Consider the following 43,281-nt stretch of genomic DNA (forward strand, 5'->3'; position numbering starts at 1 on the left):
GCCGGAGCCTTGGCCACGGGCTTCTTGGCGACCGGGGCAGCGGCGCCTACGGCGACCTTGCTCGCGGTGTTCGAACGGGCGTTGCCGTAGCTGGCGTTGTAGCGCTTGCCCTTGGCGGTCTTGCGGTCACCCTTACCCATGTCTTCAACTCCTCAAATGTGAAATCTGGTTACCCCGTGCTGACACGGGTTCGGCGGGGCCGCCTTGCTGGACGCCCCCGCGCACGATCGGAAAGCCTATCACGGAGCGCCTAGTGCGCGCAGCTGGCGTCGTGTACGTGGCTGTGGTTGAGCCGCAGATTGACCAGATGGGCAACGCCAACCAGCAGACCGCCAATGGTCATCACCACCGCGTGCGGCACGGCATTATGATGCAGCGGGTCGTACAGAACCCCGGCCCACAGCGCGACCAGCCCGGGAATCAGGAACGCCAGCGCGCGCAGGGCGCCATGCCGGCGGTAGCCCCAGACAAGGCTGAACAGACCCAGCAGGGTCACGAACACGACCAGCGCCTGTTCAACGCCATCGCTGAGCCAGAACGACAGGCCCAGCGAAGGCGCTGCGGCCAGCAGCACCGGAATCACCGCACAGTGCACTGCGCACAGCATCGATCCGGTGGCACCGAAACGGTCGAGCAGATGGCGCAGGTGGGAGGAGAGGGACATGACTTCCAGCAGGGTCGGCGAATCGTTATGGAATAATATAACATTCCTTCCTGGTCCGCACGATCTCCTCTCCCCCTGTCCCGCGACGGGATACGTGCGCTTCACAATTGATACACAGTAACAAGGACTTCTCGATGCCCGCCCCTTCCCTGCGGTTCAAGCCGCACACCCTCGCCCTGGCGCTCGCCGCGCTGCTGCCGTCCGCCGCATTCGCCGCAGGCGACGACGATGCGCACCGTGACCGCCACCTGACCGAGCTGTCGTCGGTGCAGGTCACCGCCTCGCCGCTGCAGGGCGACGCCGAGTCGCTGGCACGCCCGGTCGAAGTGCTCGCCGGCGAGCGCCTGGACGAACAGAAGGCAGGCACCCTCGGCGATACGGTGGCCAAGCTGCCGGGCGTGCAGAGCACCTTCTTCGGCCCCGGTGTCGGTCGTCCAATCATCCGCGGCCAGGAAGGCCCGCGGGTGGCCGTGCTGTCCAACGGCATGGGCAACATGGATGCCTCCACCGTCAGCGCCGACCATGCCACCAGCATCGAACCGTTCCTGGCTGATCAGATCGAAGTGCTGAAGGGCCCGGCGACACTGCTGTTCGGCAGCGGTGCGATCGGCGGCGCGGTCAACGTCGTCGATGGCCGCATCGCCCGCGAGCTGCCCGACCGTCCGCTCAGCGGCCGCGCTGAACTGCGCGGTAACTCCGTCAATGACGAACGCAGCGGCATGTTCCGCCTCGACGGCGTCAGCGGCAACGTCGTGCTGCATGTCGACGGCCTGGTGCGCAACGGCGACGACTACCGCATTCCCGGCTACGCGGTGATCGACAGCCTGGAAGACCACCACGAAGACCATGACCACGACCACGCGGGCGAGGAAGGCGACGAGCCGCGCCGTGGCCGCCTGGACAACAGCTCCATCCGCACCCGGGCCGGTGGCGTGGGTGCCACCTGGCTGGGCGAGGGCGGCTACTTCGGCGTGTCGGCCAGCACCTATCGCACCAACTATGGCATCCCCAATGGCGCCCACGTCCACGCGGACGGCGACGATCATGACCACGATCATGATCATGATCACGGCGAGGAGGAGGAAGGCGGCGACGAGCATGACGTACGCATCGACATGGTGCAGAACCGCTTCGAGACCAAGGCCGGCATCTACAACCCGGTCTCGTTCCTGAAGAACATCAATGCCCGCGTGGCCTACACCGACTACGAGCATGTCGAGCTGGAGGCCGGCACGCCCTCCACACGCTTCACCAACCGCGGCATCGAAACCCGCCTGGAAGCCGTACAGCAGCAGGTCGGTGGCTGGGACGGCGCCTTCGGCGTGCAGTTCGGCAACAGCGATTTCGGCGCCAAGGGCGAAGAAGCATTCGTGCCGGACACCGGAACGAAAAACATCGGCCTGTTCGTGCTGCAGGAGAAGCAGTTCGGCCCGTTCAAGCTCGAACTCGGCGGCCGCCACGACCAGGTCAAGCTGGACCCGACCGGCGATTACCGCCGCCGGCAGTTCGATGCCACCAATCTGTCCGCGGCCGGCATCTGGAAGCTCAACGACGCGGTCGACCTGCGCATCGGCGTGGACAGCTCCGAACGTGCCCCCACCAATGAAGAGCTGTATGCCGCTGGCGCGCACATCGCCACCCGCTCGCTGGAAATCGGCGATGCCAACCTGAAGACCGAGCGCGGCCAGCGTGTCGAGCTGGGCATCCACACCCACAGCGATCGCCTGGACTTCTCCGCCTCGATCTACCAGACGAAGTTCAAGGACTTCATCTACCTGGCCGACACCGGCGTCACCGAAGGCCTGCCGGTGCGTGCATGGACGCAGCAGGATGCGGTGTTCAAGGGTGCCGAGGCGGAGGCCTTGGTGCATCTGTTCGAAGGCGTCGCAGGCGACTGGGATCTGCGCCTGTTCGGCGATTACGTGCAGGCCAAGCTGGACGGCAACGGCAGCCGCAACCTCGACATCGCGGTACCGCACGGTGACCACAACCACAACTACACCGTGGAGCTGGCCAACACCGGCTACCTGCCGCGCATCGCCCCGGCCCGCGTCGGTGCCGACCTGCGCTGGGCGAAGGACGGCTGGCGCGCGTCGGTGGGCGCCGTGCGTTACAGCCGGCAGAAGGACGTGGCGCAGAACGAAGAGCCGAGCGACGGCTACACCCTGGTCGATGCGCACTTGGCCTACCGCTGGGATCGCAACGACAGCAACAGCTATGAGGTGTTCCTGGATGGCAGCAACCTGACCAACCGTGAAGTGCGCCCGCACACCTCGCTGCTGCGCGACTACTCGCCGCTGCCGGGCCGCGGTGTCGCATTCGGCATCCGTGCGTACTTCTGACCCCTCCAGCAGCAGGACGCCGTTCCACTGATCCCTGACGACGCTCGTTGTCGTTCTCTCCCGGGGGGCCTGCTGGCCCCCCGCTTTTTTTGGACCCGGTACGGCTTCGGACATTAGCCGCGCCGTGACGCTATCGATATGGCCTGGTGGCACCTCCCACCTGCCATGGATACGAATTCACACACCGATCACAAAGATGTGCGTAGGACAACAACCGGACAATCCCGTCACTCAATGTCTCGCACATCGGACACTTCTGTCCGAAAATGAACCCATGACCGCTCAACGCGCTGATGCCGCTGCCCGCCGTGCCCTCATTCTCGACGCCGCCGACCATGTGTTCGGGCAACACGGCGTCACCGCTCCGCTGGACCTGGTGGTCGAACGCGCCCAGGTGGGCCGGGCCACGCTGTACCGCAATTTTCCCGACCGCACCGCGCTGATCCAGGCCCTGCTGCAGCGTGCGGTCGACCGTATCCGCCGCCAGGTGGAGCAGCTGGGCGACCGTGACGACGCCCTGTTCGAGGTGTTCGAGGGGATGGCCCAGCGCATCATCGATTCACCTGCGCTGGCCGATTACTGGCGCGCCGTTGATTCAGACGTGCCCTCCATGCGCGCCGCGCGCGAGACCGTACGCGACCTGCTGGAAGCACCGATCCAGCGGGCCATCGCCGCAGGCCTGTGCCGTCCCGATCTGGAAAAAACGGATATTTCACTGATCTCCGGCATGCTGGGAGCCGCCCTTCGCGGCAAGACCCGTGACGAGCGCGCCCGTCTGGCCGGGCGTGCCCTGCAACTGCTGCGCGGAGGACTCCAGGGAGCAGCCAGCGGAGCACGCTGATGGTGCAGCCGTATCTGAAGCCGGTGCCGGACTGGGAGGAGCATGAGAAGCCGACCATGCCCGGATCGGCTTCGATGCCGTGGCACCCACCCTACCGGCGTGCAGCCTATGCCCTGGTGTCCCTGCTGGTGGCCATCACCGGCGGCCTCGGCAATGCGCTGGTCACCGCCAACCTGCCGTTCCTGCAGGGGCAACTGCAGCTCACCCCGACCCAGGGCAGCTGGCTGGTGGCCGCTTACGCGATGGTCAACGTCACCGCCAACCTGCTGGCCTTCAAGTTCCGCCAGCAGTACGGCATCCGCCTGTTCGCCGAGATCGGCCTGGGGCTGTATGCCGCGCTGGCCGTGCTGCACCTGTTCGTGGGCAGCTTCGAAACCACGATGCTGACGCGCGCGGCCAGCGGTTTCGCCGGTGCGGCGTGTTCGACGCTGGGTACGCTGTACATGCTGCAGGCGTTGCCGCGGCGCTTCACCGGCAACCTGCTGGTGATCGGCGTCGGTCTGTCGCAGCTGGCAGTTCCGCTGGCCTGGATCGTGTCGCCCGGCCTGGTCGATACCGGGCAATGGCACCAGCTGTATTCCTTCGAAGCAGGGCTGGCGCTGTGTGCGTTCGCGGCGGTGGTGGTGCTGAAGCTGCCGCCAGGCGTGCAGATCAAGGCCTTCGAGCCCATGGATTTCCTCACCTTCAGCCTGCTTGCCCCGGCGGTTGCGCTGCTGGTGGTGGTGCTGGCCCAGGGCTACACGCGCTGGTGGCTGGACACACCGTGGCTGGGCTGGGCGCTGGTCGCCTCGATCGCATTGTCGACCACCGCCTTCATCATCGAGCACTACCGGCGCAATCCACTGCTGCAGACGCGCTGGCTGGCCAGCCTGCCGGTACTGCACTTCATCGTGGGTGCGTTCCTCATCCGCTTCCTGACCACCGAGCAGTCCTACGGCGTGGTCAGCCTGATGCGCACGCTGGGCATGGGCCCGGACCAGCTGCGCCCCTTGTTCGTGGTGATTCTGGCAGGGGTTGTCACCGGCATCATCGGTACCGCCGTGACCTTCGGCCCGAAGCGGCTGATCCCGCAGCTGCTGATGGCGATCCTGCTGCTGGGTTCGGCGGCGTTCTTCGACCAGAACCGCACCAGCATGGACCGTCCCCACGATTTCTACCTCAGCCAGTTCCTGGCCTCGGTCGGTGCCGGGATGTTCATGGGCCCGCTGATCATGCTGGGCATCTCCGCCGCCCTGAAACAGGGTGTGGACCACATGATCACCTTCCTGGTAACGCTGTCGATCACCCAGACGCTGGGCGGGCTGGCCGGCTCGGCGCTGCTGGGAACCTTCCAGCTGCATCGCGAACAGCTGTATTCCAGCGCGCTGACCAGCCAGCTTGATCCCGCCGACCCGGTGGTGGCGCAGCGCCTGCGCATCCAGCAGCAGCTGTACGCCGCGCAGATCACCGATCCGGTGCTGCGCAGCGCGCAGGGCACCGCGCAGCTGGCACAGACGACGCGCCGCGAGGCCAATGTCCGTGGGTTCAATGATGTGTTCACCCTGAGCGGCTGGCTGGCGATCGGCTTCCTGTGCTGGTTGCTGCTGCTGTCGCTGCGTACCGCCGTGCTCAAGCAGTGGCGCAAGCGCCATCCGCCCTCCTCCGCTGCGGCCTCCCCCGCAGCGCCCCGCTGAGTCCTTCGCCATGCCTCCCGTCCCGCCCCGTCCCGACGATGCCGACAACGTGACCCCACCGCCGCCAACCGATGCGGCACCTGCGCCCACGCCGGCTGAGCCGGCGGTCGCGCCGAAGTACCTCAGACCCAGTGCGCGCAGCGTGGCCGTGATGGTGGTGGTGGCCCTGCTGGGCATCGCACTGATCCTGCGCGCGTGGCACCTGTGGCCGTTTGCCAGCAGCGTGATGGTCACCGACAACGCCTACGTGCGCGGGCAGATCACGGTGATGGCACCCCAGGTCAATGGCTATGTGACCGAGGTGCTGGTGAAGGACTTCCAGCACGTGAAGAAGGGCGAACCCCTGCTGCGCATCGATGACCGCATCTATGCGCAGCGCGTGGCGCAGGCACAGGCCACGCTGGACAGCGCGCGCGCGGCGTTGGCCAACTCCGATCAGTCGCAGGCGCAGAACCGCGCGCAGATCGCTGCGGCCCAGGCCACCCTGTCCGCCGGCAAGGCCGAGCTTGAGCGCTCCCGCAACGAGCTGAAGCGGTACGAACAGCTCGCCGCACAACGCCTGGTATCGATCAATGACCGCGACCGCTTCCGCACGACCCAGGCGTCGGCGCAGGCCAGCGTGCAGCAGTCACAGGCACAGATCCGCATCGCCGAGGAAACGCTGGTCTCCACCCAGGTGGCACGCAAGAGCCTGGAGGCACAGGTGGAAAGCGCACAGGCGCAGCTGGAACTGGCACGCATCGACCTGGCCAATACCGTGATCCATGCGCCGCGCGACGGGCAGATCAGCGAGGCCAGCGTGCGCACCGGCCAGTACGTGGCCGCCGGCTCGCAGCTGCTGTTCCTGGTGCCCGACGCGCTGTGGGTGGTCGCCAACTACAAGGAGGGCCAGACCTGGCAGATGCGCATCGGCCAACCTGCGACGTTCGCCGTGGACGCGTTCCAGGGCCAGGTGCTGCGCGGCCATGTGGAGCAGATCGCCCCCGCCACCGGCTCGGAATTCAGCGTCCTGCGCCCGGACAATGCCAGCGGCAACTTCACCAAGGTGGTGCAGCGGCTGCCGATCCGGATCTCGATCGATCCGGGGCAGGAGCTGGCCGCGCGACTGCGTCCCGGCATGTCAGTGATCGCACGGGTGGATACGGCGGCCGAGCCTGCGCCGGCCCGGTAGGGTCGAGCTCGTGAAACGGGGTCAGATCCCTTTTGCCTTGGCAAAAGGAATCTGACCCCAATCCCACCGGCCGCTCAGCCTGCGCAGCGGGCGCAGAGTCCGTGCACTTCCAGCGTCTGCGCCTGCGGCTGGAAGCCGAGCTCCTTGGCCCGCTTCTCCAGCTGGCCGACGATCTCGCGGTCTTCCAGTTCCACCGCGCTGTGGCAGCTGTTGCAGATCAGGAACGGCACCGAATGCGCCGCACTGCTGGGGTGGTGGCAGGCCACGAAGGCATTCACCGATTCCAGCTTGTGCACGAAGCCATTGGCCATCAGGAAGTCCAGCGCGCGGTACACGGTGGGCGGGGCATCGGCACCCACGCCCTTGCCGTTGCGCACCCATTCCAGCAGCTCGTAGGCCTTGACCGGCTTGCCGGCTTCGGCGATCAGCTTCAGTACGTTGGCGCGGATGGGGGTCAGGCGCAGCCCGCGTTCGCGCGAGACACGCTCGACCACCGCCACGAAATCCGATGCGTCATGGACGTGGTGGTGGGGGGCGGTACAGGCAGTGGCAGTCTTGGCGGGCATGCGCGTTCTCCGGTTCGGCCTGGCAAGGATGCCTCAGACCGTTGCTACCTTGGTAATGGCCGCGTCGATGCGTTTCAAGGCCTGCTCACGGCCGGCCAGGTACACGGTGTGGGAAATGTCAGGGCTGACCTGGGTACCGGTGATGGCCACGCGCAGCGGCTGGGCGACCTTGCCCATGCCGATCTCCAGCGCGGCGGCCGTGTCGTGCAGGGCCGTGCCGACCGCTTCGGCCGTCCATTCCGGCAGCGCCGCCAGCAGTTCACGGGCCTTGCCCAGGGCGACCTCGGCCCCGGCCTTGAAGTGCTTGGCCACTGCGGCTTCGTCGTAGTCGTTCAGCGGCTGGTACCAGACCACGGCCTTCTCGGCCATTTCCTTCAGGGTCTGCACGCGTTCACGCAGGGCGATCACCACGTCTACCGGTGCCGGGCCCGCCGCCACGTCCAGGCCCAGCTTCTGCAGCTGGTAGACCAGGTGCGGCACGATGTCGGCCGGCTCCACGGTCTTCAGGAAGTGCTGGTTGACCCAGCCCAGCTTGGCCATGTCCAGGCGCGACGCCTTGGAGTTGCAGTCCTTCACATCGAACAGGTCGATCAGTTCCTGGCGGGTAAACAGTTCCTGGTCACCATGCGACCAGCCCAGGCGGGCCAGGTAGCTCAGCAGTGCGTCCGGCAGGTAGCCGGCATCCCGGTACTGCATCACGTCGGCGGCACCGGTGCGCTTGGACAGCTTGGCGCCCTGCTCGTCCAGGATCATCGGCATGTGGCCGAACTTCGGCACCGGTGCACCGATGCCTTCGTACAGGTTGATCTGGCGCGGCGTGTTGTTGATGTGGTCGTCACCGCGGATGACCTCGGTGATGCCCATGTCCCAGTCATCCACCACCACCGCGAAGTTGTAGGTGGGATAGCCGTCCGGACGGAAGATGACCATGTCATCCAGTTCGCTGTTGGCGATCTCGATCCGGCCCTTGATCAGGTCATCGAACACCACCGTACCCTGCAGCGGATTCTTGAAGCGGATGACGCGGTTCGGGTCGTCCCGGTACGGCAGGCCCAGCTCGCGCGCGGCACCGTTGTAGCGCGGCTTTTCCTGCCTGGCCATGGCGGCTTCGCGCATCGCGTCCAGCTCTTCCCGGGTTTCATAGGCGTAGTAGGCCTTGCCGTCGGCAATCAGCTGCTCGGCGACTTCCCGGTAACGGGCCACCCGGTCGGTCTGGTAGATCGGACCTTCGTCGTAGTCCAGGCCCAGCCACTCCATCGCCTCCAGGATGGCGTCGATCGCCCCCTGGGTGCTGCGTTCACGGTCGGTATCCTCGATGCGCAGCACGAACTCGCCGCCGCGGTGGCGGGCCTCCAGCCAGCAGTACAGCGCGGTGCGGGCGCCACCGATATGCAGATAACCGGTAGGACTGGGGGCGAAGCGGGTGCGGCAGGTCATGTGGGGCTCGAGGAACGGGAATTCCCCGATTTTACCACCAGCCCCGCGCCGGCACGGAGGGACGGACGGAGTCCGCCCCTCCGGCTCACGTCACGGCTGCGGCTCGGCCTTGCGCGGGAACGACTGCTCGCGCATCGCCGCGTTGTAGGCAAAGGAGGCCACGATGGCCGCTGCCTGCTTGAGATCTTCGGGCTCGGCGTGGTCCCAGGTGTCCAGGTGGCTGTGGTGGACATTGGTGAAGTAATCCAGCCGGTCCTGGATGAACTGGAAGCCGGGCAGGCCGACGCGATCGAAGCTGATGTGGTCGGTGCTGCCGGTGTTGCGGGTCGCCACCGTGGTGGCGCCGACATCATGGAACGGGGCGAGCCAGGCCTCGAAGATCGGCATCGCCGCCAGGTTCTCCTGCGCGTAGATGCCACGGAAGCGGCCGGAGCCGTTGTCCATGTTGAAGTAGACCTGGAACTTGCTGTAGTCGCGGGTCTTGCGCAGCGGTCCGGTGGGGTCGCGCAGCGAGGCCGGCAACGCCTTCTGCGCAGCGTCCACCGGTTCCGGGAACTGGCCGAAGTGCTTGGCGACGTAGGCCTGCGAGCCGATCAGGCCCTGCTCCTCGCCGCTCCACAGCGCCACCCGGATGGTGCGCCGGGGCTTGGCACCGGTGGCCTTGAGGATGCGCATGGCTTCCATCATCACCGCCACGCCGGCCGCGTTGTCGGCCGCGCCGGTGCCGCTGTGCCAGGAATCGAGGTGCGCGCCGATCATCACCACCTCATCCGGCCTGCTGCTGCCCCGGATCTCCGCCAGCGTGTTGTAGCCGGGCTGATCGCTGTCGTCGGTGAAACGCGCGCTCACGTCCACCCGCAGGCGCACGGGCTGCTTGGCCTCCAGTGCACGCACCAGCGGATTGAAGTGCTCGGCGATCATCGCCAGCTCCGGAATGCCGACCGACTCCCCGGCCTTGCGCGAGCCACCACCGGCCACGCGGATGATGCCGTTGTCCCAGCTGCTGATGCTGATCGAGGCCAATGCGCCTTCCTCGACGAAGAAGGCGTTGACCTTGGCCGCCAGCGCCTGCCGCTCCTGGTACTCCTTCACCCGCTTGGCGCGCTCGGCGGTGGCGTCCTTGTCCTTGGGCAGGGTGAATTCCTGCAGTCCCTCCAGCGAGGTGGCGTCGTGACGATGCGAGTCCGGCTCGGTACCCCGCTTGTACTCGCGCGCCTCGCCGAGCAGCAGGATCTTCCCGCGCAGCTTGCCGCGGTACTTCTCGATGTCTTCCGGCTTCTTGATGTCCACCTGTACCAGCTCGCCCTCGACCGGTCCTCCGGTGCCCGGCGTCCAGGCCTTGGGCAGTGCGTGCAGTGGCATCACGCGGTCACCGAGCATCTCCACGCTGGCCGAGGTGAACTCCCAGCCACGGCCGAAGTCATCGAACGCTTCGTCGTGGACATTGTCCAGCTTCCATTCGGTGAACTTGCTGCGGGTCCACGCGTTTGCGCGCCCCATCGCCGGGGAGTTGGTCAGGCGCGGCCCGATGCGCTCGGTGAGATAGCTGAAGGTGTCCATCACCTGCGAGCGATGGAACGCCTCCTGGCGGATGCGGCTGACCATGTCCAGGTCCACCGGCTCGCGCTGCTGCGCCATCGCATTGCCGCTCATCGCCAGCGCAACCGCCAGCACACCCCACTTCAGCACATCCCACCCCTGCCCTTCGGCTCGATCATCAACCCCTCGAGTCTAGCCAGCGGGGGCGCCCGACCCCCGTCCCATCGGTCATGGGCGGTGCAGGCGCCTCATCCGCTCCAGCCCAGCCACAGCTGGGCGCGCATGGGCAGCAGCAGCAACCAGTGCCGCCGGTCGATGCTGCTGCAGCCGTAAACCGCAGCATGCGCAGGCCAGTCGCCGGGCAGGCCGGCGATGCCGATCTCGGCCAATGCCCCCGGCCCGGCCTTCCAGGGCAGGTAGCGCGGCACCTTTCCACCCAGCACGCCACGTCCCTGCCGTGCACCGTCCAGCCACTCCAGCCCCTGCCCCAGCACTCCTTCGCAGGTGGCCGCCGCCAGCTGGAAGCGGACCAGGCCGGGGGCGATCCGCGCCCCCGGCAGGGCCGCCAGCACGCCATGCGCCTGCAGCAGTGCATCCACTTCGAGCAGGGCCGGAATGCCCTGCTGGGCTCTCAGCCGCAATCCCTGGCGCCATCCCATCGCGATCTCCTCACTTTGCTTCCGCGCCCAGCGCATACCAGTCCACGCGGCGGGTCACCCACATCGCCAGCGCCAGAATCACGAACAGCAGCAGCGAGCCCATCAGCAGCGCGTTGTTCTCCGAGACCAGCAGCCCGTAAAGCGCGCCATACAGCACGGTCAGCAGCGCGGCGAAGCCCAGACCGCGCTTCCAGTGACCGAGCACGTTGGCCAGGTACACCGCCTGCAGGCCGATGCAGGCCGCCGCCGAGACCAGATACGCCTTCCAGAAGGCGATGTGCTCGGACAGGCTGATCAGCAGCAGGAAGAAGATCGCCAGTGCCAGGCCCACCATCAGGTACTGCAGCGGGTGGATGCGCAGCGATTTGATCAGCTCGAACAGAATGAAGCCGACGAAGGTGAGCAGCACGAACAGCACGCCGTACTTGGAGGCGCGATCCGCCTGTGTGTAGGCGTCGACCGGATCGACCAGCGACACGCTGACCGCCTGCGACGCCACCTCGCCATCGCCGCGCAGCTGGCGCTGGGCATCGGAGGCCAGCGAGGACACCGCCCAGCGTGCGTCGAAGCCCTGCGCATCGACGCGGCGTTCGTTCGGCAGGAAGGCGCCGGCGAAGGACGGATGCGGCCAGCGCGACCGCAGTGCGATGCGGTTGTCATCGCCTACCGGCACGACCGACAGCATGCGGCTGCCGTCCAGCCGCAGTTCCAGCTCCACCGTGCTCGCTGCCAGCAGCCCGCCCTGCACCGCGGCAAAACCCGCAACGGGCGCATGCAGGCCACGCCCCAGTTCCGCAGCGGCGCCGACACCCGGCAGCAGGCGCACCTGGCGGCCATCCACGCGCAGGTTGGGCGTCCCGACCAGGCCACGCGCGTCAGACACGCCCAACGCCACATAGGGCTGGCCATAGGTACGGCCTGGCTTGACCGGATAGTCGTCAGCCGCGAAAGAGGCCTTCAACTGGCCGTTCCAGCTGTACACCGGCACCTTGAACAGCCCGACCTCACGCTGGCTGGGCAGCATCTCGCCGCCAACGTCGAGCGAGGCCGGCATCTGCAGCCAGTGCCCTTCGCTGACCTGCACCTCGGTCTTCTTGTTGCCCTTGGCGTCGACGACTTCCACCTGCTGGCGCTCCACCCACGGCACCACCCGCACCGGCCCCACCAGCTGCTGCGCGCCGGCGCGGCTGTCAGCGACCCGCGCGAAGGCTTCGTCGCGGTATTGGCTGCGCTCGTTGATCACGCTGCGGATCATCATCAGCGGAATCAGCAGCAGCAGGATCAGTCCGCCGACAATGGCGAACCGCAGCAGCATCTTCAGGGATTTCATGGTCCATCCTCGTTGGAGAGGGCTGCAGCATGGACCGTGACGGTGAGCGGGGTTTGTGGCGAATTTGAAGCGGATGTGAAGTCAGCGCCGCGTGCGCGGGCCGGGCATGCCCAGCGGCAACCACAGGCTGGCCACGGTCCCGCCGCCGTCGCGGGCCTGCAGCTGGACACGGCCATCGTGCAGGCGCGCCACTTCCTGCACGAACGGCAGCCCGAGGCCGGAGCTGCGGCGGCCACTGCCGGGACGGGCCAACGAATAGAAGCGCTCGAACACGCGGTCACGGGCATAGTCGGGAATGCCGGCCCCCCGGTCGGCCACCTGCAGGCGCACGCCGCCGTCCTCAACCTGTGCCTGCAGCACCACCTCCGTCCCCGATGGAGAGAAGGCAACCGCGTTGTCGACCAGGTTGTTCAGCGCCTGCCGCAGCAGATAGGCATCACCCTGAATGCTCAGATCCGCCACGGCATCAGTGCGTACCTCGACGCCGGCCGCCTGCGCGCGCACCTGCGCGGCTGCGACGGTCTGCTGCAGCAGGTCCGGCAGTGCGATCGGAGCACGCGTCTGCAGCCAGCCATGCTGCTCCACTTCGGCCAGCGCCAGCAGCTTGTCGATGGTTTCGGTCAACCGCTCCTGCTGCTCGAGGATGCTGCGCGCGAAGTGCGCACGGTCGGCATCGGCCATCGGTTCCTGCAGCAGCTCGGCGGCACCGCGTATCGCGGCCAGTGGGCTCTTCATTTCGTGCGTCAGCGACTGCACATACTGCTCGACGTAGGCCTTGCCTTCGAGTTTGCGCCGCATGGTCTCCAGCGCCTGGCCGAGATCACCGATCTCATCGCGGCGGCGGCGTGGCGGCGGCACCGGCTCACCGGCGGTGACCGCGCGCGCATAGCGGCTGAGCTGGCCCAGGCCGGTGGTCAACCACATCGTCACCAGCACCCCGACCAGCGCCGAGAGTCCTATCAGCCATGCGCCGCGTTCGATGATGGCGCGCTGGCTGGCCGCAATGAACGGATCGATGCTGCGGTTGGGCTGGGCCAGGGTGAGCACGCCGATGAGGGTGCGGCCATCGCCCGGGTCGTACACCGGCGCGGCCACATGCATCACGGTGTTGCCCTCCTCGCCCGGCGTCTCCGGGCTGGAGCGGGCGCCGTACTCGCCGCGCAGGGTGCGGTAGACATCGTTCCAGCGCGAGTTGTCACGACCGACGTCGCGGCCCTGCGAATCGTAGATCACGATGCCTTTCGCATCGGTGATCGTCACCCGGTAATCGAGGGCGCGCTTGGGAAAGCGCCACACCATCGCTTTCAGGTCACGCTGCCGCGCCTTGGCCAGGTTGCGGGTGAAACTGCCGCTGTTGATGGTGCCTGCCTTGACGTCCGCCGCCGCCATCTCGGCCAGCACGTTGGCTGCATCGACCAGGGTCGATTCCATCGCCTGGCGCACGCCCGGCTTCACTTCGTTGACGAACACGCGCATGACGAAGAACGCGGCGATGCCCACGATCAGGAAGAAGCCCAGGAACAGCTTCATCACCAGACGCATCGCTCACACCTCCAGGGCGTAGCCCAGGCCACGGTGGGTCCGGATCGGGTCGGTGCTGGCGCCGGCCGCGCGCAGCTTGGCACGCAGGGTCTTGACGTGCGTATCGACCGTGCGGTCGGCGCTGTCGGCACTGCTGTCCCAGCCGCGGTCCATCAGCTGGGCGCGGCTGAGGATGGCCCCGGGGCGTTGCAGCAGGGCTTCCAGCAGTGCGTACTCGTAGCGGGTCAGGTCCAGCGCCTGGCCGTGGAAGCGGACACGCCGGCCCTCGCGGTCGATGGCGAAGGCGCCATGCGTCTGCCAGCCCGCGTCGGTGTCGCTGGCAGCAGGCACCGCCCGCCGCAGCCGCGCGCGCACCCGCGCCACCAGCTCGCGCGGCGAGAACGGCTTGGCCATGTAGTCGTCGGCGCCCAGTTCCAGGCCCAGCACCCGGTCCAGCTCGTCGTTACGGGCGGTCAGGAAGATCACCGGCAGCTGCGCCTGCGGACCGGGCAGCGCACGCAGCCGACGACAGACCTCGAAGCCGCTCAGGTCCGGCAGGCCCACGTCCAGCACCACCACATCGATGCCACCGTCCCGCAGCCGCTGCAGGGCATCGCTGCCGAGCAGGCAGTGACTGGCCAGGTAGCCCTCGCTGCGCAGCGCGTAGAGCACGGTTTCGGCGATGGCGGCTTCGTCCTCGACCACCAGGACATGGGCAACGGGAGCTGTCATGGCGCGCAGCATAGCCGCTGCGGCCGCCGCCCCGTACACTGCCCGCATGAATTACCGCCATGCCTTCCACGCCGGCAACCATGCCGATGTCCTCAAGCACATCGTGCAGCTGGCCCTGATCGACAGCTTCAAGCGCAAGGACAGCCCGTTCTTCGTGCTGGACACCCACGGCGGCGCTGGCCGCTATCTGCTGGCCAGCGAAGAGAGCCGCAAGACGCTGGAGGCCGAATCCGGGGTCATGCGCCTGATGGCGCAGCCGAAGCTGCCGGACGTGGTCGAGCGCTACCTGAAGGCCGTGCAGGCCGACAATCCGGTCGGCGCGCTGACCAACTACCCCGGCTCGCCCCTGCTCACCGCCCAGGCCATGCGTGCGCAGGACCGGATGGCGGTATGCGAGCTGCAGGAAGACGAAGCAGGCACGCTCAAGGCCCTGTTCGCCCATGACAGCCGGGTCGGCGTGCACCCGGGCGACGGCTATGCACTGCTGCGCTCGCTGCTGCCGCCGAAGGTCAACGGCAGCAAGATCGGCCGCGGCCTGGTGCTGATCGACCCGCCCTACGAGGCCCAGGACGCCGAGTACCAGCGCATCCTGGCAGCGCTGGCCGAGACGCTGGCGCGCTGGCCGCAGGCCACCTGCGCGGTGTGGTTCCCGATCAAGCAGCGCCGCACGATCCTGCATTTCCTGCGCAAGGCCACTGCCTTGCCGGTCAAGTCGGCAGTGACCATCGAGTTCCTGGTACGCCCCGACGACTCACCGCTGCGCCTCAACGGCAGCGGCATGCTGGTGCTCAACGCCCCCTGGCAGTTCGACCGGGCGGTCGGTCCGGCCCTGCCGGCGCTGCGCCAGCACCTGGGTGAGCCCGGCGCCAGCACCCGCCTGGATTGGCTCAAGGCACCTGAATAATGGCCTTCACGAGGCTGTACGCCCGTGAGCCTTTTGTTCACGGAAGACAGCCCCGGTGATGCCACAATCGATGGACCACCAAGGAATCACCCGGTATGGCCACTCGCAACCGCATGCCGCCCTGGCATGAGATCTTCAAGGCTCCCAGCGGCCACGAGCTGCTGATCCGCCCCATCCGCCCGGAAGACAGCGCGCCGCTGCAAGCGGCCTTCAGCCTGTTCGGGCCGGAAGAAATCCGCGACCGTTTCCTGCAGGCGGTGACCGAGCTGTCACCGGAAACCACCCAGCGCCTGACCCATCCGAATCCCAAGACCGAGATCACCCTGGTCGCGGCCGAGTCCCTGCCCGCCGGTGAGGCCGTGGTCGGTGCGGTCGCCCGGGCCTCGATCATCCCCGGTACCCGCGAAGCCGAGTACGCGATCCTGATCAGCCGCTTCCTCATCGGCCAGGGCCTGGGCCGGCAGCTGATGCGCAAGCTGGTGAAGTGGGGTCGGGGCAAGTACCTGGATCGCCTGTACGGCGATGTGGCGGCCGAGAACGAGCCGATGAAGCAGCTGGCTGCCTCGCTGGGCTTCAAGCCCGTTCCGCACCCGAACGGCACCGAAGGGCTGGTACGCATGGTGCTGGAACTGGACAACTGACGGTGACGCCGGGCGCCGCCCGGCGATGCCGTTGCAGCCACTGCGCACGCCGGGCATGGCCCGGCGCTGCCCGCTCACGCAGCAATCATGGGGCGGGTGGAGGCTTCTGCTAAAATCCGCGGTCCATGTCGCGTACTTCATACCCCGCCCCGCCGCTGCCGCGCGCCGGCCAGCTCCGCGCCTGGTGGCGCGCCCCCGCTTCACCGACCGCCCTGGCCTGGTACCTGGCCCAGGCGGCGCGCGCGCATGACGCGCCGTTGCTGGTGGTTGCCCGTGACAACCACGGCGCCAACCAGCTCGAAGCCGATCTGCAGACCCTGCTGGGCAACGATCCCGCGCTGCCGGTGATCGCCTTCCCGGACTGGGAAACCCTGCCCTACGACCGCTTCAGCCCGCATCCGGACATCATCTCGCAGCGCCTGGCGGCCCTGCACCGCCTGCCTGCGCTCAAGCGCGGCCTGGTGGTGGTGCCGGTCCAGACCCTGCTGCAGCAGCTGGCCCCGCGCAGCTACGTGATCGGCGGCAGCTTCGACCTGAAGGTCGGCCAGCGCCTGGACCTGGAGGCCGAGAAACGCCGCCTGGAGAGCGCGGGCTACCGCAACGTGCCGCAGGTGATGGACCCCGGCGACTTCGCCGTGCGCGGCGGCCTGCTCGATGTGTTCCCGATGGGCGCCGACGAGCCCTTGCGGGTGGAGCTGCTGGACGAGGACATCGACTCGATCCGCGCCTTCGACCCGGAAAGCCAGCGCTCGCTGGACAGGGTCGAGTCGGTGCACATGCTGCCCGGCCGCGAAGTACCGATGGATGAGGCCAGCATCGGCCGCGTGCTGGCCACCCTGCGTGAGCGCTTCGATGTCGACACGCGCCGCAGCGCGCTGTACCAGGACCTCAAGTCCGGGTTGGCCCCGGCCGGCATCGAGTACTATCTGCCGCTGTTCTTCGATCGCACCGCCAGCCTGTTCGACTACCTGCCTGCCGGCAGCCTGCCGGTGGTGTGTGCCGGCGCCGGCGAAGCCGCCGACGCGTTCTGGGCACAGACCGGCGAACGCTACGAGCAGCGCCGCCACGATGTCGAGCGCCCGCTGCTGCCGCCCTCGGCGCTGTACCTTTCGCCTGAGCAGCTGCGCGAGCGGCTGAACGACGCGCCACGCATCGAAGTATGGGCCGCCGACCATGCACGCATCGCCGATGCACATGCGCTGGGCGACCAGCCCCTGCCGGCGCTGCCGGTAGCGGCCCGCGAAGCGCCCGCTGGCGACGCGCTGAAATCCTTCCTCGGCCACTACCCCGGCCGGGTATTGATCGCCGCAGATTCACCGGGCCGCCGCGAAGCCCTGCTGGAAGTGCTGCAGGCGGCCGAACTGAAGCCGCCGGTAGTTGCCGACCTGCCCGCCTTCCTCGCCAGCGATGTGCGCTTTGCCATCACCGTGGCGCCGCTGGAAGATGGCTTCGCCCTGGACGATCCGCGCCTGGCGGTCCTGACCGAACGCCAGCTGTTCCCCGAGCGCGCCGGCAGCACCCGCCGCACGCGCCGCGCCGGCCGCGAACCGGAAGCGATCATCCGTGACCTGGGCGAGCTGACCGAAGGCGCGCCGATCGTGCACGAGGATCATGGCGTGGGCCGTTATCGCGGCCTGATCGCGATGGACGTCGGTGGCATGCCGGGCGAGTTCCTGGAAATCGAGTATGCCAAGGGCGACCGCCTGTACGTTCCGGTCGCACAGCTGCATCTCATCAGCCGCTACTCCGGCGCATCCGCCGAGACCGCGCCCCTGCATTCGCTCGGGGGCGAGCAGTGGACCAAGGCCAAGCGCAAGGCCGCCGAGAAGGTGCGCGACGTCGCCGCCGAACTGCTGGAAATCCAGGCGCGCCGGCAGGCACGCGCCGGACTGGCCCTGCAGGTCGACCGCGCGATGTACGAACCATTCGCCGCCGGCTTCCCGTTCGAGGAGACACCCGACCAGCTGGCCGCCATCGACGCGACCCTGCGCGACCTCGCCAGCAGCCAGCCGATGGACCGCGTGGTCTGCGGCGATGTGGGCTTCGGCAAGACCGAGGTCGCCGTGCGGGCCGCGTTCGCCGCTGCCAGTGCCGGCAAGCAGGTGGCGGTGCTGGTGCCGACCACGCTGCTGGCCGAACAGCACTACCGCAACTTCCGCGACCGCTTCGCCGATTACCCGCTCAAGGTGGAAGTGCTGTCGCGCTTCAAGAGCACCAAGGAGATCAAGGCCGAACTGGAGAAGGTCGCTGCCGGCACCATCGATGTCATCGTGGGCACCCACCGCCTGCTGCAGCCGGACGTGAAGTTCAAGGATCTGGGCATGGTCATCGTCGACGAGGAACAACGTTTCGGCGTACGCCAGAAGGAGGCGCTGAAGGCGTTGCGTGCCAACGTGCACCTGCTGACCCTGACCGCCACGCCGATCCCGCGCACGCTGAACATGGCCATGGCCGGCCTTCGCGACCTGTCGATCATCGCCACGCCGCCGCCGAACCGGCTGGCGGTACAGACCTTCATCACGCAATGGGACAACGCGCTGCTGCGCGAGGCCTTCCAGCGCGAACTGGCGCGTGGTGGCCAGCTGTACTTCCTGCACAACGACGTGGAGAGCATCGGCCGCATGCAGCGCGAGCTGTCCGAACTCGTGCCGGAAGCGCGCATCGGCATCGCCCATGGCCAGATGCCGGAGCGCGAACTGGAGAAGGTGATGCTGGATTTCCAGAAGCAGCGCTTCAACGTGCTGCTGTCGACCACGATCATCGAGTCGGGCATCGACATCCCCAACGCCAACACCATCATCATCAACCGCGCTGACCGCTTCGGCCTGGCCCAGCTGCACCAGCTGCGCGGCCGCGTGGGGCGTTCGCACCACCGCGCCTACGCCTACCTGATCACGCCTGACCGCCGTGCGATCACCCCGGATGCCGAGAAGCGCCTGGAAGCCATCGCCTCCATGGACGAGCTGGGCGCCGGCTTCACCCTGGCCACGCACGATCTGGAAATCCGCGGTGCCGGTGAACTGCTCGGCGAGGACCAGAGCGGGCAGATGGCCGAAGTCGGCTTCAGCCTGTATACCGAGCTCCTGGAGCGCGCGGTACGCAGCATCAAGCAGGGCAAGCTGCCGGACCTGGATGCCGGCGAGGAAGTGCGCGGTGCCGACGTCGAGCTGCATGTGCCGGCCCTGATTCCGGAAGACTACCTGCCGGACGTGCATACCCGCCTGACGCTGTACAAGCGCATTTCCAGCGCGCGCGACAACGATACGCTGCGCGAGCTGCAGGTCGAGATGATCGATCGCTTCGGCCTGCTGCCGGACCCGGCCAAGCACCTGTTCGCGGTTGCCGAGCTGAAGCTGCGGGCCAACGCGCTGGGCATCCGCAAGCTGGACCTGGGCGAGAACGGTGGCCGCATCGTGTTCGAATCGAAGCCGGACATCGACCCGATGGCCGTGATCCAGCTGATCCAGAAGCAGCCGAACCTGTATGCGATGGAAGGCCCGGACAAGCTCCGCATCAAGCACCCGCTACCCTTGCCGGAAGACCGCTTCAATGCGGCCCGCGCCCTGCTGACGACCCTCGCCCCGGGTTGATTTCCCACCGCCACCACCCCGCACCGGCCCCACCCGGTGCGGGCGGACGACCATGCTGCCTGACGCCGTAACCGCCCCCGACCTGCTGCACGCACAGGCCTGCCTGATCGATGCCCTGGCCATGTCGCTGCAGATGCGCGACGCCTACACCCGCCATCACTGTGACCGGGTCGGCCAACTGGCCCAGCGCCTGGCCATGCACTGCGACCTGGACCAGGAGGCCGGGACGCGGGTCGCGCTGGCCGCGCGATTCCATGACATCGGCAAGATCGGCATTCCCGACGACGTGCTGCTGAACCCTCGTCGGCACACCGAGCAGGAGCGCGCGATCATGCGTGAGCATCCCGTGCGTGGCGAGCACATCTTCCTGACCACCGGCCGCAGCGATGCCGCCGCGGTGGCCAGGCTGATCCGGGCCCATCACGAGGCATTCGACGGCAGCGGCTATCCCGACGGCCTGCACGGCGAGCACATCCCGCTGGGCGCGCGCATTGTCACGCTCGCCGACGCCTACGATGCGATGACCAGTGATCGTCCGTACCGGGCGGCGATGGCGCACGGAACGGCACTGCGCATCCTCGATGACCAGGCCGGCGGCCTGATCGACCCCTACGTGCTGCAGCGCTTCCATCGCCTGCTGGCGCAGGAACCTGCGCTGGCCTGAGATCCGGCGCCACCGGGCGAACAGACAAAAGGCCCGGCTTGCGCCGGGCCTTTCGCATCACGCTTCACGTGTGATCGGTTACCAGATCACCACGCGCTTGTCGTCGGCACGCACCATCGCGTCACCGGCCTTGCACTGGAACGCAGCCGCGAACGACGGCATGTTCGAGGGCGCACCGTTGGCGCGGAAGTTGGCCGGCGCGTGCGGATCGGTGTTCAGGCGCACGCGCAGTTCGCCATCGGTGAAGTTGCGACGCCACACGGTGGCCCAGTTCATGAAGAAGCGCTGGTCCTGGCTGTAGCCATCGACCTCGACGTTCGCCTTCGGATCCTCCTTCAGCGCCATCTGCAGCGCGTCATAAGCCACGGTCAGGCCGCCCAGGTCGCCGATGTTCTCGCCCAGGGTCAGCTTGCCCTTCACATTCACGCCGGGCACCGCTTCGTAGCCATCGAACTGCGCGACCAGCTGGTCGGTACGTTCGGTGAACGCCTTGCGGTCGGCATCGGTCCACCAGTTGTCGAAGTTGCCGTTGGCGGCGAACTGGCTGCCCGAATCGTCGTAGCCGTGCATCATCTCGTGGCCGATCACCGCGCCGATGCCGCCGTAGTTCAGTGCCGGATCGGCCTTGGCGTCGAAGAACGGCGCCTGCAGGATCGCTGCCGGGAACACGATCTCGTTCTTGGTGGCGTTGTAGTAGGCGTTGACGGTCTGCGGCGTCATGCCCCACTCGGTCCTGTCCACCGGCTTGCCGATCTTGTCCAGCATGTAGCGGTAGTTGAACGCGCGCGCCGCCTGCATGTTGCCGAGGTAGCTGTCGCCGTTGGTCTGCAGGCCTGCCCAGTCACGCCACTTGTCCGGGTAACCGATCTTCGGGGTGAAGCTGGCCCACTTCTCCAGTGCCTTCTTCTTGGTTTCCTCGCCCATCCACGGCAGCTGCTCCAGGCGCACCTTCAACGCCTGCGACAGGTTTTCCACCAGGTGCTGCATGGCCACCTTCGACTCGGCCGGGAATACGGCGTCGACGTACAGCTGGCCCAGCGCCTCGCCCATGCCGCCGTTGACCGACTCCAGCACGCGCTTCCAGCGCGGCTGCATTTCCTTCTGGCCACGCAGGGTGGTGCCATAGAAATCGAAGTTGGCCTTCTCGAACTGGCTGCTCAGGTACGGCGAGGCGTCGTCGATGGTGTGGAAGCGCAGGTAGGCCTGCCAGGTGCTGGCCGGCACATCGGCCAGCATCTTGTCCATCTCGGAGAAGAAGCCCGGCTGGGCCAGCGAGAACTTCTGCGCGGCCGGCACCTTCAGGGTGTCGAACAGCGCGGTCCAGCTGAAATTCGGGGTCAGCCTGTCGGCGTCGGCAGCACTGAGCGGGTTGTAGCGCTTGGCCGGGTCACGCATTTCGATGCGCGACATGGACGCCTTGGCCAAGCGGGTTTCGAAGGCCATCACGGCCTTGGCCTGCTCGGCGGCCTGCGCGGCGTCCACGCCGGACAGGGTCAGCACCTGCGCGATGTAGGCCACGTAGGCGTCGCGGATCTTGGCCTGCGCATCATCGAAGTAGTAGCCCTTCTCCGGCAGGCCGAGGCCGCCCTGGCCGACGTAGGCGATGACATTGGCCGAATCCTTGTAATCGGCATTGGCGAACAGCGAGAACAGCACGCCCTTGCCCTCGGCCTGGCTGTCGCGCAGGTACTGGGTGAGGGTGGCGGTGTCCTTCAGCGCGGCGATCTTGTCGAGCTGCGGCTGCAGCGGTGCCAAGCCCGCAGCCTCGATCTTCGCTTCGTCGTTGCCGGTCTTCCAGATGTCGCCGATCTTGGCTTCCACCGAACCGGTCTTGGCCTGGCTGGCGGCAGCCTGCTGTACCAGCGCATGCTGCACTTCCAGCGAGCGCTCGCGCAGGATTTCGAAGCTGCCCCAGGTGGTCTGGTCGCCCGGTACCGGATTGGCCTTCAGCCACTTGCTGTTGACGAAGCCATTGAGGTCGGTGCAGGCCGCGATGGCCGGATCGAGATCGGCGCTGTTGAGCGAGATCAGCGGCGTCTTGATCTGTGACAGGTCGAAGGCCGGCGTAGCGTCGGCACTGGTCGCCGGTGCAGTTTCGTTCTTGCCACACGCAGCCAGGGAGGCGGCGATGGCGATGGTCAGGCCCAGCGGGGCCAGGTTGCGGACGTTCATGAGGCTCTCCTGCGGGTAATTCCACAGGGTAGACGGGGACACCCGCGGCAGGGACCGGCCAAAGGTCACAGAGCGCTCGTCATGTGGCGCCGAGCCCTGCTCTGCGCCACAAAAAAGCGAAGGCCGGCGTGCGCCGGCCTTCCGATGGTTACCTGGCCTTGCCCTGGTTGGCCACGGCCTCAGCGGCCTTCCGCGCCGCTTCCGGGTCGCCCAGGTAGCGGAACGACTGCACGGTCAGGTCATCGTTCAGTTCGAACAGCAGCGGAATGCCGGTCGGAATGTTCAGCTCGAGGATTTCCTCGCGCGAAACATTGTTGAGGTACTTGTACAGCGCGCGCAGCGAGTTGCCGTGGGCGGTGACCAGCACCGTCTTGCCGTCCTTCAGCTGCGGCGCGATGGCGTCGTGCCAGTACGGCAGCACGCGGTCGAGGGTGGTGGCCAGCGATTCGGTACCCGGCAGCGCGTTGCGATCCAGCCCGGCGTAGCGACGGTCGTGGATCGGATGGCCCGGGTCTTCCAGATCCATCGGCGGCGGCGGGATGTCATAGGAGCGACGCCACACCTTGACCTGCTCCTCGCCGTGCTTTGCAGCGGTCTCGGCCTTGTCCAGGCCCTGCAGGCCGCCGTAATGGCGCTCGTTGAGACGCCAGGACTTGTTCACCGGCAGCCAGTCCTGCTCCAGCTCGGCCAGCGCACCCTGCAGGGTGTGGATGGCGCGCTTCAACACCGAGGTGTGGGCGACGTCGAACTGCAGGCCTTCCTCGCGCATCAGGCGGCCCGCGGCAGCCGCTTCCCGGCGCCCCTGCTCCGTCAGGTCGACATCGACCCAGCCGGTGAAGCGGTTGTCCAGGTTCCACTGGCTCTGGCCATGGCGCAACAGTACGAGTTTACGGGTCACTGCAGGATCTCCAACGCGAGGAAAGGCAGGCCGCCATTGTAGCCCCGGGGCCGCTCACCGTGCCGTGGCGCGGCCCATGCGATGCTGTGATCGATGAATACCGTGATCGATCCCGGGCGCTGGCAGGGCAGCGTCGTCGCCGCACGCGAGCAACAGCTGCGGCTTGCGGCGCGGGTGGAGCGCAGCGACCGCCTGCCGGGTACCGTACGCTGGCTGGCCGGGCTGGACGTCGGCTTCGAGGACGACGGCCGCACCACCCGCGCCGCAGCCGTGCTGCTGGATGCCGCCACCCTGCAACCGGTGGCCCGGGAGATCGCCCGCATTCCCACGGTGATGCCTTACATCCCTGGCCTGCTCAGCTTCCGCGAGCTGCCCGCCCTGCTCGCTGCACTGGCCCTGCTGCCGCGTTCGCCGGACCTGGTCTTCGTCGACGGGCACGGCATCAGCCATCCGCGACGGCTGGGCGTGGCGGCGCACCTGGGCGTCGTCACCGATCTGCCGAGCATCGGCGTGGCCAAGTCGAAACTGGTCGGTCGCTTCGTCGAGCCCGCAGACGAGGCTGGCGCGCATACGCCCCTGCTCGATGGCGATGAACAGCTCGGCTGGGTGCTGCGCAGCAAGGTCCGCTGCAAGCCGCTGTTCGTCGCTGGCGGGCACCGCATCAGCGCCGATACCGCACTGCAGTGGGTGCAGCGCACGCTGCGTGGCTATCGCCTGCCGGAGCCGACCCGCCTGGCGGATCGGCTGGCGTCGCGACGGGACGCGTAGCGGCAGATCAGTGGTGCACGTGGCCGCGATGGCCCTGCGCGTCCTCGCCGTGGTCGTGATCGTGCCGCGCATCCGGTGCGGCCGCACTGGGCGGCGCGGGATCTCCGCATGCCTCTCCGCAGTGATCCGCTTCAATCTGCAGGGTCACATGCTCGATGCCAAAGTCATCGTGCAGGCGACCTCCCAGCTCACGGCGCAGCACGTCGGCGTCGGTACCGTCGCGCATCACGACATGCGCGGTCAGCGCCGGCGTGCTCGAGGCCAGTGCCCACACATGCAGGTCATGCACGTCCAGCACCGCGGCATGACCGGACAGGCTGTCGCGGACCTTCGCCACATCCATGCCCTTGGGCACGCCTTCCAGCAGCACGTTGATCGCCTCGCGCATCAGCACATAGGTGCGTGGCAGCACCCACAGGCCGATCAGCACCGCCAGGATCGGGTCGATCGGCTGCCAGCCGGTCCAGCGGATCAGCAGCGCGCCGACGATCACCGCCACCGAGCCGAGCATGTCGGCCCACACTTCCAGGTAGGCACCTTTGACGTTGAGGCTTTCACCGCTGCCGGCCTGCAGCAGGCGCATCGAGATCAGATTGATGACCAGGCCGGCGGCGGCGATCACCAGCATGCCGGTGGAGGCAATCTCCTGCGGTTCGCGGAAGCGGCCGACCGCTTCCCACAGGATGTAGCCGGCCACCACGAACAGCATCGCGCCATTGATCATCGCGCCAAGGGCTTCCAGCCGCGCATAGCCATAGGTGCGGCGCGCGTCCGGCGGACGCCGGCTCAAGCGCACCGCGACCAGCGCGATCATCAGTGCCAGCGCGTCGGTGGCCATGTGGGCCGCATCGGACAGCAGCGCCAGGCTGTTGGTCCAGAACGCGCCGACGACTTCGACGACAAGGAAGGTGGAAGTCAGCCCCAACGCCCACCACAACGGCTTCTCGTGGCGGATCTGGGACGGCAGGTGATCGTGGTCGTGGCCCATGAAACAGCTCCTGTGCGATGCGGTCAGGCTACGGCGTGGCTGCGAGGGAGACTATTACGATGTTTATAACATTGCAGCTGTGCGGCGCCGGTCGCGCCGGGCGCGGCCCGGCGCTCGCCGATTGCACCGGGCCATGCCTGTCAGGCACCGCGTGCGCTCAGAAGCCGAAACGCAGGCTGGCCCAGTATGCGCGGCCCGGCTCGTTGTAGGTCGCCGCGCCAGCGTCGCTGCTGTTGGCTTCGCGGAACAGGCGCTTATCGGCCAGGTTGTTCACGCCGAAACCGAAGCTGACCGTCCCGGTAACCCTGTAGCGCGCGCTCACGCCCCAGATGTTGTATGCCCCCCGGTCCTGCAGCACCACCGACGGATCGCAGCTTCCGGTGCAGCGAGGATCGTTGTTGATGTTGGTGGTGGCCGGCTCCTGCCTGCCGTAGAAGGTGCCGGTGAGCAGCAGCGACAGCTTTTCGGTGGCCTGCCAGTCCAGCATCGTGTTGACCGTGTACCGCGGTATCACCGACAGCGGCTGGCCGGTGCTCTTGTTCTCGTTCTCCACCATGTAGGTGAAGTTGCTGCTCCACTTCAGCCGGTCGCCCTGCTCGCCCAGCAGCGGCACCACCAGGTTGCCCTCCAGGCCCTGCACGATGGCCTTCGGTGCATTTTCCCAGCGGAAGATCCGGCCACGGGTATCGGCGGTGAGGCCAACCTGGGTATACCCGGCCTCGATCTTGTCCTTGTAGTCGTTGTGGAAGTAGGTCAACGAGGCCTGCCAGCCACTCTGCGGAGCCCATTCCACGCCCAGTTCCTTGTTCAGGCTGGTCTCGGCGTCCAGCTCCGCGTTGCCCTGCAGGTAGCAGCCCGCGCCCAGGCTCGGCAGTGCGTTGGGACAGCCGTTGCCACGGGTGTAGTACAGGTAGTCCGGATTGGACTGGTAGAGGTTGGGAGCCTTGAACGCGCGTGCGATGCCGCCCTTCACCACCCAGTCGCCATTGATGCGGAACTGCGCATTGAGGCTGGGGCTGGCGTTGTTGCCGAACTGGCTGTGGTGGTCGAAGCGCAGTCCCGGCGTCACGATCCAGCGTTCACCCAGGTAGATGTTGTCTTCGACGAAGACCGCCGTGGTCTGCGCATCGGACTTGCCGCGCGCGCGATCGGCCGACAGGCCCGGCAGGCCACCGCCACTGCTGCCGGACTGGCTCATCGAATACGGATCGGTCAGGCGGCTGTCGAGATGCTCGAAGCCCAGCGTCCAGACATTCTCCGCCGCGCCGATCGTGGTCGGGAAACTGACCTCGCCATCGAGCTGGTAATTGCGCAGGCGGGAGGTGGACCAGTCGGTGCCGTTGAAGCTGCCCTCGGGGCCACCGGCCAGGCCTTCGTTGATGCGCGAATTGTTGACCGCTTCCACCGCAGCAGTAACGCGCGAGGTCACATCGCCCCAGCGGCCACGATGGGTGATCGCCCCGGTGGTGCGGTACATGCGGTTGGTCTCTGCCTCGCTCTCGGCCAGCGCCGCCAGATCGACCGGCGTGGAGGTACCGGTGTTGCTCACGGCACGGTCGCCCGCATAGATGTTGCCCTGGCGGCTGGTACCGGCTTCGAATTCCACCACCTGGCCGGCGTTGATGTCCCAGCGCAGCAGCGCGTTGACATCGCGGTTCTTGACGCCCTCGCGGCCTGCCGGAGGTACGGTGCCCGGCGCGGTGGCGAACGCGCGATTGAGTTCGAGCGAATCCGCGTCGGTCCTGTTGAGGTTGCCATACAGGCGGAAGGACAACGCATCGGTCATCGGGCCGCTCAGCTGCAGGCCCACGCGCTCACTGCCACCTTCGGCACTGTGCTCGGGTACCAGTCCGTACAGGTCGACCGCTCCGGTCAGATCGCCCGTCGGCCGCTTGGTGATGATGTTGACCACGCCGCCGGAGGCGCCGGATCCATAACGCGCCGCTGCCGGACCGCGCAGCACTTCGATGCGCTCGATCATCTCCGCCGGCACCCAGTTGGTGTCGCCACGGGTATTGCGCTCACCGCTGCGGCCCATGCGCACGGCGTCGCGGGCGCCGACGCGTTTGCCGTCCACCAGGATCAGCGTGTTCTCCGGCCCCATGCCGCGCAGGTCGATCTGGCGGTTGTTGCCATACTGGCCGGACGCACTGTTGCCGGTGAGATTGACACCGGGCATGGTCCGCAGCAGCTCGGCGATGTCGTTGGCAGGAGGACGGCGCGCAATGTCCTCCGCGGTGATGGTCGATGTACCCAGGGCCTGACGCGCGATCTGCGAGGCGGTGACGTGTACCGTATCGATATCGGTCGCGTCGGTCTGCGCATGGGCACCCAGGGCACTGCCCGCAAGCAGGGCAGCAACGGCAAGCGCCAACGGGCGCGGCGGCGGAACAAGGACGGCAGACATCTTCAACACCTTCTGGCAGGGCAACGGGACCTCTGGCAAAGGGCTTGAGGCGACGACGGGGGGAGTGGGAGCGGCGCCGCACATCTTCCGCAGGCCGATCCATGCGCGCATTCTCCCATCAATGCGATTGATTCTCAAATGCGTCAACTCAGTGCAAGCGCTTCGCGAATGTGCATGGGGCCAAGTACGCTGGTTCGCCGTACCCCTGCTGATGGGTACTACGCAGGGGGCCGGTGGCCGCCGGGGTGACGCGCTGCCGGTGCAGCGGCATGCAACGCCCACCATGCCAGCGCTGTCACCGCGATGCCTGCACCGAGTGCACAGACCATGGTCCAGCCGTGGTGCGCCTGCATCCACGTACCGGCCGCAGCACCGGCGCCGCTGCCGACCGCGTAGAACAGCATGTACAGCGCCACCAGGCGACCGTGCTGTTCGGCAGGCGCGCGCAGCAACAACGCCTGGTTGGATACATGCAGTGCCTGTCCTCCCAGATCGAGCACCACCACGCCCAACAGCAGCCATGCCAGGGCGTGCGGCAGACCCAGCAGGGGCCACCACGCAAGCAGCATCAGCAGCAGCGCCCCCAGGCTCACCCGCAGGCAGAAACCCCGATCCATCCAGTGCCCCACCCGTGCAGCCAGCAGCGCACCGACCATGCCGGCCAGACCGAGCGCGCCGATGGCCGCGGTCGACCAGTTCATCGGTGATGCCGACAGGGGCAGCGGTACGGCCGCCCAGAACACGTTGAGGCCGGCGAACAGCAGCAGCGCCAGAGGGCCACGCTCGCGCAGCGTGCGATCACTGCGCAGCATCGTCATCATCGAGCCGAGCAGCGCGCGCCAGGCCGGCGGCTGCGAGGGAACAGGCACGGCAGGCAGGCGTCGCCACAGCAGCATCGCCAACGCCGCCATCATCACTGCTGACAGCAGGTACACCGCGCGCCAGCCGGCCAGGGCCGCCACCGCGCCGGATACCACACGCGCAGCCAGCAGGCCGATGAACACCCCGCCCTGCACCATGCCAACCACGCGCCCCCGCTGCCCCGACGGTGCCAGCGTGGCTGCATAGGCGATGAGTCCCTGGGTGAGCGCCGTCCCGAGCAGGCCCGCCAGCACCATGCCCCCCAGCAGCCAGGCGGTACTGCGTGCTGCCGCCAGTCCCAGCAGCACCATCACCAGTGCCAGCAGCTGCACGCGCAGCAGGCGGCGACGATCGCCGCGGTCGGCCAGCGGCAGCAGGCCGAGCAGGGCCAGCACGCTGCCGGCCTGGGTGGCGGCAACCACAGCGCCGGCCGTCGCGCGCTCCATGGCGAAGGCCTGCGCCAGGCGCTCCAGCAGCGGCTGTGCGTAATAGACATTGGCCACACTGGCACCCGCCGCGATGGCCAGCAGGCCCAACAGGGCGCGCGGAAGGACGGAAACGGGCATGAATGTGGTTGCATATTGAAACTGGATGCACCCTATCGACAATGGTTTTAAAATGCAACCACATCGTCACGAGCCTTGCCCATGCATGCCGACAGCCCCTGCCCCGTTGCCCGCAGCGCCGATCTGCTCGGTGATCGCTGGGCCCTGCTGATCATCCGCGATGCCTTTGATGGCGTTACCCGCTTCAGTGACTTCCAGCGCAGCCTCGGCGCAGCGCGCAACATCCTCAGCGACCGCCTGCGGCGTCTGGTCGAGGCCGGGCTGCTGCTGCAGCAACCTGCCAGCGATGGCAGCGCCTACCAGCAGTACGTGCTGACCGCGGCAGGGCGCGATCTGTTCCCACTGCTGGTGGCCCTGCGCCAATGGGGCGAACGCCATCGTTTCGCTCCCGACGAGGTGCATTCCACGCTGGTTGAGCGTGGTAGCGGCCGCGTCCTGCCCTACATGCAGCCCCAGGACGCGGCCGGCCACACCATCGCGCCCGCGCAGACGGTGGTCCGCAAGCGCTGAAAAATGGGACGCCCCCCCCGAATGGGGGACTCGACAGCGCTACCGGTGTCAAATAGCATTCGCTCGCAATTGCACTCGATTCCTATTGACATCGGCGATGGCCGCTCCCTCTTCTCCTCCCACCGCCGGCCCTCCGGTCGCCAAGCGCATGCCGCGCGGTAATGGCCATGCCCTGTTGTGGGCACGTGGCCTGCTTGGCCTGCTCGGTGGCTATGCCGTGGCCGCGTGCTGGGCCGCCGCCCTGGCGCGCCTGCTGCCCGGTGCCAAAGCCGACGCCACCCTGGTGGCCACCATGTCCGCCTTCGTGGTGTATGTGCTGGCCACGATCTGGGCGTACGCCGCACGCAGCACCCTGCGCGCCACGCTGGGCCTGCTGATTGCTGGCGGCCTGGGGGCATGGCTGGCCTGGCTGCTGCGCGGGGGCGTCGCATGAGCAACCTCGGGGGCATCCGCCAATCGCAATCGGTGCTGCACACCTGGTCCGGCCTGGTGGTCGGCTGGGTCCTGTTCCTGATCTTCATCGCCGGTACCGCCGCGTACTGGAAGGAAGAACTGACGCGCTGGATGCAGCCGGAAATCGGCCTGCCTGCCGACAGCGCTGCAGCGGTCACCCAGGCACAAGCCTTCCTCGCCCGCACCGCACCCGATGCACAGCGTTGGAGCATCGAACTTCCCGATGCGCGCAGCAGCGCCACGGCCGTCAGCTGGCAGCCACAGGGCGAGAAGGAACGCCGCCGCGGCCAGCGCAATCCGAACCAGGCGACGCTGGATGCAGATGGCAACCCGGTACAGGTGCGTGAGACGCGTGGCGGCAACTTCTTCTACCGCCTGCACTTCGATCTGCACTACGTGCCGGTCCTGTGGGCGCGCTGGTTCATCAGTGCATGTTCGATGCTGATGCTGATCGCGCTCATCAGCGGGGTCATTACCCACAAGAAGATCTTTACCGACTTCTTCACCTTCCGCCGTGGCAAAGGCCAGCGCAGCTGGCTGGACGGTCACAACGCGCTGGCCGTTCTGTCACTGCCGTTCCACCTGATGATCACCTACACCGGGCTGATCACACTGATGACGCTGTACATGCCGTGGGCGGTGGATGCCAACTACCCCGGCGGCCGCGACGCGTTCTTTGCCGAACTGTTCCCGCGCGCGGAGAAGGCCGAGGCCAGCGGTGTGGCCGCAACGACGCCCGTGCTGGCGGGAATACTGCGCCGCGCTGAACTGCAATGGGGCGGCGGCCATGCGGCATCACTGCAGATCGAACACCCTGGTGATGCGGCCATGCGCATCAGCGTGCGCCGCCAACAGGGCGACCAGATTGCTGGTACCGCCGATACGCTCAGCTTCGATGCCCACGGCAATCTTCTGCACGCCGCCGCGCCGCGCTCGGCCGCCGTCATCACCCGCGACGGCATGATCGGCCTGCACGCGGCGCGCTTCGCCCCCATCACGATGCGCTGGCTGTTCTTCCTCTCCGGTGTGGCCGGCACGCTGATGGTAGCCACCGGGCTGGTGCTGTGGACAGTGAAGCGGCGCGCACAGCTGCCCGATCCTGAGCGGCCACACCTGGGCTTCCGCATCGTCGAGCGGCTGAACATCGGCTTCGTCACCGGCCTGCCCGTGGCCATGCTCGCCTTCCTGTGGGGCAACCGACTGCTGCCGCTGGACGTGGCCAACCGCAGCGATGCCGAAGTGAAGGTGTTTTTCTACGCCTGGGCTGCCTGCGTGGCGCACGCGATGCTGCGCGCGCCACGTCGTGGCTGGGTCGAGCAGCTGGCGCTGGCCGGCGTGCTGGCACTGGGGCTGCCGCTCTACAACCTGGTGGCCTGGCACGGTGGCGCGGTATCCGCGCTTGCTGGCGGCGATGGCGCCAAGGCAGGCGTCGATATCGGCCTGCTGCTGATCGGCACTGGCCTGCTGTGGGCCGCGCGCAAGGTGCATCGCTTCGTGCCGGCACAGCGCCGGCCACGCCCCGCGCGCACCGCCGAGGCCGGCGCATGAGCGTGCTCGCACTGCTGCTGGCTGCTGCCGCCTTCGCCTGCCTGGCCATGGCGATGGAACGCCACCACCGCGATGTTGCCGGCCATGCGCCCCCCGCGCCGCGCCGGCGCCTGCTGCAGGTCCTGGGCGTGCTCGGGCTGACAGCCAGCCTGCTGACCAGCATCGCGGCGTGGGGCGTGGCACAAGGTTTCGTTGGTTGGTGCGGCGTGCTCGCCGCCGGTGCCGGTGCGATGGTGCTCTGGCTCAGTTTCCGTAGCCCGGCCAAGCCGGCACCACGCCCGTCTTCCCGTTCCTGATACAGCAGCAGAGGTTTCCACCATGTACATGACGTCCTCTGGCGCGCTGCGCCGGAATGCCTTGGCTTTGTCGATCGCCTGCGCCGCCGCGCCGGCCTTCGCCCAGGACAGCGCGCCGACCACCACCGAACTGGACCGGGTGATGGTCACCCAGCGCACCGAGGGCTACCAGGTCTACGGCACCAATACCGCCACCAAGCTGCCGCTGACCCTGCGCGAAACCCCGCAGTCGCTCACCGTGTTCACTCGCCAGCGCATCGAGGATTTCAACCTCATCACCATTTCCGAGGTGCTGCAGCAGACCCCGGGCGTGACCATCCAGTCCTATGACAGCAACCGCACGCTGTTCAACGCACGCGGCTTTGCCATCAACAACTTCATGTTCGATGGCATCCCCACCAACTACACCACCGGTGCGGGCGGCAACTCGATCCTCAGTGACACCTCCATCTACGAGCGCATCGAAGTGGTGCGCGGCGCCAGTGGCCTGGTCACCGGCTCGGGCAACCCATCGGCCACGGTGAACATGGTGCGCAAGCGCCCGACCGAAACCTTCCAGGCCAGCACCAGCGTCAGCGCCGGTTCGTGGGACTACAAGCGCGCCGAAGTGGATGTATCCGGCCCGCTCAGCAAGGGCGGCCGCGTGCGTGGACGCTTCGTCGGCGCCTACACCGACAAGGAAAGCTGGGTGCGCTTCCAGCACGATACGTCGCCCAGCCTGTATGCCGTGATCGAAGCCGACCTGACCGACAGCACCCGTCTGCGCGCCGGTATCGATTACCTGGAGACCGGCTCCGATGGTGGCGCCTGGAGCGCCTCGCCGCTGTACTTCCGCGATGGCACGCGCGCGCACATGCCGCGTTCCTACAGCGCTGCCGCACACTGGAACGAATGGAACCGCGAGAGCACCAACTACTTCGCCACCCTGGAACAGCAGTTCGGTGCCGGCTGGAGCGGCCGCCTGGCCTACAACCACCGCGCCACCGACACCGACTCGCTGCTGCTGGCCGGTTCCAACACCGGCAACTGGGCCGACGCGACCACCGGCCTGGGCCTGCGCATTGCCGATACCTATTCGGTGTCCGAAACCCGCGAGGATGCGTTCGACCTGTACGCCTCCGGCCCGTTCCAGCTGTTCGGCCGTTCGCATGAACTGGTGGTGGGCATCAACCACTACGACCGCGACCTGGACACCATCCGCGCCGGCATCACCTCGCGCCCGTACAACGTGGCCGCCTTCCCCAGCATCTTCAGCTGGGATGGCAACATCGGCAAGCCGACCACCTACGACTACGGCATTCCGTCCAGCACGGTGAACACCACCGAGACCGGCTACTACACCGCGGTGCGCCTGAGCCCGATCGATCCGCAGAAGATCATCGCGGGCGCGCGCTACTCCGATTACCGCACCACCACCGACAACTACAACACCGACGGGGGGTTCACCAGCCGCAGCGCGCGCACCACCGCGCACGAGCTGACCCCCTACGTGGGCGTGCTGTATGACCTGAGCAGCAGCATCACCGCCTTCGCCAGCTACTCGGACGTGTTCCAGGCCACCGCGCGCCGCGACATCAACAACCAGCTACTCGACCCGACCACCGGCGGCAACTACGAGTACGGCCTGAAGAGTGAATTTTTCGACGGCCGCCTCTACGCCTCGTTGAACGGCTTCTACATGAAACAGGACAACGTGGCCGAGCTGGACCCCAACGGCGGCGAGATCAAGCTGCCCGATGGCAGCTCGCCCTACATCGCCAGCAAGGGCATCACCACCCAGGGTGGCGAGTTCGAGGTGTCCGGCTCGATCACCGACCACTGGAGCATGACCGGCGGCTACACCTACAGTTACAGCAGCAACCCCGATGGAAGCCGCTTCGCCAGCACCAGCCCGATGCATCTGGCGCGCTTCAACACCACTTACAGCCACGGCCAGTGGACGGTCGGCGGTGGGTTCAGCGTGCAAAGCGATATCTACCAGATGCAGCCGATCCCCACCGGCCGGTTCAATGCCAACGGGACCCCGGTCACCGCCACCGGCAAGATGAGCCAGGGCGGGTATGTGCTGTTCGACCTGATGGGACGCTTTCGCATCAACGACAACCTGAGCGTGGGCGTGACGGTCACCAACCTGTTCGACAAGGTGTATTACCGCAATGTCGGCTTCTTCAACTCGGGCTACTGGGGCGAGCCGCGCCGCGTGCTGTTCAACCTGCGCGCGAAGTTCTGATGCCACCGCGCGGCGTCGGCCACCCGATCCCGCACAGTGACCCCCACCTTCGGCGCATGTTGCCAGGATAGGCAACGGGATAGCATCACAGGCGGGCCTGCGGGCCCGCCTTATCGTTGCCTGCCGAGGAACCGCCCATGCTGCGCCACCCCTTGCCCCGACCTGCCCTGCTGCTGATGGCGCTGGCCCTGCTGCTGGCTGCATCCTCGCTGCAGGCACGTGAGGTGGCCGCACCGGCCGAGCACGTGGACGCCGATGGTCCCTACGTGTTCCGTGTGGGCGACCGGCTGCGCGCCACGTGGATCTGCGGCGACCAGGTGCAGCGGCGCACCCTGCCCTCCAATGCCAGCGGCACGGAGTTCGTTCCGCAGTGCGGCTACGGCCACAGCGTGCACGTGCTGCCACCGGTCGCGCCTTCGGTGTCGGAGCTGCCTGCGGTACCGCGCATCGTCGCCCTGTCCGACATCCACGGCCAGTACGACCTGCTGGTACGACTGCTGCGCGCCCACCATGTGATCGATGCGCAGGACCGCTGGGCCCTCGGCCAGGACACCCTGGTGGTCGCTGGCGACGTGTTCGATCGCGGCCCGCAGGTCACCGAAGCGTTCTGGCTGTTGTATGGCCTGCAGCAGCAGGCGGTGGCCGCCGGCGGTGCGGTGCACTTCGTGCTCGGCAACCACGAGACCATGGTTCTGTACGACGACCTGCGCTATGTCAATCCGAAGTACCTGCGCAGTGCGCAGTTGCTCGGCCGCAGCTATCCGCAGCTGTACGGCGCCGATTCGGTGATCGGGCAATGGCTGCGGACGCGGCCGGTGCTGCTGAAGATCGGCGACACCCTGTTCCTGCATGGCGGCATCTCGCCCGAAGCGGTGGAACTGGCACTGCACCCGGCACGCACCAATGCCGCCTACCAGGCCTCGCTGGGATTGCCCAAGGCCGAAGTGAAGGCCGACCCCGCAACTGCACCGCTGTACGACGGCAAGACCAGCCCCATCTGGTACCGCGGCTACTTCGATGGCCGTCTCGATGCACGGGGCGTGCAGGACGTGCTCGACACGCTGCAGCTCAAGCGCATCGTGGTCGGCCACACGTCGATGCCGCATGTCAGCACGTTCCATGGTGATCGCGTGATCGCCATCGACAGCAGCATCAAGAACGGCGAGAACGGCGAGCTGCTGTTCATCGAGGATGGCCGGCTCAGCCGCGGTCTGCTGGACGGCTCACGGTTGCCGCTGGTCCAGGGGCAACCCGGCCTGCAGGACTGACCACGAAGGTGGCGGCACCCTGCCGGCGATACACTGCCGGCTCACCCCTGCGAGCCACCATGATGCGCCAGACCGTCATCCCGCAGCTGCGCATGCGCCACGCCGATGCCAGCCTGCCCTTCTACGTGCAGGGCCTGGGATTCGTCGTCGACTGGGAGCATCGGTTCGAGCCGGGGTTTCCGTTGTTCGCCCAGCTCACCCGCGACGGCCAGACGCTGTTCCTCACCGAGCACAGCGACGACTGCGAAGTGGGCGGCGCGGTCTACTTCATCGTCGAGGATGTCGACGCGCTGCACCGCGCCTTCAGTGCCGCGGGGGTACCGATCGAACAGCCGCCGCATGACACCGAGTGGGGCAGCCGCGAAATGCTGCTGCTCGATCCGGACCACAACCGCCTGCGCTTCGCCACCGCAACGGACTGAGTCCTCGCAGGCTTGAGAGGGATATACGAAACATATACGATACGTATATTCCTCTTACCTGGATCCGCCCATGGGCATCGTCAACATCGATGACACCCTGCACGACCAGCTGCGCCGTGCCTGCACCGTCTCCAGCCGCTCGATCAACGCCCAGGCCAGTTTCTGGATCCGCGTGGGCATGCTGTGCGAAATGAATCCGACGCTGAGCTTCCAGGACATCGTGGCCAGCGAACTGCGCGCCGCCGGCGTGCAGCCACAGCCGCTGGCACCCGCACGGGCCTGACGTGAGCATCATCAAGCGGCCCGACGAGATCGCGCTGATGGCCGAATCCGGCCGCCTGCTGGCACAGGTGTTCGCCGCGCTCGACAGATGGCCACTGCAGGGCCGCAGCACGATGGAGATCAACGACTTCGTCGAACGGATGATCGTCGACGAGCTGCAGGCGCGGCCTGCCAGCAAGGGCCAGTATGGCTTTCCGTACGTGCTCAACACCTCCATCGACAACGTGGTCTGCCACGGGGTGCCCAGTACCGCAGACGTGCTGCGTGAGGGCCAGATCGTGAATCTCGACATCACCCTGGAAAAGAACGGCTACATCGCCGATTCCAGCACCACCTACCCGGTCGGCGCGGTCACCCCTTCCGCACGGCGGCTGGTGCGGACCGCCTACGAAGCGATGTGGAAAGGCATCGCCGTGGTACGGCCCGGCGCGCGCCTGGGCGACATCGGCCACGCCATCGCCCGCTACGCTCGCCGCCACGGCTACAGCGTAGTAAAGGAATACTGCGGCCATGGCATCGGCCGGGAGATGCACGAAGAACCACAGATCCTGCATTACGGCCATCCCAACACCGGCAGGGTGCTGGAAGAAGGCATGGTGTTCACCATCGAACCGATGCTCAACCAGGGCAGGCCGGCGATCCGCCAGCGCGCGGGCGAATGGCCGGTCTATACCCGCGACGGCACGCTGTCGGCACAGTTCGAGCACACCGTGGCCGTGACCCGCAAGGGCGTGCGGGTGCTGACGCTGCGCCCCGACGAGACGCCGTTGTGCGCGGTGGACGCGGCCTAGAGCGGACGCAACAGCAACAGGGTGGCGAGGCAGAACATGAAGATCGCCACGCCGGCATCCAGCACCCTCCACGCGCTCGACCTGCGGAACACCGGCTGCAGCAGGCGGGCGCCATAGCCCAGCGTGCAGAACCAGGCCACGCTGGCCACGCAGGCTCCGGCGGCGAACGCCCAGCGCAGATCGCCCGGATAGCGCGTGGACAGGCTGCCCAGCAGCACCACGGTATCCAGGTAGACGTGCGGGTTGAGCAGGGTGAAGGCCAGGCAGGTCAGCAGTACCTCGCGCCCGCTGCCGCCCTGCGCCTCGGCGGCGGCCAGCGCACTGCCACCACGCCACGCGCGTAGTCCCGCCTGCAGGCCATACCACAGCAGGAACGCCGCACCACCAAAGCGCAGCACCTGCAGCAGCAGCGGCCACTGCAGCACCAGCGCGCCCATGCCACCGATACCGGCCAGTATCAGCACGATGTCCGCGCCGGCGCAGGCCAGCACCACCTTTCCCACATGACGCTGCTGCAGGCCCTGCCGCAGTACGAAGGCGTTCTGTGCACCGATGGCGATGATCAGGCCGGCACCTGCGAACAGGCCGGCGGCGGCAGCGGCGATCCACATGGGGCAGGCATGGCAGCGAGGGGACGCGCAGAGTGCGGCCGCCGCCCCTGTTTAGACAATCTGATTTTTCTTTATCCTGTGCAGAGAAACTGAAGAGGCACCGGCATGGATCTGCTACATCCACAACTGGCTGCGTTTGCTGCGGTGCTGGAGGAAGGCAGCTTCGACGCTGCAGCCCGACGCCTGTCGATCAGCCCGTCGGCGCTGTCGCAACGGATCAAGGCACTGGAGGACCGGCTCGGCCAGGTACTGGTGGTACGTCAGGCACCGTGCCGACCCACCGCCACAGGTGAAGCGCTGCTGCGCAGGGTGCGACCGATGCAGACGCTGGAGGCCGAGGCGCTGGCCGAACTGCTGCCCGAACGCGGCAGCGATGCCCCGCGCACACCGATCCCGTTGGCGGTCAACGACGACTCGCTCGATACCTGGTTCGTGCCGGCCATCGCCGAGCTGCACCAGCGCCATGGCTATCTGTTCGACCTGCGCATGGATGATCAGGACCACACCCTGCAGTTGCTGCGAGATGGCAGCGTGCTCGGCGCGGTCACCGCCGAAAGCCAGCCGGTGAAGGGCTGCAACGTGCATCCGCTCGGCGCCATGCGTTACCACGCCATCGCCTCGCCCGGCTTCGCCCGCCGGCACTTCAGCGAGGGCATGCAGGCTGCGGCGCTGGCACGTGCGCCGATGCTGGTGTTCAACCGTAAAGATGAACTGCAGTGGCGCTTCGTGCGGCGGCTGACCCGTGCGCGGCTGCAGCCACCGCTGCATTATCTGCCCTCCTCGACCGGCTTCGTCGAAGCCGCCGTGTGCGGACTGGGCTGGGGCATGGCCCCGGAAACCCTGGTGGGGCCTGCCGTGCATGCCGGCCGCGTGGTGGTACTGGAACCCCGCCGCTGGCTCGACGTGCCCTTGTACTGGCAGCACGCGGCCGTGCGCTCAAGCACGCTGCAGCACATCACCCAGGCATTGCGCACGGCGGCCAGCGGCGCCCTGCGCTGAGGTCCATACGATGACCGCAGACCCGGGCTTCACGCGCAGACCACTAACGTTTGCTCACTTCTTAACTACAGGAACGGCATGCGTGTGAGCCGCCCACGGACAAGGATGCGCAGCGCGATGGGCGTCGCCGGCATGGCCTTTGCGGCCTGCTTGCCCTTTGCCACGTCAGCGCAGGCCATCACCGATACACCGGCATTGGACTGGGAACAGGCGCGGCAGCGGTTGGAACAGGTTTCCGACGCGCTGGCCGCGGCCGACGCCGCCGTCCGCAACAAGCAGGATCTGCAGGAGGCCACGCGCCTTCTGCGCCTGCCGGAGATCACCGGCGAGGTCCGCCGCCTGCAGTTCCAGAAGACCCTGACCCTGCCACTGGGCTCGCTGGCACCGGTGGCCGAGGCCTTTGGCATCGATTCCCCCCTGTCGTTCACCGAACGCGACTGGCGCACCCGCCCGGTCGTCACCGCTGTGCTGCCGCTGTACACCGGTGGCGTCATTCCTGCCGCACAGCGTGCCGCCAGCGCAGCCCACGAGCAGGCCAGCGCGGAACGCGAAGCACAGCGGCAGTCGTTGACCGTGCAGCTGGCCCAGGCCTACTTCGGCCAGCGCCTGGCCGAGCAGGCGGTGGACGTGCGTCGTGACGTCCGTGATGGCCTGGAACGCCACCTGGCCGATGCGCTGAAGCTGGAGCGCGAAGGCTTCGCCACCCGCGCGCAGCGACTGCAGGCCACCGTGGCGCGCGACAAGGCAGAGCGCGAGTACCAGAAGACCGTCAACGACCTGGCCACGTTGAAGGCCGCGCTGGCCACCCTGCTGCGCAGTGGCGGCGAGGTGCAGCCGGTATCACCCCTGTTCGTGCAGCGCGTGCCGCTGGAGCCGGCCGCCAGCTTCGAGCGCATCGCGCAGGCACGGCAACCCCAGATCGCACGGCTGCGGGCCATGGTGGCGCAGGCCGAACAGGGCGTGCGCGTACAACAGGCCAAGCTCAAGCCGCAGATATTCGCCTTTGGCCAGTACGACTTCCGTCGCCGCGACGAGATGCTGACCGATCCGGACTGGGCGTTCGGCATCGGCCTGAAGTACACCTTCCTGTCGCCGAACTCGCGACCGGCGCAGATCAGCGCGGCACGTGCGCAGCAGGAGCAGGCGGAAGCCGGACTGCGCGAAGCCGAGAACCAGGTCGCGCTCGGCGTGCGCAAGGCGTGGAACGAGCTGGAAACGGCACGCCAGCAGTTCGTGCTGCTCGACAGCAGCATCGCCCAGGCACAGGAGAACCTGCGCCTGCAGGAGCTGGCATTCCGCGAGGGGCAGTCCACGTCGCTGGACGTCATCGATGCGCGGCTGGGTCTGGGAGGCGCTCGCGTGGAGCGTGCACAGGCCGCCTACCAGTACGATATCGCGCTGGCACAGCTGCTGGAGATCAGTGGGCAGATGGACCGCTTCGAGGAATTCCGGCGTCGCGCAGATGAGGTGATCGACCATGAGTGACGTATTGCAGGATGAAGCGACACCACCAGGCAAGCGCCGGCTTGGCCGGATCCTGCTCGTGGTGCTGCTGGTAGTGGTGGCGCTGGGCCTGTGGCTCGCCTGGCGCAGCCCGGCCGACCAGATCCAGGGCATGGCCGACGCGGACACGATCAACGTCGCAGCGAAGATCACCGCCCGTGTCGCCGAGCTGAAGGTTCGCGAAGGCGACCGCGTGCAGGCCGGTCAGGTCGTGTTCCTGCTCGACAGCCCCGAAGTGACGGCGAAGGAACAGCAGGCACGCGGCGCTCTGGCCGCTGCGCAGGCGGTGGCCGACAAGGCTGCCGAAGGTGCGCGCAGTGAGGACATCCGTGCTGCCGAAGCCAATTGGAAGCGTGCCGAAGCCGGAGCAACGCTGGCCGAAGCCACCTACCGCCGCGTGGAGAACCTGTTCAACGAAGGGGTGATGACCCGGCAGAAGCGCGACGAAGCACTCGCCCAGTCCACCAGTTCGCGCGAGCTGGCCCGTGCCGCCCGTGCGCAGTACGACATGGCACTGGCCGGTGCGCGGGAACAGGACAAGCGTGCCGCGCAGGGCCAGGTACAGCAGGCGCAGGGCGCCGTGGCCGAAGTGGATGCGGCCCGCGTCGAAGTGGAGGGCCGTGCACCGGTGGCCGGCGAGATCAACAAGCGCATGGCCGATCCCGGCGAACTGGTACCCGCCGGCTACCCGGTATTCACCCTGGTCGACATCGACCGCATGTGGGTATCGATGAACCTGCGCGAATCACAGATGCAGGGCCTGAAGGTCGGCAGCACGCTGCGTGGCAGCGTGCCGGCCCTCGGTCAGGATAGCGAGTTCAAGGTCTACTTCATCAACCCGGCCGGCGACTATGCCACCTGGCGTACCACCCGGCAGTCGTCCGGCTACGATGTCCGCAGCTTCGAGGTGCGGGTGCGCCCGGTACGCCGCATCGAGGGCTTCCGCCCCGGCATGAGCGTGCTGTTCGCATGGCCCCAGCACTGAGCCCTGGTGGCAACGGCTTTGCTGCTGCCTGGCAGCGCGAGCTGCGGGGTCTTGGTGGCAACCGTGCCGACCTGGCGCTGGTCACGGTGCTGCCGCTGCTGATGCTGGTACTGATGGCCTGGATGTTCACGCCATCGGTCATGCGCGATGTACCCATCGCCGTGGTCGACCTCGATCACAGCAGCGACAGCCGGCAATTGCTGCGCATGCTCGATGCCAGCCCGGGGGTCCGCGTCGCCCGCCAGCCCGCCGACATGGACACCGCGCGCTCGCAGCTGCGCAGCCTGGAGGTGTTCGCAGTGGTGCTGGTGCCGCGCGACGTGACCCGTCAGGCCCTGCGCGGCCGCCAGGGCACGGTGTTCGCTTATTACAACGCCACCTACATGACCACCGGACAATCGGCCGCGCGCGATATCGCCGATGCGGTGTCGGCCTGGAATGCACGCATGCTGCGCGAGCGCATCGGCCTGCAGGTGGGGCCCGCAAAGCTGCGCGCCGCCCCGATCGCCGTGCAGTCCGACATCCTCTACAACCCGGCACGCAGTTATGAGCTGTTCCTGCTGCCGCTGATCTTCCCGGCCGTCCTATCGCTGGTGCTGGCACTGGCCGTGGCCGGAAGCGTGGGCCGGGAAATCCGCGATGGCACCCTGCCGGCCTGGCTCGGTGACACCCCGTGGGCCTCGATCGCCGGCAAGCTCGCGCCCTACGTACTGTTGTTCGCGTTGTACGGCACGCTGGGCGTCGGCTACCTCGCATGGCTGCGGGGGGACGGCATCGCCGGCAGTCTGCTCCTGCTGCTGGCTGCGCAGCCGGCGTTCTACCTGGCCACGGCCGCATATGCGTTGTTCTTCGTCGGCATTGCCCGTGACATGGGTACCGCGCTGTCGGTGGTCGGCCTGACCATCGGCACAGCGCTGGCCTTCTCCAGTGCCACCTTCCCGGTACTGGATGGCCCGCTGTTCACCCGCATCTGGCACCAGCTGCTGCCACTCAGCGCGTACATCAAGGTGCAGACCGAGCAGCAGTTCGTCGGCGCACCGCTGTCCGTCTCGCTGTGGCCCTTGGCCACGCTGGTGTTGATGTCGGTGGTGGCCGGCGGCATCGGCAGCCTGCGGTTGATCGCTTTCGGCCGCACCCCGGAGGCCGCGCGACCGGCCGGGGCCGACGCATGAGCGCGGTCTGGCGCAGCCTGCGGCAGACCCTGCTGGCGGTGCTCGGCGACCGCTATGCCATCGTGGTGATGGTCGGTGCAGTCATCCTGTACTCGTTCTTCTATCCCGCCGCGTACCGCCACCAGGTGGCCGGCAATCTGCCGGTGCTGGTGGTCGACCAGGATCACAGTGCCACCAGCCGCGAACTGCTGCGCACCCTCGATGGCCTGCGCGTGGCCCGCGTGGTCGGCCAGCCGGCGGATCTGGACAGCGCGCGCCGCCAGCTGGAAGCGGGGCATGCCGAAGGCATCGTGCTCATCCCCGCGAACCTGGAGCGCGACATCCTGCGTGGCCAGCCAGCCAAGCTGGTCCTGCTGGGCAATGGCGCCTACCTGGGACGCGCCAGCTGGGTGCTGGGCAGCATCGCCGATGCGCTGGGCACATTCGGCCGCGACGCCGCCGTGACCCAGGCCGCGTTCATGGGCGCGCCGCAGGCAGCGCCGGTCACTCTCGTGCAGCGGCCCCTGTACAACACGCAGGAAGGCTATGGCAGCGCCATCGTGCCCGGCGTGGCCGAACTGATCGTGCACCAGACACTGCTGATGGGCATCGGCGTACTGCTGGGCGGGCGGCGTCTGGTACTGGGCCGCCGACTGCACTTCGATCTGCCGACTCTGGCAGGCATGGCGATGGGCTTCGGCCTGATCGGGCTGTTCGGCCTGTTCTACTACGCCGGCTTCACCGCCTGGGTACAGGACTACCCGCGCGGCGGAAATCCGCTGGGCCAGCTGCTGGGCGGCACGCTGTTCGTTGCCGCCACCGTGGCCTTCGGGCTGTTCATCGGCAGCTTCTTCCGCACCCGCGAACGCGCCTTCCAATACATCATCGCCACCTCCATTCCGCTGTTCTTCCTCGCCAACCTCTCCTGGCCGGTGGTGATGACGCCCCGCCCGCTGGTGTGGCTGGCGCAGCTGCTGCCGACCACCTCCGGCATCAATCTGATGGTGCGGTTGAACCAGATGGACGCACGCCTGGACGAAGTCAGCCGTGAACTTGCCACGCTCGCGGCGCTGCTGGTGATCTACGGCGGTCTTGCCATCTGGCGGCTGCATGGCAGGCCGTCGGGCGGGGTGCGCCCCTGAGCACAGACAAACGCCGGCACGGAGCCGGCGTTCGTTGCATCACTACGTGGAAGGGGAAAACGGCGATCAGCGGTAGACGCGCTCGCAGCGACGTTCCACCACCCGATCGCCGGTCTTCTGCTGGTGGTTGCCCTGGATCTGTCGTCCGGCGGCGCC

General features: G+C 67.4%; 38 protein-coding genes. 23 read left to right on the plus strand and 15 right to left on the minus strand.

Annotated features, from left to right (window positions below):
• Both QMZ25_RS08575 and QMZ25_RS08580 read right to left on the minus strand, forming a co-directional pair.
• The coding region (locus tag QMZ25_RS08575; RefSeq protein WP_283219471.1) for a 30S ribosomal protein THX at positions 1-140 on the minus strand (140 nt) is incomplete at its 3' end.
• 110 nt (positions 141-250) lie between these two features.
• On the minus strand, positions 251-664 hold the full coding sequence (locus QMZ25_RS08580; protein WP_053518754.1) for a MerC domain-containing protein: 414 nt from the start codon (positions 662-664) through the stop codon (positions 251-253).
• Positions 665-798: 134 nt separating this feature from the next.
• Between QMZ25_RS08580 and QMZ25_RS08585 the strand changes: the two genes are divergently transcribed.
• The 4 genes from QMZ25_RS08585 to QMZ25_RS08600 all read left to right on the plus strand — a co-directional run bounded on the left by QMZ25_RS08585 (position 799) and on the right by QMZ25_RS08600 (position 6,691).
• Complete coding sequence (locus tag QMZ25_RS08585; protein ID WP_197571876.1) at positions 799-3,006, plus strand: TonB-dependent receptor; 2,208 nt, start codon at positions 799-801, stop codon at positions 3,004-3,006.
• Between the two features lie 274 nt (positions 3,007-3,280).
• A complete protein-coding gene (locus QMZ25_RS08590; RefSeq protein ID WP_053518751.1) occupies positions 3,281-3,847 on the plus strand; it encodes a TetR/AcrR family transcriptional regulator in 567 nt (188 codons plus the stop codon).
• The gene (locus QMZ25_RS08595) at positions 3,847-5,520 is read left to right on the plus strand and encodes an MFS transporter (protein ID WP_065174667.1); all 1,674 of its coding nucleotides are present in this window, start codon (positions 3,847-3,849) and stop codon (positions 5,518-5,520) included. Before QMZ25_RS08590 ends, QMZ25_RS08595 begins: the two co-directional genes overlap by 1 nt.
• Before the next feature lie 10 nt (positions 5,521-5,530).
• Positions 5,531-6,691, plus strand: a complete 1,161-nt coding sequence (locus tag QMZ25_RS08600) for an HlyD family secretion protein (RefSeq protein WP_111185833.1) — start codon at positions 5,531-5,533, stop codon at positions 6,689-6,691.
• Positions 6,692-6,765: 74 nt separating this feature from the next.
• Here the strand turns inward: QMZ25_RS08600 and QMZ25_RS08605 are convergent, their stop codons facing one another.
• The 7 genes from QMZ25_RS08605 to creB all read right to left on the minus strand — a co-directional run bounded on the left by QMZ25_RS08605 (position 6,766) and on the right by creB (position 14,487).
• Positions 6,766-7,257, minus strand: a complete 492-nt coding sequence (locus QMZ25_RS08605; protein ID WP_053517393.1) for a Fur family transcriptional regulator — start codon at positions 7,255-7,257, stop codon at positions 6,766-6,768.
• Positions 7,258-7,290: 33 nt separating this feature from the next.
• Positions 7,291-8,694: a glutamate--tRNA ligase gene (gene gltX, locus QMZ25_RS08610; RefSeq protein ID WP_053517391.1), complete on the minus strand. Its 1,404-nt coding sequence runs from the start codon at positions 8,692-8,694 to the stop codon at positions 7,291-7,293.
• 90 nt (positions 8,695-8,784) lie between these two features.
• Complete coding sequence (locus tag QMZ25_RS08615; RefSeq protein ID WP_164150775.1) at positions 8,785-10,383, minus strand: M28 family metallopeptidase; 1,599 nt, start codon at positions 10,381-10,383, stop codon at positions 8,785-8,787.
• 98 nt (positions 10,384-10,481) lie between these two features.
• A complete protein-coding gene (locus QMZ25_RS08620) occupies positions 10,482-10,892 on the minus strand; it encodes a hypothetical protein (RefSeq protein WP_283219460.1) in 411 nt (136 codons plus the stop codon).
• Positions 10,893-10,902: 10 nt separating this feature from the next.
• Positions 10,903-12,222 (minus strand): cell envelope integrity protein CreD, encoded by a 1,320-nt coding sequence (creD, locus tag QMZ25_RS08625; protein ID WP_065181151.1) that lies wholly within the window; start codon positions 12,220-12,222, stop codon positions 10,903-10,905.
• Between the two features lie 81 nt (positions 12,223-12,303).
• The gene (creC, locus tag QMZ25_RS08630) at positions 12,304-13,764 is read right to left on the minus strand and encodes a two-component system sensor histidine kinase CreC (protein ID WP_197571881.1); all 1,461 of its coding nucleotides are present in this window, start codon (positions 13,762-13,764) and stop codon (positions 12,304-12,306) included.
• Between the two features lie 3 nt (positions 13,765-13,767).
• Complete coding sequence (creB, locus tag QMZ25_RS08635; protein WP_080375257.1) at positions 13,768-14,487, minus strand: two-component system response regulator CreB; 720 nt, start codon at positions 14,485-14,487, stop codon at positions 13,768-13,770.
• 34 nt (positions 14,488-14,521) lie between these two features.
• Between creB and rlmJ the strand changes: the two genes are divergently transcribed.
• The 4 genes from rlmJ to QMZ25_RS08655 all read left to right on the plus strand — a co-directional run bounded on the left by rlmJ (position 14,522) and on the right by QMZ25_RS08655 (position 20,274).
• Entirely contained in the window at positions 14,522-15,379 is an 858-nt protein-coding gene (gene rlmJ, locus QMZ25_RS08640) for a 23S rRNA (adenine(2030)-N(6))-methyltransferase RlmJ (RefSeq protein WP_053517399.1), read from the plus strand.
• A 95-nt stretch (positions 15,380-15,474) separates the two neighbouring features.
• Entirely contained in the window at positions 15,475-16,020 is a 546-nt protein-coding gene (locus tag QMZ25_RS08645) for a GNAT family N-acetyltransferase (protein WP_053517384.1), read from the plus strand.
• A gap of 125 nt (positions 16,021-16,145) precedes the next feature.
• On the plus strand, positions 16,146-19,610 hold the full coding sequence (gene mfd / locus QMZ25_RS08650) for a transcription-repair coupling factor (protein WP_111185843.1): 3,465 nt from the start codon (positions 16,146-16,148) through the stop codon (positions 19,608-19,610).
• 52 nt (positions 19,611-19,662) lie between these two features.
• Positions 19,663-20,274 carry an HD domain-containing phosphohydrolase gene (locus QMZ25_RS08655; protein ID WP_283219461.1) on the plus strand — a complete coding sequence of 204 codons (612 nt, stop codon included), beginning with the start codon at positions 19,663-19,665 and terminating at the stop codon, positions 20,272-20,274.
• Between the two features lie 78 nt (positions 20,275-20,352).
• Here QMZ25_RS08655 and QMZ25_RS08660 read toward each other — a convergent pair whose 3' ends face one another.
• Positions 20,353-22,446 (minus strand): M13 family metallopeptidase, encoded by a 2,094-nt coding sequence (locus tag QMZ25_RS08660; protein ID WP_197571884.1) that lies wholly within the window; start codon positions 22,444-22,446, stop codon positions 20,353-20,355.
• A 148-nt stretch (positions 22,447-22,594) separates the two neighbouring features.
• Positions 22,595-23,344 (minus strand): 2,3-diphosphoglycerate-dependent phosphoglycerate mutase, encoded by a 750-nt coding sequence (gene gpmA / locus QMZ25_RS08665; protein ID WP_053517379.1) that lies wholly within the window; start codon positions 23,342-23,344, stop codon positions 22,595-22,597.
• A gap of 93 nt (positions 23,345-23,437) precedes the next feature.
• Here gpmA and nfi point away from each other — a divergent pair, with 93 nt between their 5' ends.
• The gene (gene nfi / locus QMZ25_RS08670) at positions 23,438-24,112 is read left to right on the plus strand and encodes a deoxyribonuclease V (RefSeq protein ID WP_283219462.1); all 675 of its coding nucleotides are present in this window, start codon (positions 23,438-23,440) and stop codon (positions 24,110-24,112) included.
• Positions 24,113-24,119: 7 nt separating this feature from the next.
• On the opposite strand, the gene QMZ25_RS08675 is transcribed toward nfi, so the two are convergent.
• The 3 genes from QMZ25_RS08675 to QMZ25_RS08685 all read right to left on the minus strand — a co-directional run bounded on the left by QMZ25_RS08675 (position 24,120) and on the right by QMZ25_RS08685 (position 28,934).
• Positions 24,120-25,100 (minus strand): cation diffusion facilitator family transporter, encoded by a 981-nt coding sequence (locus QMZ25_RS08675; protein WP_053517376.1) that lies wholly within the window; start codon positions 25,098-25,100, stop codon positions 24,120-24,122.
• Positions 25,101-25,257: 157 nt separating this feature from the next.
• Positions 25,258-27,507: a TonB-dependent siderophore receptor gene (locus QMZ25_RS08680; RefSeq protein WP_065174656.1), complete on the minus strand. Its 2,250-nt coding sequence runs from the start codon at positions 27,505-27,507 to the stop codon at positions 25,258-25,260.
• Positions 27,508-27,725: 218 nt separating this feature from the next.
• On the minus strand, positions 27,726-28,934 hold the full coding sequence (locus QMZ25_RS08685; protein ID WP_283219463.1) for an MFS transporter: 1,209 nt from the start codon (positions 28,932-28,934) through the stop codon (positions 27,726-27,728).
• A gap of 81 nt (positions 28,935-29,015) precedes the next feature.
• On the opposite strand from QMZ25_RS08685, the gene QMZ25_RS08690 reads away from it, so the two are divergent.
• The 9 genes from QMZ25_RS08690 to map all read left to right on the plus strand — a co-directional run bounded on the left by QMZ25_RS08690 (position 29,016) and on the right by map (position 36,734).
• Positions 29,016-29,444, plus strand: coding sequence for a helix-turn-helix domain-containing protein (locus QMZ25_RS08690; protein WP_279942353.1), 429 nt, complete (start codon positions 29,016-29,018; stop codon positions 29,442-29,444).
• Positions 29,445-29,541: 97 nt separating this feature from the next.
• On the plus strand, positions 29,542-29,877 hold the full coding sequence (locus QMZ25_RS08695) for a hypothetical protein (protein ID WP_283219464.1): 336 nt from the start codon (positions 29,542-29,544) through the stop codon (positions 29,875-29,877).
• On the plus strand, positions 29,874-31,445 hold the full coding sequence (locus QMZ25_RS08700) for a PepSY-associated TM helix domain-containing protein (protein ID WP_283219465.1): 1,572 nt from the start codon (positions 29,874-29,876) through the stop codon (positions 31,443-31,445). Before QMZ25_RS08695 ends, QMZ25_RS08700 begins: the two co-directional genes overlap by 4 nt.
• Positions 31,442-31,741 (plus strand): DUF3325 domain-containing protein, encoded by a 300-nt coding sequence (locus tag QMZ25_RS08705; protein WP_128990085.1) that lies wholly within the window; start codon positions 31,442-31,444, stop codon positions 31,739-31,741. The genes QMZ25_RS08700 and QMZ25_RS08705 overlap by 4 nt, the downstream gene beginning before the upstream one ends.
• 28 nt (positions 31,742-31,769) lie before the next feature.
• Positions 31,770-33,971, plus strand: coding sequence for a TonB-dependent siderophore receptor (locus QMZ25_RS08710; RefSeq protein ID WP_283219466.1), 2,202 nt, complete (start codon positions 31,770-31,772; stop codon positions 33,969-33,971).
• Positions 33,972-34,108: 137 nt separating this feature from the next.
• Positions 34,109-35,239: a metallophosphoesterase gene (locus QMZ25_RS08715; RefSeq protein WP_283219467.1), complete on the plus strand. Its 1,131-nt coding sequence runs from the start codon at positions 34,109-34,111 to the stop codon at positions 35,237-35,239.
• A 62-nt stretch (positions 35,240-35,301) separates the two neighbouring features.
• On the plus strand, positions 35,302-35,661 hold the full coding sequence (locus QMZ25_RS08720; RefSeq protein ID WP_283219468.1) for a VOC family protein: 360 nt from the start codon (positions 35,302-35,304) through the stop codon (positions 35,659-35,661).
• Positions 35,662-35,731: 70 nt separating this feature from the next.
• On the plus strand, positions 35,732-35,944 hold the full coding sequence (locus tag QMZ25_RS08725) for a ParD-like family protein (protein WP_053517372.1): 213 nt from the start codon (positions 35,732-35,734) through the stop codon (positions 35,942-35,944).
• A 7-nt stretch (positions 35,945-35,951) separates the two neighbouring features.
• A complete protein-coding gene (gene map, locus QMZ25_RS08730; RefSeq protein ID WP_065174740.1) occupies positions 35,952-36,734 on the plus strand; it encodes a type I methionyl aminopeptidase in 783 nt (260 codons plus the stop codon).
• Here the strand turns inward: map and QMZ25_RS08735 are convergent.
• Positions 36,731-37,345 carry a LysE/ArgO family amino acid transporter gene (locus tag QMZ25_RS08735; protein WP_065181142.1) on the minus strand — a complete coding sequence of 205 codons (615 nt, stop codon included), beginning with the start codon at positions 37,343-37,345 and terminating at the stop codon, positions 36,731-36,733. The genes map and QMZ25_RS08735 overlap by 4 nt on opposite strands.
• A gap of 105 nt (positions 37,346-37,450) precedes the next feature.
• Between QMZ25_RS08735 and QMZ25_RS08740 the strand changes: the two genes are divergently transcribed.
• The 5 genes from QMZ25_RS08740 to QMZ25_RS08760 all read left to right on the plus strand — a co-directional run bounded on the left by QMZ25_RS08740 (position 37,451) and on the right by QMZ25_RS08760 (position 43,125).
• Complete coding sequence (locus QMZ25_RS08740; protein WP_283219469.1) at positions 37,451-38,344, plus strand: LysR family transcriptional regulator ArgP; 894 nt, start codon at positions 37,451-37,453, stop codon at positions 38,342-38,344.
• Between the two features lie 132 nt (positions 38,345-38,476).
• Complete coding sequence (locus tag QMZ25_RS08745; RefSeq protein ID WP_283219472.1) at positions 38,477-39,829, plus strand: TolC family protein; 1,353 nt, start codon at positions 38,477-38,479, stop codon at positions 39,827-39,829.
• Entirely contained in the window at positions 39,822-40,832 is a 1,011-nt protein-coding gene (locus tag QMZ25_RS08750) for an efflux RND transporter periplasmic adaptor subunit (protein WP_253118974.1), read from the plus strand. The genes QMZ25_RS08745 and QMZ25_RS08750 overlap by 8 nt, the downstream gene beginning before the upstream one ends.
• On the plus strand, positions 40,817-42,004 hold the full coding sequence (locus QMZ25_RS08755) for an ABC transporter permease (protein WP_283219470.1): 1,188 nt from the start codon (positions 40,817-40,819) through the stop codon (positions 42,002-42,004). Before QMZ25_RS08750 ends, QMZ25_RS08755 begins: the two co-directional genes overlap by 16 nt.
• On the plus strand, positions 42,001-43,125 hold the full coding sequence (locus QMZ25_RS08760; RefSeq protein ID WP_180877122.1) for an ABC transporter permease: 1,125 nt from the start codon (positions 42,001-42,003) through the stop codon (positions 43,123-43,125). The genes QMZ25_RS08755 and QMZ25_RS08760 overlap by 4 nt, the downstream gene beginning before the upstream one ends.
• Positions 43,126-43,281 lie beyond the last annotated feature (156 nt).

The organism is Stenotrophomonas sp. RS-48 (assembly GCF_030053245.1).
GTDB classification, from domain to species: Bacteria; Pseudomonadota; Gammaproteobacteria; order Xanthomonadales; family Xanthomonadaceae; genus Stenotrophomonas; species Stenotrophomonas maltophilia_P.

What these genes read in the sequence shown, in the direction of transcription:
- QMZ25_RS08580 (WP_053518754.1), bottom strand. Translation starts at nt 664, where the DNA reads ATGTCCCTCTCCTCCCACCTGCGCCATCTGCTCGACCGTTTCGGTGCC.
- QMZ25_RS08585 (WP_197571876.1), top strand. Translation starts at nt 799, where the DNA reads ATGCCCGCCCCTTCCCTGCGGTTCAAGCCGCACACCCTCGCCCTGGCG.
- QMZ25_RS08590 (WP_053518751.1), top strand. Translation starts at nt 3,281, where the DNA reads ATGACCGCTCAACGCGCTGATGCCGCTGCCCGCCGTGCCCTCATTCTC.
- QMZ25_RS08595 (WP_065174667.1), top strand. Translation starts at nt 3,847, where the DNA reads ATGGTGCAGCCGTATCTGAAGCCGGTGCCGGACTGGGAGGAGCATGAG.
- QMZ25_RS08600 (WP_111185833.1), top strand. Translation starts at nt 5,531, where the DNA reads ATGCCTCCCGTCCCGCCCCGTCCCGACGATGCCGACAACGTGACCCCA.
- QMZ25_RS08605 (WP_053517393.1), bottom strand. Translation starts at nt 7,257, where the DNA reads ATGCCCGCCAAGACTGCCACTGCCTGTACCGCCCCCCACCACCACGTC.
- gltX (WP_053517391.1), bottom strand. Translation starts at nt 8,694, where the DNA reads ATGACCTGCCGCACCCGCTTCGCCCCCAGTCCTACCGGTTATCTGCAT.
- QMZ25_RS08620 (WP_283219460.1), bottom strand. Translation starts at nt 10,892, where the DNA reads ATGGGATGGCGCCAGGGATTGCGGCTGAGAGCCCAGCAGGGCATTCCG.
- creD (WP_065181151.1), bottom strand. Translation starts at nt 12,222, where the DNA reads ATGAAATCCCTGAAGATGCTGCTGCGGTTCGCCATTGTCGGCGGACTG.
- creC (WP_197571881.1), bottom strand. Translation starts at nt 13,764, where the DNA reads ATGCGTCTGGTGATGAAGCTGTTCCTGGGCTTCTTCCTGATCGTGGGC.
- creB (WP_080375257.1), bottom strand. Translation starts at nt 14,487, where the DNA reads ATGCTGCGCGCCATGACAGCTCCCGTTGCCCATGTCCTGGTGGTCGAG.
- rlmJ (WP_053517399.1), top strand. Translation starts at nt 14,522, where the DNA reads ATGAATTACCGCCATGCCTTCCACGCCGGCAACCATGCCGATGTCCTC.
- QMZ25_RS08645 (WP_053517384.1), top strand. Translation starts at nt 15,475, where the DNA reads ATGGCCACTCGCAACCGCATGCCGCCCTGGCATGAGATCTTCAAGGCT.
- mfd (WP_111185843.1), top strand. Translation starts at nt 16,146, where the DNA reads ATGTCGCGTACTTCATACCCCGCCCCGCCGCTGCCGCGCGCCGGCCAG.
- QMZ25_RS08655 (WP_283219461.1), top strand. Translation starts at nt 19,663, where the DNA reads ATGCTGCCTGACGCCGTAACCGCCCCCGACCTGCTGCACGCACAGGCC.
- QMZ25_RS08660 (WP_197571884.1), bottom strand. Translation starts at nt 22,446, where the DNA reads ATGAACGTCCGCAACCTGGCCCCGCTGGGCCTGACCATCGCCATCGCC.
- nfi (WP_283219462.1), top strand. Translation starts at nt 23,438, where the DNA reads ATGAATACCGTGATCGATCCCGGGCGCTGGCAGGGCAGCGTCGTCGCC.
- QMZ25_RS08675 (WP_053517376.1), bottom strand. Translation starts at nt 25,100, where the DNA reads ATGGGCCACGACCACGATCACCTGCCGTCCCAGATCCGCCACGAGAAG.
- QMZ25_RS08680 (WP_065174656.1), bottom strand. Translation starts at nt 27,507, where the DNA reads ATGTCTGCCGTCCTTGTTCCGCCGCCGCGCCCGTTGGCGCTTGCCGTT.
- QMZ25_RS08685 (WP_283219463.1), bottom strand. Translation starts at nt 28,934, where the DNA reads ATGCCCGTTTCCGTCCTTCCGCGCGCCCTGTTGGGCCTGCTGGCCATC.
- QMZ25_RS08690 (WP_279942353.1), top strand. Translation starts at nt 29,016, where the DNA reads ATGCATGCCGACAGCCCCTGCCCCGTTGCCCGCAGCGCCGATCTGCTC.
- QMZ25_RS08695 (WP_283219464.1), top strand. Translation starts at nt 29,542, where the DNA reads ATGGCCGCTCCCTCTTCTCCTCCCACCGCCGGCCCTCCGGTCGCCAAG.
- QMZ25_RS08700 (WP_283219465.1), top strand. Translation starts at nt 29,874, where the DNA reads ATGAGCAACCTCGGGGGCATCCGCCAATCGCAATCGGTGCTGCACACC.
- QMZ25_RS08705 (WP_128990085.1), top strand. Translation starts at nt 31,442, where the DNA reads ATGAGCGTGCTCGCACTGCTGCTGGCTGCTGCCGCCTTCGCCTGCCTG.
- QMZ25_RS08710 (WP_283219466.1), top strand. Translation starts at nt 31,770, where the DNA reads ATGACGTCCTCTGGCGCGCTGCGCCGGAATGCCTTGGCTTTGTCGATC.
- QMZ25_RS08715 (WP_283219467.1), top strand. Translation starts at nt 34,109, where the DNA reads ATGCTGCGCCACCCCTTGCCCCGACCTGCCCTGCTGCTGATGGCGCTG.
- QMZ25_RS08720 (WP_283219468.1), top strand. Translation starts at nt 35,302, where the DNA reads ATGCGCCAGACCGTCATCCCGCAGCTGCGCATGCGCCACGCCGATGCC.
- QMZ25_RS08725 (WP_053517372.1), top strand. Translation starts at nt 35,732, where the DNA reads ATGGGCATCGTCAACATCGATGACACCCTGCACGACCAGCTGCGCCGT.
- QMZ25_RS08735 (WP_065181142.1), bottom strand. Translation starts at nt 37,345, where the DNA reads ATGTGGATCGCCGCTGCCGCCGCCGGCCTGTTCGCAGGTGCCGGCCTG.
- QMZ25_RS08740 (WP_283219469.1), top strand. Translation starts at nt 37,451, where the DNA reads ATGGATCTGCTACATCCACAACTGGCTGCGTTTGCTGCGGTGCTGGAG.
- QMZ25_RS08745 (WP_283219472.1), top strand. Translation starts at nt 38,477, where the DNA reads ATGGCCTTTGCGGCCTGCTTGCCCTTTGCCACGTCAGCGCAGGCCATC.
- QMZ25_RS08750 (WP_253118974.1), top strand. Translation starts at nt 39,822, where the DNA reads ATGAGTGACGTATTGCAGGATGAAGCGACACCACCAGGCAAGCGCCGG.
- QMZ25_RS08755 (WP_283219470.1), top strand. Translation starts at nt 40,817, where the DNA reads ATGGCCCCAGCACTGAGCCCTGGTGGCAACGGCTTTGCTGCTGCCTGG.
- QMZ25_RS08760 (WP_180877122.1), top strand. Translation starts at nt 42,001, where the DNA reads ATGAGCGCGGTCTGGCGCAGCCTGCGGCAGACCCTGCTGGCGGTGCTC.